53 protein-coding genes, 1 tRNA gene and 1 riboswitch (1 of these 55 only partly in view) are annotated in these 56,113 nt (G+C 65.7%); of the genes, 20 read left to right on the top strand and 34 right to left on the bottom strand.

Going from position 1 to position 56,113, the window contains the following annotated elements:
• Positions 1 to 94: 94 nt before the first annotated feature.
• On the top strand, positions 95 to 526 hold the full coding sequence (locus Q4610_RS16250) for an MAPEG family protein (RefSeq protein ID WP_304537017.1): 432 nt from the start codon (positions 95 to 97) through the stop codon (positions 524 to 526).
• On the opposite strand, the gene Q4610_RS16245 is transcribed toward Q4610_RS16250, so the two are convergent.
• The 5 genes from Q4610_RS16245 to Q4610_RS16225 all read right to left on the bottom strand — a co-directional run bounded on the left by Q4610_RS16245 (position 527) and on the right by Q4610_RS16225 (position 3,580).
• Positions 527 to 1,186 carry an MBL fold metallo-hydrolase gene (locus tag Q4610_RS16245; RefSeq protein ID WP_304537016.1) on the bottom strand — a complete coding sequence of 220 codons (660 nt, stop codon included), beginning with the start codon at positions 1,184 to 1,186 and terminating at the stop codon, positions 527 to 529.
• 38 nt (positions 1,187 to 1,224) lie between these two features.
• Complete coding sequence (locus Q4610_RS16240; RefSeq protein WP_304537015.1) at positions 1,225 to 1,650, bottom strand: RrF2 family transcriptional regulator; 426 nt, start codon at positions 1,648 to 1,650, stop codon at positions 1,225 to 1,227.
• A 125-nt stretch (positions 1,651 to 1,775) separates the two neighbouring features.
• Positions 1,776 to 2,831: a glycerophosphodiester phosphodiesterase gene (locus Q4610_RS16235; protein WP_304537014.1), complete on the bottom strand. Its 1,056-nt coding sequence runs from the start codon at positions 2,829 to 2,831 to the stop codon at positions 1,776 to 1,778.
• A complete protein-coding gene (locus Q4610_RS16230; protein WP_304537013.1) occupies positions 2,828 to 3,184 on the bottom strand; it encodes an ArsC family reductase in 357 nt (118 codons plus the stop codon). The genes Q4610_RS16235 and Q4610_RS16230 overlap by 4 nt, the downstream gene beginning before the upstream one ends.
• Positions 3,185 to 3,199: 15 nt before the next feature.
• Positions 3,200 to 3,580, bottom strand: a complete 381-nt coding sequence (locus Q4610_RS16225; RefSeq protein WP_304537012.1) for a RidA family protein — start codon at positions 3,578 to 3,580, stop codon at positions 3,200 to 3,202.
• Positions 3,581 to 3,728: 148 nt separating this feature from the next.
• Here Q4610_RS16225 and Q4610_RS16220 point away from each other — a divergent pair, with 148 nt between their 5' ends.
• On the top strand, positions 3,729 to 4,031 hold the full coding sequence (locus Q4610_RS16220; protein WP_304537011.1) for a hypothetical protein: 303 nt from the start codon (positions 3,729 to 3,731) through the stop codon (positions 4,029 to 4,031).
• Here Q4610_RS16220 and Q4610_RS16215 read toward each other — a convergent pair.
• On the bottom strand, positions 4,028 to 4,444 hold the full coding sequence (locus tag Q4610_RS16215; RefSeq protein WP_304537010.1) for a group II truncated hemoglobin: 417 nt from the start codon (positions 4,442 to 4,444) through the stop codon (positions 4,028 to 4,030). The two genes, Q4610_RS16220 and Q4610_RS16215, sit on opposite strands and share 4 nt — an antisense overlap.
• 151 nt (positions 4,445 to 4,595) lie before the next feature.
• Here Q4610_RS16215 and Q4610_RS16210 point away from each other — a divergent pair, with 151 nt between their 5' ends.
• Positions 4,596 to 5,225, top strand: a complete 630-nt coding sequence (locus Q4610_RS16210) for a thermonuclease family protein (RefSeq protein WP_304537009.1) — start codon at positions 4,596 to 4,598, stop codon at positions 5,223 to 5,225.
• Between the two features lie 3 nt (positions 5,226 to 5,228).
• On the opposite strand, the gene Q4610_RS16205 is transcribed toward Q4610_RS16210, so the two are convergent.
• The gene (locus Q4610_RS16205; protein WP_304537008.1) at positions 5,229 to 5,819 is read right to left on the bottom strand and encodes a glycine zipper 2TM domain-containing protein; all 591 of its coding nucleotides are present in this window, start codon (positions 5,817 to 5,819) and stop codon (positions 5,229 to 5,231) included.
• A 194-nt stretch (positions 5,820 to 6,013) separates the two neighbouring features.
• A riboswitch (TPP riboswitch) is annotated at positions 6,014 to 6,124 on the top strand.
• A 182-nt stretch (positions 6,125 to 6,306) separates the two neighbouring features.
• On the opposite strand from Q4610_RS16205, the gene thiC reads away from it, so the two are divergent.
• Positions 6,307 to 8,202 (top strand): phosphomethylpyrimidine synthase ThiC, encoded by a 1,896-nt coding sequence (gene thiC / locus Q4610_RS16200; protein ID WP_304537007.1) that lies wholly within the window; start codon positions 6,307 to 6,309, stop codon positions 8,200 to 8,202.
• 78 nt (positions 8,203 to 8,280) lie between these two features.
• On the top strand, positions 8,281 to 9,603 hold the full coding sequence (locus tag Q4610_RS16195; protein ID WP_304537006.1) for a hypothetical protein: 1,323 nt from the start codon (positions 8,281 to 8,283) through the stop codon (positions 9,601 to 9,603).
• Positions 9,604 to 10,158: 555 nt separating this feature from the next.
• Here the strand turns inward: Q4610_RS16195 and Q4610_RS16190 are convergent.
• Positions 10,159 to 10,764 (bottom strand): TetR/AcrR family transcriptional regulator, encoded by a 606-nt coding sequence (locus tag Q4610_RS16190; protein WP_304537005.1) that lies wholly within the window; start codon positions 10,762 to 10,764, stop codon positions 10,159 to 10,161.
• A 198-nt stretch (positions 10,765 to 10,962) separates the two neighbouring features.
• Here Q4610_RS16190 and Q4610_RS16185 point away from each other — a divergent pair, with 198 nt between their 5' ends.
• From Q4610_RS16185 to Q4610_RS16170, 4 genes are all read left to right on the top strand, one after another.
• Entirely contained in the window at positions 10,963 to 12,234 is a 1,272-nt protein-coding gene (locus Q4610_RS16185) for a cytochrome P450 (protein WP_304537004.1), read from the top strand.
• Positions 12,235 to 12,247: 13 nt separating this feature from the next.
• On the top strand, positions 12,248 to 12,568 hold the full coding sequence (locus tag Q4610_RS16180; RefSeq protein ID WP_304537003.1) for a 2Fe-2S iron-sulfur cluster-binding protein: 321 nt from the start codon (positions 12,248 to 12,250) through the stop codon (positions 12,566 to 12,568).
• 3 nt (positions 12,569 to 12,571) lie between these two features.
• Positions 12,572 to 13,930 (top strand): cytochrome P450, encoded by a 1,359-nt coding sequence (locus Q4610_RS16175; protein ID WP_304537002.1) that lies wholly within the window; start codon positions 12,572 to 12,574, stop codon positions 13,928 to 13,930.
• Positions 13,931 to 14,121: 191 nt separating this feature from the next.
• Positions 14,122 to 14,922 carry an SDR family NAD(P)-dependent oxidoreductase gene (locus Q4610_RS16170; protein WP_304537001.1) on the top strand — a complete coding sequence of 267 codons (801 nt, stop codon included), beginning with the start codon at positions 14,122 to 14,124 and terminating at the stop codon, positions 14,920 to 14,922.
• A gap of 281 nt (positions 14,923 to 15,203) precedes the next feature.
• Here the strand turns inward: Q4610_RS16170 and Q4610_RS16165 are convergent, their stop codons facing one another.
• Positions 15,204 to 16,133 (bottom strand): LysR family transcriptional regulator, encoded by a 930-nt coding sequence (locus Q4610_RS16165; RefSeq protein WP_304537000.1) that lies wholly within the window; start codon positions 16,131 to 16,133, stop codon positions 15,204 to 15,206.
• A gap of 111 nt (positions 16,134 to 16,244) precedes the next feature.
• Between Q4610_RS16165 and Q4610_RS16160 the strand changes: the two genes are divergently transcribed.
• Positions 16,245 to 16,943, top strand: a complete 699-nt coding sequence (locus tag Q4610_RS16160) for a pirin family protein (protein ID WP_304536999.1) — start codon at positions 16,245 to 16,247, stop codon at positions 16,941 to 16,943.
• A gap of 79 nt (positions 16,944 to 17,022) precedes the next feature.
• Here Q4610_RS16160 and Q4610_RS16155 read toward each other — a convergent pair whose 3' ends face one another.
• Positions 17,023 to 18,399, bottom strand: a complete 1,377-nt coding sequence (locus Q4610_RS16155; RefSeq protein ID WP_304536998.1) for a patatin-like phospholipase family protein — start codon at positions 18,397 to 18,399, stop codon at positions 17,023 to 17,025.
• Between the two features lie 134 nt (positions 18,400 to 18,533).
• Here Q4610_RS16155 and Q4610_RS16150 point away from each other — a divergent pair, with 134 nt between their 5' ends.
• On the top strand, positions 18,534 to 18,965 hold the full coding sequence (locus Q4610_RS16150; RefSeq protein ID WP_304536997.1) for a hypothetical protein: 432 nt from the start codon (positions 18,534 to 18,536) through the stop codon (positions 18,963 to 18,965).
• A gap of 161 nt (positions 18,966 to 19,126) precedes the next feature.
• Here the strand turns inward: Q4610_RS16150 and Q4610_RS16145 are convergent.
• The 16 genes from Q4610_RS16145 to Q4610_RS16070 all read right to left on the bottom strand — a co-directional run bounded on the left by Q4610_RS16145 (position 19,127) and on the right by Q4610_RS16070 (position 35,809).
• Positions 19,127 to 19,202 (bottom strand) — tRNA-Phe (locus Q4610_RS16145).
• Positions 19,203 to 19,251: 49 nt separating this feature from the next.
• A complete protein-coding gene (locus tag Q4610_RS16140) occupies positions 19,252 to 19,446 on the bottom strand; it encodes a DNA gyrase inhibitor YacG (RefSeq protein WP_304536996.1) in 195 nt (64 codons plus the stop codon).
• Positions 19,436 to 20,425 carry a ribonuclease gene (locus tag Q4610_RS16135; RefSeq protein ID WP_304536995.1) on the bottom strand — a complete coding sequence of 330 codons (990 nt, stop codon included), beginning with the start codon at positions 20,423 to 20,425 and terminating at the stop codon, positions 19,436 to 19,438. Before Q4610_RS16135 ends, Q4610_RS16140 begins: the two co-directional genes overlap by 11 nt.
• Before the next feature lie 8 nt (positions 20,426 to 20,433).
• Entirely contained in the window at positions 20,434 to 21,006 is a 573-nt protein-coding gene (locus Q4610_RS16130) for a Maf family protein (protein WP_304536994.1), read from the bottom strand.
• A 12-nt stretch (positions 21,007 to 21,018) separates the two neighbouring features.
• On the bottom strand, positions 21,019 to 21,237 hold the full coding sequence (infA, locus tag Q4610_RS16125) for a translation initiation factor IF-1 (protein WP_003049127.1): 219 nt from the start codon (positions 21,235 to 21,237) through the stop codon (positions 21,019 to 21,021).
• Between the two features lie 57 nt (positions 21,238 to 21,294).
• Positions 21,295 to 22,599: an adenosylmethionine--8-amino-7-oxononanoate transaminase gene (locus Q4610_RS16120; protein ID WP_304536993.1), complete on the bottom strand. Its 1,305-nt coding sequence runs from the start codon at positions 22,597 to 22,599 to the stop codon at positions 21,295 to 21,297.
• Between the two features lie 67 nt (positions 22,600 to 22,666).
• Entirely contained in the window at positions 22,667 to 23,122 is a 456-nt protein-coding gene (locus Q4610_RS16115; RefSeq protein ID WP_304536992.1) for a DUF4168 domain-containing protein, read from the bottom strand.
• A gap of 209 nt (positions 23,123 to 23,331) precedes the next feature.
• On the bottom strand, positions 23,332 to 25,386 hold the full coding sequence (locus Q4610_RS16110) for a M13 family metallopeptidase (protein ID WP_304536991.1): 2,055 nt from the start codon (positions 25,384 to 25,386) through the stop codon (positions 23,332 to 23,334).
• A gap of 106 nt (positions 25,387 to 25,492) precedes the next feature.
• Positions 25,493 to 26,125 (bottom strand): dethiobiotin synthase, encoded by a 633-nt coding sequence (gene bioD, locus Q4610_RS16105; RefSeq protein WP_304536990.1) that lies wholly within the window; start codon positions 26,123 to 26,125, stop codon positions 25,493 to 25,495.
• Entirely contained in the window at positions 26,122 to 27,246 is a 1,125-nt protein-coding gene (locus tag Q4610_RS16100; protein ID WP_304536989.1) for an 8-amino-7-oxononanoate synthase, read from the bottom strand. Before Q4610_RS16100 ends, bioD begins: the two co-directional genes overlap by 4 nt.
• 71 nt (positions 27,247 to 27,317) lie before the next feature.
• Positions 27,318 to 27,998 carry a DUF2490 domain-containing protein gene (locus tag Q4610_RS16095; RefSeq protein WP_304536988.1) on the bottom strand — a complete coding sequence of 227 codons (681 nt, stop codon included), beginning with the start codon at positions 27,996 to 27,998 and terminating at the stop codon, positions 27,318 to 27,320.
• A 118-nt stretch (positions 27,999 to 28,116) separates the two neighbouring features.
• Complete coding sequence (locus tag Q4610_RS16090) at positions 28,117 to 30,102, bottom strand: alpha/beta hydrolase family protein (RefSeq protein WP_304536987.1); 1,986 nt, start codon at positions 30,100 to 30,102, stop codon at positions 28,117 to 28,119.
• Between the two features lie 98 nt (positions 30,103 to 30,200).
• Complete coding sequence (locus Q4610_RS16085) at positions 30,201 to 31,199, bottom strand: GGDEF domain-containing protein (protein ID WP_304536986.1); 999 nt, start codon at positions 31,197 to 31,199, stop codon at positions 30,201 to 30,203.
• Between the two features lie 186 nt (positions 31,200 to 31,385).
• Positions 31,386 to 33,509: a sodium-translocating pyrophosphatase gene (locus tag Q4610_RS16080; RefSeq protein ID WP_304536985.1), complete on the bottom strand. Its 2,124-nt coding sequence runs from the start codon at positions 33,507 to 33,509 to the stop codon at positions 31,386 to 31,388.
• Between the two features lie 270 nt (positions 33,510 to 33,779).
• Positions 33,780 to 35,231: a helicase HerA domain-containing protein gene (locus Q4610_RS16075; RefSeq protein ID WP_304536984.1), complete on the bottom strand. Its 1,452-nt coding sequence runs from the start codon at positions 35,229 to 35,231 to the stop codon at positions 33,780 to 33,782.
• A gap of 266 nt (positions 35,232 to 35,497) precedes the next feature.
• On the bottom strand, positions 35,498 to 35,809 hold the full coding sequence (locus Q4610_RS16070) for a terminase small subunit (protein ID WP_304536983.1): 312 nt from the start codon (positions 35,807 to 35,809) through the stop codon (positions 35,498 to 35,500).
• A 158-nt stretch (positions 35,810 to 35,967) separates the two neighbouring features.
• On the opposite strand from Q4610_RS16070, the gene Q4610_RS16065 reads away from it, so the two are divergent.
• Positions 35,968 to 36,525 carry a GrpB family protein gene (locus tag Q4610_RS16065; protein ID WP_304536982.1) on the top strand — a complete coding sequence of 186 codons (558 nt, stop codon included), beginning with the start codon at positions 35,968 to 35,970 and terminating at the stop codon, positions 36,523 to 36,525.
• 387 nt (positions 36,526 to 36,912) lie between these two features.
• On the opposite strand, the gene Q4610_RS16060 is transcribed toward Q4610_RS16065, so the two are convergent.
• On the bottom strand, positions 36,913 to 37,194 hold the full coding sequence (locus Q4610_RS16060; protein ID WP_304536981.1) for a type II toxin-antitoxin system ParD family antitoxin: 282 nt from the start codon (positions 37,192 to 37,194) through the stop codon (positions 36,913 to 36,915).
• A gap of 150 nt (positions 37,195 to 37,344) precedes the next feature.
• Here Q4610_RS16060 and ppc point away from each other — a divergent pair, with 150 nt between their 5' ends.
• The gene (ppc, locus tag Q4610_RS16055) at positions 37,345 to 40,044 is read left to right on the top strand and encodes a phosphoenolpyruvate carboxylase (RefSeq protein WP_304536980.1); all 2,700 of its coding nucleotides are present in this window, start codon (positions 37,345 to 37,347) and stop codon (positions 40,042 to 40,044) included.
• A gap of 135 nt (positions 40,045 to 40,179) precedes the next feature.
• Here the strand turns inward: ppc and Q4610_RS16050 are convergent, their stop codons facing one another.
• Positions 40,180 to 40,734, bottom strand: coding sequence for an outer membrane protein (locus Q4610_RS16050; RefSeq protein ID WP_304536979.1), 555 nt, complete (start codon positions 40,732 to 40,734; stop codon positions 40,180 to 40,182).
• Positions 40,735 to 41,047: 313 nt separating this feature from the next.
• Between Q4610_RS16050 and Q4610_RS16045 the strand changes: the two genes are divergently transcribed.
• Together Q4610_RS16045 and Q4610_RS16040 are read left to right on the top strand one after the other, a co-directional pair.
• Positions 41,048 to 41,698 (top strand): peptidase, encoded by a 651-nt coding sequence (locus tag Q4610_RS16045; protein ID WP_304536978.1) that lies wholly within the window; start codon positions 41,048 to 41,050, stop codon positions 41,696 to 41,698.
• The gene (locus Q4610_RS16040) at positions 41,698 to 42,384 is read left to right on the top strand and encodes a hypothetical protein (protein WP_304536977.1); all 687 of its coding nucleotides are present in this window, start codon (positions 41,698 to 41,700) and stop codon (positions 42,382 to 42,384) included. Before Q4610_RS16045 ends, Q4610_RS16040 begins: the two co-directional genes overlap by 1 nt.
• A gap of 62 nt (positions 42,385 to 42,446) precedes the next feature.
• Here Q4610_RS16040 and Q4610_RS16035 read toward each other — a convergent pair whose 3' ends face one another.
• Positions 42,447 to 42,899: a peptidylprolyl isomerase gene (locus tag Q4610_RS16035; RefSeq protein ID WP_304536976.1), complete on the bottom strand. Its 453-nt coding sequence runs from the start codon at positions 42,897 to 42,899 to the stop codon at positions 42,447 to 42,449.
• A gap of 144 nt (positions 42,900 to 43,043) precedes the next feature.
• Here Q4610_RS16035 and mgtE point away from each other — a divergent pair, with 144 nt between their 5' ends.
• From mgtE to Q4610_RS16010, 5 genes are read left to right on the top strand one after another with little or no spacing between them, the layout of a single operon-like run.
• Complete coding sequence (gene mgtE / locus Q4610_RS16030; protein WP_304536975.1) at positions 43,044 to 44,477, top strand: magnesium transporter; 1,434 nt, start codon at positions 43,044 to 43,046, stop codon at positions 44,475 to 44,477.
• A 39-nt stretch (positions 44,478 to 44,516) separates the two neighbouring features.
• Positions 44,517 to 44,915 (top strand): DUF1489 family protein, encoded by a 399-nt coding sequence (locus Q4610_RS16025; RefSeq protein WP_304536974.1) that lies wholly within the window; start codon positions 44,517 to 44,519, stop codon positions 44,913 to 44,915.
• Positions 44,916 to 44,963: 48 nt separating this feature from the next.
• Positions 44,964 to 48,527, top strand: a complete 3,564-nt coding sequence (locus Q4610_RS16020) for a hydantoinase B/oxoprolinase family protein (protein ID WP_304536973.1) — start codon at positions 44,964 to 44,966, stop codon at positions 48,525 to 48,527.
• Positions 48,528 to 48,571: 44 nt separating this feature from the next.
• Entirely contained in the window at positions 48,572 to 49,552 is a 981-nt protein-coding gene (locus Q4610_RS16015; RefSeq protein WP_304536972.1) for an MlaD family protein, read from the top strand.
• Entirely contained in the window at positions 49,549 to 50,139 is a 591-nt protein-coding gene (locus Q4610_RS16010) for an ABC-type transport auxiliary lipoprotein family protein (RefSeq protein WP_304536971.1), read from the top strand. Before Q4610_RS16015 ends, Q4610_RS16010 begins: the two co-directional genes overlap by 4 nt.
• On the opposite strand, the gene Q4610_RS16005 is transcribed toward Q4610_RS16010, so the two are convergent.
• The 5 genes in view from Q4610_RS16005 to Q4610_RS15985 are tightly spaced (at most 27 nt apart) and all read right to left on the bottom strand, a layout consistent with a single transcriptional unit that may run on beyond the window.
• On the bottom strand, positions 50,097 to 50,783 hold the full coding sequence (locus tag Q4610_RS16005; protein WP_304536970.1) for an ATP-binding cassette domain-containing protein: 687 nt from the start codon (positions 50,781 to 50,783) through the stop codon (positions 50,097 to 50,099). The genes Q4610_RS16010 and Q4610_RS16005 overlap by 43 nt on opposite strands.
• Positions 50,780 to 51,547, bottom strand: coding sequence for an ABC transporter permease (locus Q4610_RS16000; RefSeq protein ID WP_304536969.1), 768 nt, complete (start codon positions 51,545 to 51,547; stop codon positions 50,780 to 50,782). The genes Q4610_RS16005 and Q4610_RS16000 overlap by 4 nt, the downstream gene beginning before the upstream one ends.
• The gene (locus Q4610_RS15995) at positions 51,535 to 53,667 is read right to left on the bottom strand and encodes a RyR domain-containing protein (RefSeq protein WP_304536968.1); all 2,133 of its coding nucleotides are present in this window, start codon (positions 53,665 to 53,667) and stop codon (positions 51,535 to 51,537) included. The genes Q4610_RS16000 and Q4610_RS15995 overlap by 13 nt, the downstream gene beginning before the upstream one ends.
• Positions 53,668 to 53,675: 8 nt before the next feature.
• Positions 53,676 to 55,217 carry a C1 family peptidase gene (locus tag Q4610_RS15990; RefSeq protein ID WP_304536967.1) on the bottom strand — a complete coding sequence of 514 codons (1,542 nt, stop codon included), beginning with the start codon at positions 55,215 to 55,217 and terminating at the stop codon, positions 53,676 to 53,678.
• 27 nt (positions 55,218 to 55,244) lie between these two features.
• Positions 55,245 to 56,113 carry the 3' portion of a hypothetical protein gene (locus tag Q4610_RS15985; protein ID WP_304536966.1) on the bottom strand. The gene runs 43 nt beyond the window's last position, so the window shows 869 of its 912 coding nt (coding positions 44–912); its start codon lies beyond the right edge, outside the window — the gene reads right to left on this strand; the stop codon is at positions 55,245 to 55,247.

The following is a 56,113-nucleotide window of genomic DNA, read 5'->3' as shown; positions in this document are numbered from 1 at the left end:
CGCCTATAGCGCTTTTTGTCGGAGGCGCAAGTGCTTCTTGCCCCTTTCGCCCGGTGCTTTAGGGTGGCAAGCGCCGGATAAGGGGGATTTGACCATGGTGCTGCCGATCACGCTGACATTCGCCGCTGCCTGCGCTTTGTTGAACTTGTGGCTGGCGATTCGCTGCGCGCGTTTCCGTATCAAGGACAAGATTCTGCACGGCGATGCCGGCCATGTGCTGCTGGCGCGGCGGATGCGGGCGCACGCCAATTATATCGAATATACGCCGATCGTCCTGATTCTCTTCGCGCTGGTCGAAATGGCGCTGGGCGCGTCGCTCTGGCTGTGGATCGGCGCGCTGGCCTATGTGCTGGCGCGGGTCGCCCATGGGTTCGGGATGGATGCGGACCAGCCGACCATATGGCGCGCGGGCGGCATGATGCTGACCTGGGGCGTGATGGTCGCGCTGGCCATCGCGGCGCTGATGGCGGCCTATGCCGGAACCCGCGCACTGCCCGCGCCGCCGGTGCTGGCGGCGCAGGTGTAACTACCCCGCCAGCACCGAATCGGCGACGAAGGGGTTGGTGCGGCGTTCATGGGCGAAATTGCTCATCTGGCCATGGCCGGGGACGAAGGCGGTGTCCCCGCCCAGCGGCCACAGCTTGCCGGTGATCGCGTCGACCAGATGCTGATGATTGCCCCGCGGGAAGTCGGTGCGGCCGATCGATCCCTGGAACAGCACGTCGCCCACGATGGCGAGCTTGCTGGGCGCGTGGTGAAAGACGACATGGCCGGGCGTGTGGCCGGGGCAGTGATAGACATCCAGGGTGAGCTGGCCGACCGTCACCCGGTCGCCATCGCCCAGCCAGCGGTCCGGCTCGAAACTCTCGCCCGGCAGGCCCCAGCGCTCGCCATCCTGCGACAGCCGATCGATCCAGAAGCGGTCATCCTCATGCGGTCCCTCGATGGGCACAGCGAGGTCGCGGGCCAGCACGCCCGCCTGCCCGCAATGGTCGATATGACCGTGGGTGACGAGAATCTTCTCGATCGTGACGCCCTGATCGGCCGCCGCCTTCCTGAGCACCGGAAGGTCGCCGCCCGGATCGACAAAAGCGCCGCGCATGGTTTGCGTGCACCAGAAGAGCGTGCAGTTCTGCTGCAACGGGGTGACGGGGATGAGGATGGCTTTGAGCGGCGGGGTTGTCATGATGCTGATGTGGCGAAGCCGCGCGCCCGGCGCAAGGCTCAGGCTTCGTCCATCGCGGCGAACGGTTCCGCCAGGCTGATGCTGTCCAGCACCTTGGCGGTTTCGTCGCGCACGCGCAGCATAACCCGATGCAGCCGGCATTCCGATTCGGGCAGGCAGTTGGTGCAGCTTTCATGGGCGAAGCGGCTGGCGCAGGGCGTGAGCGCGAGCGAACCGCGGGTCAGCCGGACGATGTCGCCATAGCTGATGTCCACCGGCGCAAGCGCCAGCCAATAGCCGCCGTCCCGGCCCCGCTGGGTCGCGACCAGCCCTTCGCGCGACAATTCGGACAGGATCACGGTCAGGAATTTGGCCGGAATATTCTGGCGCGTCGCGATCTCGTTCAGGGGGACCGGACCCTGGCGGTAGCGGTCGGCGAGATGCTGAAGCGCGCGGATGGCGTAACGGGTCTTTTGGGACAGCATGCAACCGTTATTCGCGCCCGCGCCGGCTTTGGCAAGTCAGGCCGGGCGGAAGAGAAAGAAGTTTTCGCGCGGGAGTCGATGGAGTGCAGATCACCATGTTCCCGCCTGGGACCATGGCTGGCTGATCAGCGGGCCGGCTCCAGAGCGGCCTTCGCCTGGCCCGGAAAATCGGTGAACAGGCCATCGACCCCGGCGGCGACGATCGCGCGGACCCATGCGGCAAAGTCGCCCCGGCCCTGCGGGTCGTCGGCGCGTTGATATTGGGGCGGCAGGAAGCTGTTTTCCATCCGCAGCGTCCAGACATGCACCTGCAACCCCGCATCATGGGCGCGGCCGACCAGCGCGGTCGGGCCTTCGGGCGCGATGATCTGCGCGGCGGACGGGCCGATGCCGTCGGCATAGGCGGCAATGTCGGACAGCCCCTGCACCGTCAGCATGTCGGCATAGGTCGTGCCGGGCAGGTCGGCGGGGCCGCCATCGGCATCGACGAGCTGGATCAGGCGCAGGCGGGTGGCGGCGCGCAGGGCCTTGAGATTGCCGACCTCGAACGACTGGATGAACACCGGGTCGGCCTCGCTCTGATAACCGTAGCGGCCGAGCAGGTCGAGCAGGGCCGCCTGATGCGGCAGGCCGATCTTCGCGAAATAGCCGGGATGCTTGGTTTCGGGATAGAGGCCGATGCGGCGTCCCGTTTCCGCTTCCTTGGCGCGGACCAGCTTCAAAATCTCTTCGAAGGTCGGAATCTGATAGAGGTCGTTGAAGCGCCGGTTGGCCGGGCGCAGGTCGGGCAGCCGCTCGCGGGCGTGGAGCGTGCGCAGTTCGGCGAGGGTGAAATCCTCGGTAAACCAACCCGCCATTTCGACGCCGTCGATCTTTTTCGTGGTCTTGCGGTCGGCGAATGCGGGATGATCGGCAACATCGGTCGTGCCGCTGATCTCATTTTCATGCCGGGCGACAAGGACGCCGTCCTTCGTCAGCACCAGGTCCGGCTCGACATAGTCGGCGCCCTGGTCGATCGCGCGTTCATAGCTGGCCAGCGTATGTTCGGGCCGTTCGCCGCTGGCGCCGCGATGGGCGATCAGGATCGGTTCGGACGCCATGGCCGCAGGGGCGGTGGAAAGGGGGATGAGGCCCATCAGCAGCAACAGCCGCCCGATGCGCTCCAGCCCCCGTCCGATCACGCCTTCACGCCTTGCAGCGCATTTTCATAGGTGGTCGCCTTGAAACCGACGATGGTTTCGCGGCCGGTGTCGAGGATCGGGCGCTTGATCATCGAGGGGTTGGTGATCATCAGGAGGATCGCCTTGTCCGCGTCGATATGCGCCTTGTCCCCGGCATCCAGCGCCTTGAAGGTGGTGCCGGAACGGTTGAGAATGGTTTCCCAGCCATGTTCCATCACCCATTCCTCCAGCTTGCCCTTGTCGACGCCGGCGACCTTGTAATCGTGGAAATTATAGCTGACCCGTTCATTGTCCAGCCAGTTGCGGGCCTTCTTGATCGTGTCGCAATTCTTGATGCCATACATGGTAATCATGATGCGGTGCTCCTGTTACCCTTTGAAGGCGGTGACTTCGATTTCGATCTTCATGTCCGGCTTGACGAGGCCCGCGACCACGCAACTGGCGGCCGGGCGGATATCGCCGAATGTCGGGCCTGCAATGTCGCCCATCACGTCCCAATAGGCCGCGTCGGTGATATAATAGGTCACGCGCACCACGTCGGCGAAGGAAAAGCCGGCTTCCTCCAGCGCCCTGCCGATCACCTTGAGCGCGTTGCGGCCCTGCTCCACCACGCTGTCGGGCATCGTCTTGGTTTCGGGATCGGTGCCGGTGGTGCCGGCGACGAAGCACCAGTCGCCCTGGACGACGGCGCGCGAATAGCCGACCTGCGCCTCGAAAGGCGAGCCGGAGGAAATGAGCTGGCGGGACATGAGGGGATTCCTGTTGCAGTGCGAAAGGATCATCCGCGCCTTTGCGCCCTGACGCACGGCCTGTCCAGCGCTTTTGCCCGAACAGCGCCCGGAACAGGCGCACGCGCGAGCCGTTGGAGGGGGATCAGCCCGTCATCGGAGAAAGACTATGGACCGCCCCGCACCCGACCATGAGATGGAAGAGAATAGCGAGCAGGCCGATGCCGGCACGCAGGCGCAGGATGTCGCGGACGATGCGCGGGCGCGGTCGACCGACCTGAGCGAGGACAGCGAACGGGGCGGGCGGTCCAATCCGGCGCAGATCATCCCCGATGATACCGAGGATCTGGTCGAGAAGATGGAGGCGATGAACCGATCCGGCCGGATCGACATGGATGCCTATGCCGGCGAGCCGTCGATGGATGACGAAGCCGACGCCTACGGCCAGTCCGACGATGAGGACGAGGATTAAGCGGCGGCGCTGTCGCCGGTCTGCAACCCGAAATTGATCATGCCGCGCGCCATATGGCCCAGCGCTTCGGCCATGGCGTCGCCGATCCGCGGGTCGAGCATGTCGTCCCCGGCAATGGCGCAGGCCATGGCGGTCGCCCATTGATCGGCCAGCGCGGGCGTGATCGGGAAGGCGCGGTGCAGCGACATGATGCAGGGGCCGCGTTCGAACCAGTCGCGCGGGCCGCCGAGCCAGCCGCTCAGGAAACGGGTGAGGCCATGGCGCACCGGGCCGAGATCGGCGGCGTGGATGGCGCGCAGGCCGGCATAGGACGGGTCCTGTTCGATCAGGTCATAGAAGCGGTTGGCGAGCGCGCGCACGACCGGCTCGCCGCCGATGCGGGCATAGGGGCTGGGCGGCGCGGCGGCGTTCATGGTTACAGGCTCCATTTCGGATGGTCCCGCCCAGCATGGCGGAACGCAAAAGCGCGGCATTGATATCGGTCAAAACGCGGATGCGCCGGATCGGGGATAAGCTGGTGCGGCTTTAACGCACTGTTTGCCGGTGCGCCGCTAGAGCGGCGGCATGGGCAGACATATGGGCAGACAGGGGCATGGCCGCGCGCACGGATCGCGCAGGGACAAGGTGGAGCATGCCTGGCGGGCGGAGGCGCGGCGGGCCGGCAATGTCGCGCGCTTTCAGCGGCCAAGGCGGCGGAACGGGATCAGCGGACCCGCGCTGGTCTATTGCCTGTGCCTGGGATTGCTGCTGGGCTGGTATGGGCCGGGCTGGATGGCGCGGATCGGGCTGCCACGGATCGACACGCCGATGCAGAGCGTGCCCGCCGATCATCGGCCTGTCGATCAACTGTCCGCCGATTTTGGCTATTGCCACGATGGCGGCGGTGCCAACTGCGTGGTGGATGGCGACACATTCCGGTTCCGGGGCGAGACATACCGGATCGCCGACATCGATACGCCCGAAACCCATGGCCCGCGCTGCGCGGCGGAAGGGGCATTGGGGGCGCAGGCGACGCAGCGCTTGCAGACGCTGATGAATGACGGCCCATTTTCGCTGGAGAGCGGCGATCGCGATACCGATCGCTATGGCCGCACCCTGCGCATCGTGACGCGCGAAGGCCAGTCGATCGGGGACCGACTGGTCGCCGAAGGACTGGCCCGGCACTGGGACGGCAGCCGCCATCCCTGGTGTTAGCGGTTAGCGGCAGCTTACCCCGCCACGATCGATTTCACGGCCCAGCAGCGCGCCCGCGCCACCACCGATCAGGATGCCCGCGACATTCGACTGGCCGCGATCGATCTGGCTGCCCAGCAGGCCGCCCAGCGCCGCGCCGACGATCAGGCCGGTGGTGCCGTCCGAACGGCGGCAATAATAGCGGTCGTCATAGCCGCGATAGATGCGGGTGCGGCGATCGACGCGGATCGGCGCATAGCCGGTGCGATAATAGCGGTTGGGCTGATAATAGCGGCCATAACGGGGGTCGGGCCGGTTATAGTCATAGGCATAGACGGTGCGCGGCGTCGGGCGGCGATAGTCGCGCCGGTCATCGCGCCAGTCCCGGCGCGCATCCTGGCGACGGTCCTGCCGGGCTTCGCGCACATCGCGCTGATATTCCTTGCGGGCTTCGCGCACTTCACGCTGATAGTCGCGGCGGGCTTCATGCACATCGCGGCGATATTCGCGATTGCCATGGCCAGGCTGCGCCAGTGCGGGCGTGGCGGCGATGCCGGTCAGGGCCATGGCCCCCAGGGACATGGCGGTCATCGCCTGTTTGAACATCATCTTCATGATCGGCTTCCTTCTTCTTGTTCTGACGTTCGGACTGTCATGACGCTATAACCCGCGGTGTCGGGGGATGTTGCATGAACGGAACAAAACCTGCCGTTCAGCCGGCCGACAGGCGCGCGCGGGATGGATGGATCGGCTGTCATCAGGCGGCGGTCGCAAGGGGCTTTCCCTCTTCCCCTGCTTGCGCTATCGCATCCCGATCCCCGGGGGACCGTCCACAGACGGTTGAGAGGCGGCTGATGTGGCCGCGACCCGCTGAACCTGATCCGGATAAGACCGGCGTAGGGAGGGAACGGCTGGCGCCTTGAAAGGCCATCCGCGCCCGCTCTCCGCCCTGACCAAGAGGCGAAAGGAGGACGGCAAGCCCCATGGACATGATGTTCCTTCCGACCCTGCGCCTCGTCCAGGCAACGGGCCTCTTCACCATCCCCCTGTTCTGCGCCGGCCTGACCGGCCGCGCCACCATTTCCGTCTGAAAGGTATAGTCATGGCCGATGTCCCCGCCCGCACCGAGATGCGCGTCACCACCGGACCCATTCGCGGGTCGAAGAAGATCCATGTCGGCCCCCTGAAAGTCGCGATGCGCGAAATTCATCTGGAACCCTCCAGCGGCGAGCCGCCGGTGCGCGTCTATGACACGTCCGGTCCCTATACCGATCCCGACGCCCGCATCGACATCATGGCCGGCCTTCCGGCGCTGCGCCGCGACTGGATCATGGCGCGCGGCGATGTCGAGGAATATGACGCGCGCGAAATCAAGCCGGAGGATAATGGCCTGAAAGGACCGGACCGCTCAGCCGGGGTCCAGCCCTTCCCGAACCTCGTCAAGCGCCCGCTGCGCGCCAGGGCCGGCGCCAATGTCAGCCAGATGCACTATGCCCGCCGCGGCATCATCACCCCGGAAATGGAATATGTCGCGGAACGCGAAAATCTCGGCCGCGCCCGGCTCGCTTCCTATGTCCGCGACGGCGAAAGTTTCGGCGCGTCCATCCCGGACTATGTGACCCCGGAGTTCGTCCGCGATGAAGTGGCACGCGGCCGCGCCATCATCCCGTCCAACATCAACCACCCCGAATCCGAACCGATGGCGATCGGTCGCAATTTCCTGGTCAAGATCAACGCCAATATCGGCAACAGCGCCGTCGCCAGCGATGTGGCGAGCGAAGTCGACAAGCTGGTCTGGTCGATCCGCTGGGGCGCGGACACGGTGATGGACCTCAGCACCGGCCGCAACATTCATGACACGCGCGAATGGATATTGCGCAATTCGCCGGTCCCGATCGGCACCGTGCCCATCTATCAGGCGCTGGAGAAGGTCGGCGGCATCGCCGAGGACCTGACCTGGGAGATTTTCCGCGACACGCTGATCGAGCAGGCGGAACAGGGCGTCGATTATTTCACCATCCATGCCGGCGTGCGCCTGGCCTATATCCCGATGGCGGCCAGGCGCGTCACCGGCATCGTGTCGCGCGGCGGGTCGATCATGGCGAAATGGTGCCTGGCCCATCACAGGGAATCCTTCCTCTACGACCATTTCGACGAGATCACGGAGATCATGAAGGCGTACGATATCGCCTACTCCCTGGGCGACGGCCTGCGCCCCGGATCGATCGCGGACGCCAATGACGAAGCGCAGTTCAGCGAACTCTACACGCTGGGCGAACTGACCCACCGCGCCTGGAAACAGGATGTGCAGGTGATGATCGAAGGGCCGGGCCATGTGCCCATGCACAAGATCAAGGAAAATATGGAAAAGCAGCTCCAGGTCTGCGGCGAAGCGCCCTTCTATACCTTGGGGCCGCTCACCACGGATATCGCGCCGGGTTACGACCATATCACGTCGGGCATCGGCGCGGCGCAGATCGGCTGGTATGGCACGGCGATGCTCTGCTACGTCACGCCCAAGGAGCATCTGGGCCTGCCCGACCGCGACGATGTGAAGGTCGGCGTCGTCACCTACAAGCTCGCCGCCCATGCCGCTGACCTCGCCAAGGGCCATCCCGCCGCGCAGGTCCGCGACGATGCGCTGAGCCGCGCCCGCTTCGAATTCCGCTGGCGCGACCAGTTCAACCTCAGCCTCGATCCCGAAACCGCGGAGCAATATCACGACCAGACGCTCCCGGCCGAGGGCGCCAAGAGCGCGCATTTCTGCTCCATGTGCGGTCCCAAATTCTGCTCGATGAAGATCACGCAGGAAGTGCGCGACTTCGCCGCGAAGAAGAACCAGCCGGCGGACGGTTTCGTGGAAGCGGGCCTGACCGGCGCGGAGACGGCGGCGGCCAGCAAGGCGGCCGCGCTCAAGGGCATGGAAGAGATGAGCCGCCTGTTCAAGGAAAAGGGCAGCGAACTCTATATGGGGGCTGGGGGACGCGACCACGACTGATCGTTTCGATCCCGGCTTGCCCTGCGCGTCTGGCCCATTATGCAGATGCACGGGGTTGGATTCGGGGGAGAGTTTTTCGTGCGTTGTCATTCCATTGCCGCCATTCTTCTGGCGGTCGCCTTGCCGTGTGAATCGCTCCTTGCTCAGGGAATGATGATGGTTCCGGTCGGCGGCGAGGCCGCGACGCCCGTGTCGCAGACCCCGCCGGCAGATCCCAAGGATAGCCCGGAGGAGATCGCGCGCGATTCTGCGCGCGACCTTAACGGCAGCCGCTTCTACAACAAGCCGGGCGCGACGCGGGCCGACTATGATGCGGCATGGCAGGATTGTCGTCTCATCGCACGCGGTTCGCGCACGCCATCCGGCACCGTGCCCTATTATTATAATCCGGCAGTCATCTCGCCCTTGGCGGCGGGGGTGGGTGCCGGTCTGGGCGGCCTGATTGCCGGCGCCATCATCGAAGGCGAACAGCGGCGCGCCAACCGGCGCAACTGCCTGCTGATCCGGGGCTGGCGTCAGGTGGAATTGCCGGCGCAGGAAGCCGCTCGTGTCGCCGCCCTCGGCGAAGCTGATCGCAACTCCTATTTCAATGGCATCGTCGGCGCGACCGAAGTGCAGGGCGAAGTCACGACGCGAACCAGCTTCACGCCACCCAACGATCCGTCTTTCGCGCTCGATGGGCCATTGGCTGGGCCATCTACGCTTTTCCTCGGCAAGAAGGTCGATCCGACCGTGCCATTCGTCTTGGCGCCGGGGGAGGGCGCGGTCGTCATTGCCTATCGCCGCAGCATCAAACCGTTTAGCGGACATGCCTTTGTGCAATTTGCGCGCTATGATCCCGCTGGTCGCGATCTCGTCTACCAGCCCAAGGACTGGAAGAAAAAGGGCGACAAGACCACCTATCTAACAGTGGCGGACAGTTCGAAGGGCAAAGCGCCCTATGAAGTGCAGGTTGTCAGGTTGACCGCTGGCGATTACGTCATTTCCGACACGGGATTGATGCTCCCGATGGGAGGCTCCAATTGTTTTGGCGCACCGACATTCCATGTCGCTGAAGGTGATGTGGCCTATATCGGCGATTTCATTCCGGTCGCTGGAGCCAGAACTGCCGACGGAACGAAATTTTCCGGGACCGCCTATGCGTTCCATCCAGAGGATGCGCGACAGGCACTGGCCGGGCAGCAGGCCGATCTTGCCAAGGCGCTGAAGCCTGCCAAGATCCTCAATGCGGCAACCTATGCCTGCTCCGGCACCGTGATGACTCGTTGGGACATGCCCGGTGCGGATGTTGTAACGCAGATTGCCGCGCCGCCGGCTGTTCCAATGCCGGATGTTCCGATGCCGGCCGCTCCAATGCCGGCCGCTCCAATGCCGGATGGTCCGGTCGCTCCAGCATCCTGAGCGCTGGCGCGCCTTCCGCCGCGACAGGGGGCTGATCCGTCCCACAAAGGCCGACGCTGTCCGTCGCGACGCTCTCCCCCCGATCGCAGTGCCGGACGCCCGCCGAACATATCGAGCGCCCTCACGGGTGGGACGGCCCGGCGCATCCCGTTCGCCCAGATGAAAACAGGTCAGAGCGGGATGACGCCAGATTGCTCCACTCCGTCCTTGCGAGCGACGGGGATAGGCAGTCCCATGCAACGCAGCGCAGATACGCGGTCACAGCGGCGGTGGCGCGGATCTATGCCGGGGTCGGATTGGGCAAATGCAGATCCGGGCGTCGAGAATGCATGGGGCTTGCTATCCGTTTGCTGGCCGGATCATTCTGATCCCAGCCATTTGCAGCGTGGCATTGCGTGTCCGGGGAAGGGCAGGCCGAATAGTGCCGCTCATCCCTGGCTGACGGTATACACGCTGGCCGCTCATGCGCATGCGACAGGCGAAAGCGGCGAAGTCCGGTGATCTGAATATGATATAGTCTAGCGGCAGGAGCGCCCGTCCCGCGTGGCCTGAAAATCAGCGCTCCTGCTGATCGGGCAGGCAATGCTGTGCCTCACATGAGGAAAGGTAGGAAGCCAGTACGCGCGGAATGTGATTGATTAAAATATCGGGCGAAAGCGTGGGTTGTTTCTGGAGATATTGCAAGGTTCCCGTCGAAACAGCGACGAGCATTTTTGCCACTTCTTCTGCCTTCCTGGCGTCCATGCGATGCTTCAGTACGGTTGCGACGACCTCCTTGAAGGCGGGAAAGCTAAGGTCTCTGGTCGCGACCAGGATGATCGCATCGGGATGTCGCGCAAAATAGGCCAATGCCTGACCGAACAGGCCGTCTATCAGTTGATCAACCGACATGGCGCGCCAAGGCTCTGGTGCATCAAGCGAATGGGGCGGTAGAAACGCCTTCATCCTCTCAAGATGGCGCTCGAAAAGAGCGTCGAGCAACTGGCCGCGATTGCGGAAAAAATGATACATTGATCCGGTGGACGCGCCTGCGCTTGCGGCGACCGCGTGCATGGATACGCCCTGCTCTCCAAGCTCGATCAGAATACGGCCAGCCGCATCCAGAATGTCGTTCCGACGTTCATGCCCGCGATCTTGCTTCGGCAATTTCGACATGATCATACACACTCCCGGTACGCGCAACTCCCGACACGCGCAAACTGACCCGCTCATGGGGTGACTTGGGCTTGCTCGTCAATTCTCCGACGCGCGCTCTGGTTCGAACGCTATTGCATTCTAGAGAAATATGTCTAGTTTTTCTTCGGTCATCGCATTCTGATTCGTGGTCGGCGCTGGCCTCCCGCGGGCTTTCGAATGTGTGTGATTCAAGAATGGAGCGCTGCAAAACTGCGTTCTTCCGAGGAGGGAAATGTGGAAATCCAAGTCGTTTCGAAGAACAATGTCCCTGAGCATGTCCCGGATGACCTTGTTCGTGATTTCAATCATTTCACCTTCTCACCCGAAGATGAAGATGCCCACCTGAACTGGGCACGAGTCGTCAATAACGACATTCCGCTGTTTTTTACGCCTCATTTCGGTGGATATTGGGTCATCAATGATGCCCGCTTGCTGGAGGATGCGTTCCCGGACTGGGAACTGTTCAGCTCCGCGCACAAGATCGGCGTGCCTCCGACCCCGGACGATGTTCCGCACTTGCTGCCGATCGAGGCGGACGACCCCTATCACAAGCAGCTTCGACGCCCCCTCAATCTGGCGCTTTCTCCAAAGGGTGTCATCGCGCTGGCAGCCAGCGCCAAGGAGCTTGTGGCACAGCTTGTCGACGAGATTGTCGTGCAAGGGCATTGCGAGTTCGTCCATGACTTTTCGCTCAAGATGCCGATGGATCTCTTTCTGCGGATGGTGAACCTTCCGGCAGAGGACCGCGAGACTCTGATCGCCTTGGCCAATACCGGACTGAAGGCGCATGACGAGGCGGCCCGGCTTGATGCCATGCGGTCGATGAACGCCTATTTGCACCAGAAGGTCGTGGAGCGGCTCGAAAGCCCAGGCGATGACCTGATGAGCGCCATCATCACCATGGATATCGACGGGCGAAAGCTCACCATCGGGGAGCAGGTCGGCTATATGACGACCGCCCTGTTCGGAGGGCTCGATACGGTCGGCGGCATGATGGCCATGACGGCGCGGCATCTTGCCCGGAACCCGGACCATCGGAAATTGCTTGTCGCCCACCCGGAGAAGATCCCCGACATGATCGAGGAAGTCCTGCGTCGTTACGCGATCTCGACCGTTTCGCGCTTCGTCACGCGCGACGTCGAGTTTGGCGGCGTCCAGTTGAAGCAGGGCGATCGCATCATGCTGCCGACGCCGATCCATGGGATCGATGAATCGCGCTGGGACAATGCTCTGGAGGTACAGCTCGACCGCAAGCCGACCGATCACATGGCGTTCGGCAAAGGCACGCATCGCTGCCCAGGCGCCATTCTGGCCCGCGCCGAACTGCGTATCTTTGTCGAGGAGTGGCTCAAGCGCATCCCTGACTTTGCCATCGATGAAAGCCGCGGCGGCGAGAAGTGGGAAACGGGTACTGTGCTTGGGCTGAAGTCGCTGCCGCTCCATTGGCAGGCGTGAGAAGGACTGAATAATGGTGAGAATGGTTTTTGTCAGCCACGACAATAATGAATATCCGGTCGAGGTGGCGGAAGGGACAACGTTGCTGAGGGCCGCGCTCGACAATGGCGTGCCTGGGATGACGGGCGAATGTGGCGGCGAACTGGCCTGTGCGACATGCCATTGTTATCTGGACGAAGGCGTGCGCGCCAAGATCGACGAGCCTGGCGATGATGAAGCCGAAATGCTCGAAGGGGCGATTGATGTGACAGCCGACAGCAGGCTGGGCTGCCAGCTAAGGGCGACAGCCAGTTTTGATGGTGTCCGCATACGGTTGCCCGCCTCGCAAACATAAAAATTGTGCCCGATTGCGATCCTTATCGGCGAAGACGTTGGTGTACAAAATAACGCGAAGAATGTGGAGCAGGACATGAATAGCACCAAGATTGATCACCTGGATCAGATGGTCGCCGACTATGAAATGGTCACCAGGAGCAACACCGGGACATCGCCTGTCGATATTCACCCGATGCTCGCTGAAATGCGCGGCAAATGTCCGGTCATGCACGGGGACTTGCAACAGCAGTATAAGACAGTCAGCCAGGCCGACTATACGATGTGCGGGCGGCCTGTCGTCACGCTCTTTCGCTACAATGACGTTCACGCTGTCCTGAAAAACCCGAAGGACTGGGAAAACCATCTGTTCGGTGACGGTTTCGGCGATGCGGTGGACAATCTGCTGATCGTGGCAATGGACGGGGAGGAGCACACCAAGCTCCGCAGCACGCTCTTGAAGCCATTCACGCGGAGCGAAATCCGCAAGCAGATGGACACGATGATCCGTCCTGTGGTGATGGATGATTTCATGGCCAAGCTGCGCCCGAACGGCAAGGCGGATCTGGTGCGCGAATTCGCCCTGCCTTTCCCCATTCGCTCGGCATACGCCTATTTCGGTTTTCCGCACGACGACGATATGCTGTCCAATCTGGCGAGCTGGGCGATCCAGGTCGTCGGGGCACCGCAAGTCGATCCAGAAGTTGCGGCGATTACCGTGCCGCGATCGATGGTAGCTGGTCAGTCCATGTACGACGCGATTCTTCCGGTCGTGCAAGACTATCGTGCGCGTGGTGAGATACGCGAAGATATCATCGGTCACCTTATGCAGGTGGAACATGACGGTAGCCGCTTCACCGATGAACAGATCGCCAACATCGTCCGCATGCTGTTGTTGGCAGCCGGGGAGACGACCACGCGCAGCTTCGCCAACATGATGGTGCAACTGCTTGAGTATCCCGATGTGCTCGACGAAGTGCGCCAGGACCGCTCGCTGATTCCCAAGGCCGTCATGGAAACCTTGCGGCGTGACCCATCGACCGCCTCGATCGCCCGGATCGCCGCGCGTGACCTGGAGATTGGCGGCGTTTCCATTCCGAAGGGAACAGGCATCCTATGTTCAGTCGCGTCGGCCAATCGCGACCCGGACGTCTATGAGGATCCTGACCGTCTTTGGCTGAAGCGGCCAATGCGGCCGTTGCTGACGTTCGGCTTTGGGCCGCACATGTGCCTTGGCATGAATCTGGCCCTCGCCGAATTGGAAGTGGCGCTTGATGCCATGCTCGATTTGCCCAATCTGAGGTTTGATCCTGCCTATCCCCGTCCGATCGTCCGCGGCATGAATTTGCGGGGGCCGGACGCACTCCATGTGCTCTGGGACTGACGGGTTCATCGGGGGGCTGCATGCAAGGATCGCTCCCCCCGGACAGGACGCCGCGCATTCAAACGCGATAGCTCGTCGTTTCCCACATCATGGCCGTGGTGCGGCCATGTGTCGATTTCACGTATAGAATGCCGGAGTGGCACAAAAGGAGATAGCGTATGAGCGCCCAGGGTGGAGAACTGAACGGCAAGGTGGCGATCGTGACCGGGGCGGCCAACCCCGGCAACATCGGTTCGGAAACGGCCGAGATTATGGCGCGGGAAGGGGCGAGCGTGGTGCTGGCCGACGTTGCGGAGGACGAGCTTGTCGCAACAACGCGCGCCCTTGCTGACAAGGGCTATAACGTCGCCTCCTGTGTCACCGATGTTTCGAGCGAAGACGCTGTCAAGGCGTTGATTGCCTTCACCGTCGAGAAGTTCGGCCGGCTTGATGTGATCGACAACAATGCCGCCCGGACAGCCGTGGGCGCCGATCTTCTGGTCGCCGACATGGATATCGATTTATGGGACAAGACTTTCGCCATCAACGCCCGTGGCATCATGCTGATGTGCAAGCATGGCATACCGGAAATGATCAAGGTCGGTGGCGGTTCAATCATCAACATCAGTTCCGGTACGGCCACCGGCGGCAATTTCTTCACCACGGCCTATGCAAGTTCAAAGGGTGCGATAGAAGTGCTGACACGCTATATTGCGACTCAATATGGCCCCTATAAAATTCGCTGTAATGCGGTTGCGCCCGGCCCCATCATGACCTCATCGCTCAAGCGCGGCCTGTCCCCGGAGTTGCGGGACATCTTCCGCAGGCACACCGTGCTGGGCGAGTTCGGAAAACCGTCGGAAATCGGCGAAGTGGTCGCGTTCCTCGCCTCCGACCGCGCAAGTTTCGTGACCGGACAGATCATTCAGGTTGACGGCGGCAGTTCCGTTCACCTGTCCACGTCCGTCGAGCTTGCCGAAATGATGGCCAGCGGGAATATGCCGACAGCCTGATGCCATGTTTCCATGCGTGAAACATGTCCGGAAAGCAGAATGTCGGGCCGGATGCGATCCTGGGCATGCTGGTCGCGTTCGGACTGGCCGGTCCCCTGGGTTTTCCCGACGCCTGCCGCTTTCAGAAACGCCTGGCGCGGGCACCCGGCGGGAGACAGCATGCCGTTCCTGCTGCGCCGGGTTGTAGAGTATCGAACCCATTCTGCCGGGCTTTTACGCCATCGGTGAAAGGTCTCCGGCCGGCCTGAACGCATGCCGCGCTTCGGTCGGCCTCCGGCTGGTCAGACATCGCCCATGCCCTCCAGTTCCTTGTCATCTGCGCCCAGCGCGACAAACTGGTCAAGCAACCAGGATGCGGCAGGCCCCGGTGGCGTGTCCCGGCGCCACACCCCCGCAAAGCGATATGTTCCGCCGACATGATCCGGCATGACGAGGCGCACCAATGTGCCATCGACAAGGTCGGGTTCGATCATCGGCAGCGGCATGTTGCCCCACCCGATCCCTTCACGCAGCAGCGCGTGCTTCGCGCCCAGATCAGCCAGGCGCCAGGTCTTGGGACTCATCACCGAATAATCCTGCCCCTCGGTGAAGCGGGAACGGTCCGTCAGCACCAACTGGATATGTTCGCGGCCTGCGCCGGGAGGGATGCGCGCCATGCGGCCCAGCGGATGATCGGGCGCCGCGACCGGCACCATCGGAACGGAACCCGCAGCGATGCACTCAATGCCCTCGACACCAGCGGCCAACGGCCCGGATATGCCGATCGCCGCACCGCGATCCAGCACCATGGCGGTGATCGCGCCCAGTGCTTCGACATGCAGGCGAAGCTGGACCGTGGGGAACGCGGTCGCGAAATCGCGAAGCACCTTGCCCAGGCGCTCGGCCGGCAGCATCACGTCGACCGCCAGGTCAACCTCCGCCTCCAGGCCGTCGAGCAGCCCTTTGACCTTGGCCCGCAGCCCGTCGAAACCATGCGATATGCTGCGCGCCTCGGCAAGCAGGGCGCGTCCTGCCACGGTCAGTTGCGGCTTGCGCGTACCTTCGCGATCAAACAGTGTCAGGCCAAGCTGCGCTTCCAGATTGGCGATGCCATAGCTGATCACCGAAACCGCGCGATTGAGCTTTCGCGCGGCGGCCGCGAAGCTGCCCATGTCGACAATGGTGAGAAAGATGCGGAGCTGGTCGAATGTCGGGGTGCCGGGCGAATTCATTGTTCCACTTTCTCGAATGAATGCGCCAGCTTTATCTCTCTGGGTCGAACTTATCGCAAGGCGTAAAGCCGCTCCAACGACAGCCTGATGCTGTTTCAAAGGAGACATGACATGATCGAAGTTCGGCCCTTCTCCCAGCTTGGCGGCGCCAACCATGGCTGGCTCGACGCCCGGCATCACTTTTCGTTCGCCGGCTATCATGATCCGGCGCGCATGAACTGGGGCAACCTGCGCGTCTGGAACGACGACACGATCGCGCCGCATACCGGCTTTCCGCCCCATCCGCATCGCGATATGGAAATCATCACCTATGTGCGCGAAGGGGCCATTACCCATGAGGACAGCCTGGGTAACAAGGGCCGGACCGAAGCGGGTGATGTCCAGGTCATGAGCGCGGGGTCGGGTGTGCGTCACTCCGAATATAATCTGGAGGATGTCACCACGAAAATCTTCCAGATCTGGATCGTGCCTACGCGCAGCGGCGGCGCACCGGGCTGGGGCGCCCGGCCGTTCCCGAAAGGCGATCGCGCCGGTCATTTCGTCACGCTGGCGTCCGGTTACGAAAATGACAATGACGCCCTGCCGATCCGCACCGACGCCCGCATCGTGGCCGCTACGCTCAAGGCTGGCGAAAGTGCCGAATATCCCATCGGCAAGGATCGCAAGGCCTATCTCGTTCCCGCGACCGGGGTGATCAGGATCGACGATGTACAGGTCAACGCGCGCGACGGCGCCGCGATCAAGGATGTGGATGTCATTCGTGTCATCGCGGTGGAGGATAGCGAGATCGTCATGGTCGACGCTGCCTGAGGATATTTCGGGAGGGCTGGCTGCCCTCCCGATTATCATCCCAAAAGGGCGAGCCGGCCGCTTTCAATGCGGCAGGGGGTCAGTCATGGCGTGCCCAATCTTCGGTGGCCGCCCGCTTGGCGCCATAGCTGATGAGGCAACGCATATAGCGCGGGTGAAATTCGAGCGGCCTGCTCTTTTCAACGTCGCGCCTGCGCCAGAGTTCGCAGGTCAATTCCTCCCCGCCGGGCACATCCATGTCGAGCCGCGCCGGATGCCGGCCCGCGTCATCTTCGATGCGGGCGAACAACGGGTGGAAACCCAGGTCCTGCGACCTGGTCGTCGCCCAGAATACCGAACTTCGGTAGGACTGGTTGATCAGGATCGACATCGCCCGCAGCCCCACCTTGTCGATCGACCAGGCGCCATGCTGGCCGGCCATCGGAGAATCAGGGGGCGGAAGCGGGTGCTTTGCGCAATCCCGCAGGTGACAGGTGTGGCCGGCCTCCAGCGTCCCGTTGACCAGCATGTACAGATACATCGGTTCCGCCGGCAGCGGGTCGGGCAAGATGATCCCCTTGGCGCGGGCCTCGGCGCGGCGTTCTGCCTGCCGCTGCTGCGCGACCCGCTGGTACAGATAGGCGCTGAAGTCGGAAATCACGCCGAAACGCGCGCCGCCATCGATGTACATCTTTCCGTCGATGAACACTGGCAGCGCCGCCATCGGCACCGATGCGGACGCCATCAGCGCCTCGATATAACAGGCGCGCATCCACGTCTGCCCTTCCTTGTACAGTCGCGCGGCCTTCGTCAGATCGAAAACAAAGGCATCGCCTGTATCCATCTCTACCGCGCCGACCAGCAGCATCCGGCGGGGATGATCGGGATCTGGCCCGGCTTCGTCGGCCACGCGCAGCAGGACCGCATCGGAAATCAACGCCTCGGCTTCCTTGCCCTTCGTACCCGCCAGCTTCTCGCGCAGGGGCTGCAGGTCGGACAGGGCCCCGCGCCGGGCCAGGCTCAGTGCCCCGCGCAGCCGCCCCACGGGCGATTCGCTGCGCAGCCCGCCACCGGGCGTGAATATGTCGAGCAGGTCCGCTTCGCTGGCGATCGTATAATTCTGTTCGATCAGGGCGGCTTCGTTGAGGAAGGCGAAGGTCGATTGCAGCGCGCCGGTGCTGATCCCCGTGACCAGGCGAAAGCGTGGCAGGCCCTGCTTGCCACGCCGTTCGCGCAGCCTGCTCCATTCGGCGAGGAAGCCGGCACCGAAGGCGCCGTTCTGACTGCCGCCGGACAGGAGCAGCATCGCATCGCTGATCGGCTCACCGTCGCCGGGCGCCAGTGACCGCATCTGTTGACGGGCGCCGGCAGCAAACATCCGGTCGACCGTTTCGAGAAAGTCCGTGGTCTCTTTGGACCGGCTTCCGTCCTGCGCAAGCGACAGCGGCGCGCCGTCAGGGCCGGGAGGATCGATCATCACCCGCTTTTTGATGGACGCGCAACTGCGGGCGGGATCGGCTGACCCGGCATTTTGAACTGGAGCAATGTTGCATGAAATCAATGACAAGGAAGCGGCAATGGTCAGAATAAACTTAGAATATAAGCTAATCATTGCCGCCCCCTGATCAATTGATGATAAGTCAATCATTGTTCTTATTGAAATGCAAGGGCGGTCATATGGGGCAGGACACCACAGTATTTGCGGCATATCGCTGGAACGACACGGAAATCGATGTTGTAAAGGGACAGGCCATAAGCATTGCGGCGCAGGGGCGGTGGGTCGATTCCTCGATTTCCGCCACGCCTGATGGATTTGAGCGCCCGTGGCTTGATCCGGTGCAATGGCTGCGCCGCCTCCCGTCAGCGCCATGGTTCTGCCTTTGCGCCACGGTCGGCCAGATGAAGCGGCCGATCCATCGCATCGGCAGCGCGGGAGCGTTCATTGCCGACCGCGACGGGCGGCTGTACCTGTTCGCCAACGACGCATGGCTGTTCTATTTTAACAACAAGGGCAGCATCCGCGCGTCGATTGAGGTTGCGTGACAGGATGACCCGGCAGGAGATGCCGACGCGATGCGCTTTCAGCCTTTCTCAACGGCCAATGGTCGTTTCGTGCCCGGCGCGAAGGCGCAGGTCGACGCCATGCTGGCTACGGTCTCTTGTCTATCGCAGACCGGGGTACAGATATGGTGAAAGGCATTTTGTGGTGCCCGGGGACGGAGTCGAACCGCCGACACTGCGATTTTCAATCGCATGCTCTACCAACTGAGCTACCCGGGCACGGGGCATCGGCGGAGGCGTCCGCCGGATGGAGGCGTGCCTATAAGCGTCAATCCGGTTCGCTGTCCAGCCCATAATTGCCATTTTTTTGCGCATCTTCCTCGGCCGGCGGACCGGGCACGCGATAGCCTTCGCCCAGCCATTGCAGCAGGTCGCGGTCGCGGCAGGCGGGGCTGCAAAAGGGGCGGCTGGCCGCTTGTGCCGGTTGGCGGCAGACCGGGCAGGCGGCAGATTTAGGCGACATGGCCGGCCGACAGGGAAAGCGTTGCATCGGCCTGCAGGGTGACGGGGCCGCCGCGTCGCTTGGCCAGCATTTCGATCCAGTCCTGCCGCTTGTGCAGCCGGTCGATCACGGCGGGCGCAGCGGTCAGCGTCGCCGCGCCGCCCTGACCATGCCGTTCGGCCCGGCGCAGCAGCGCCAGCGCGGCGGTCAGCACCGTATCTTCGCGCAGCACCTCCATCAGGTTGGCGCGCTCGCGACGGCGGATGATCTGGAGAAAGCCGAAGCCGTTCACTGCCGTCCGCTCGAAGGGCAGCGGCAGATATTTGTCGACCTGGGCGGCGGCGATCATCCGCTCATCCTTGTTGTTCATCGTCGGCAGGTCGATGCCGATCGAACCGGACAGGCCCATGCGGCGCACCGTCTGGGCGGCGAGCTTCGCGCCCTTCGGCCCCAGTTGCGCCGGCGGCAGCGACCCGTCAACATCGATCAGCAGCATGGCGGGGGTGAGGTAGAGGCGCAGGGCGGCGGCTTCGGTGCCGACCTCGCCGCTCATCGCCTCTTCCATCAACTCGCTCCAGCCATGCGCCTCCAGCCGGTCCTCTTCATGCGCGGGGCAGGGGAGGACGGGCACGCCGGTCGCGCGTATGCGCTGGAGCAGGCTGGGACCGGGATGGGGCTTGATGCCGGGGCCGGGCACGCGGCCCTTGGCGCGCTTGGGGCGGCCTTCCTCGGCAATCGCCTCGCGGATGATTTCCACCAGCACATTGCCGCCTTCGGCCAGGCGGGGCGGGATCGGCTCCAGCAGCACTTCCTCGCCGGAGATCAGGCGCACGATGCCGCGCTTCCTGGGAATGACGGTCGCGATCAGGCGGCCCTGCGCCACCGCGCCGGCGCGCACGGCGTCGCCCTCGCGCTCGACCAGCGCCTCGACCAGCTTGCCATGCTCGATCAGCGCGGCGCGGGCCTCGCCAATGCCTTCTTCATAAAGCCATTCGGCCATGTGCGTTCCTAGTCGGACAGATAGCCCGCTGCCTTGAGCAGCGTGCGGGTTTCGTAAAGCGGCAGGCCCATGATCGCGCTGTGGCTGCCCTGAATCGTGCGGATCAGGCCGGCGGCGCGCCCCTGTATGGCATAGCCGCCCGCCTTGCCGCGCCATTCGTCGCTGGCGATATAGGCGTCGATCTCCGCCTGATCCAGCCGCTTGAAGATGACGACATTGTCGGACAGGCGATGCCGCGCCCGCCCGTCGCCATCGATCAGCGTGATGGCGCTGAGCACCCGATGCCGCCGGCCGGACAGGAGCGTGAGGCAGGCGCGCGCTTCCTGTGCGCTTTCGGTCTTGGGCAGGATGCGCCGCCCCACGGCGACCACCGTGTCACCGGACAGGATCAGCGCGCCGGGATGCCGGGCGGCGACGAGGTTGCCCTTGGCCGCCGCCACGCGCGCGGCATAGGCGGCGGGCCGTTCGGCCTTCCGGGGCGTTTCGTCGATATCGGCAGGATCGACCGCGTCGGGGACAACGCCGATCTGGCCCAGAAGGTCGCGCCGTCTGGGGGAAGCCGAAGCAAGAATGAGCCGCATCGATATTGCGGCTTATTTGAAGCGGTAGGTGATCCGACCCTTGGTCAGGTCGTAGGGGGTGAGTTCGACCAATACTTCGTCGCCCACCAGCACGCGAATGCGGTTCTTGCGCATCTTGCCGGCCGTATGGCCGAGAATTTCGTGGTCATTTTCCAGCCGCACGCGGAACATGGCGTTGGGGAGAAGCTCCACAACCTGTCCGCGCATTTCAAGCAGTTCTTCTTTAGCCATAATATCCCGAATTCGAAAAATCGCGCCGCCATAGCGCCAAACGGAGCAAAATGAAAGTCAGGGATGCGCGCCGAACATATCACCGGCCGCATGGAGCGCCGCGAAGATGGCATCGAGCTGCCGCGCATCGACGCAATAGGGCGGCATCAGGTAGATGGTGTTGCCCAAAGGCCTTAGCAAGAGGCCATGTTCCAGGAAGAAGGCGCGCAGGCGCGGGGCCAGGTCGGACAGATAGCCCGCATCGGCAGCTACCAGCTCGATCGCCGCCACCGCGCCCAACTGGCGCGGATTGGCGAAGGCGGGATGCGTCGCCAGCTGTTCGAGTCGCTGTGCCATGCCCTGGCTGACGGTCGCGATCCGCCCCGGCACATCTTCTTCGCGCCAGATGGCCAGATTCGCGGCGGCAGCGGCGCAGGCGATCGCGTTCGCCGTATAGCTGGACGAATGGTAGAACAGCCGCGCCCGGTCGGTCGAGCGATGCGCTTCGAAAATCGGCGCGGTGGCCAATGTCGCGGCCAGCGGGATCGCGCCGCCGGTGATCCCCTTGGCCACCGCCATGATATCCGGCACGATAGCGGCTTGCTCGCAAGCGAACAGCGTGCCGGTGCGGCCCCAGCCGGTCATGACTTCATCGGCGATGAACAGCACGCCATGCCTGCGGCAGATTGCCGCCATTTCGCGCAGCACCCACGCCGGATAGAGCAGCATCCCGCCGGCTCCTAGCAGCAGCGGTTCGACGATGAAGGCGGCCGGATGCTGCGCGCAGGCGGTGTCCAGCGCGTCGAGGCAGGCCTGCTCGCGGCCGGGCGCGGGGAAGGGCACGGTGCCGACATCGAACAGCAGTGGCGTCCAGGCGGCGTTATAAACCCCACGCTCCCCGATCGACATCGCGCCGATCGTGTCGCCATGATAGCCATGTTCCAGCACCAGGATGCGGTTGCGCGCTTTCGCCACGCCGTCGAGCGCCAGATTGTGCCAATAGCCCAGGGCCATTTTCAGCGCGACCTCAACCGCGGTCGATCCACTGTCGGAATAAAAGACGTGGGCGAGTTCGGGCTGGCCCGGCGCGTGCGGGGCCATGGCGATCAGCCCGTGCGCCACTTCCTCCGCAGGGCCATGGGTGTAGGCGGCGAAGATGAGCTGATCGAGTGTGCTGGCCTGTCGCGCGATGGCGGCGGCGATGCGGGGTTCGCAATGGCCATGGGTCGTCACCCACCAGCTTGAAATGCCGTCGATCAGGGTGCGGCCGTCGGCCAGATGCAGCAACGCCCCCTCGGCGCGGACGACATGGGGGATCGGCTCGTTCAAGCCATGCTGGGTAAAGGGGTGCCAGACGGGGGAGGGTGGGATCGCGGAAGGCATGGACGGATGCTTATCGTGCAAACCGTCCTGGGCCAAGCGCCTCCCCCGCAGGATCAGTCCATCGCTATCATTGCGGCGGCTGGCTGGGCTGTGCCGGCGCGGCCGGGGTCGCCGGGCTTGCCGGTGCTGGCGGAGCCGCCGCCTGAATGCGCTGCTGGAGCGCAGGATCGGCGGCCGCGGCCTGCCCGATCTGGTTGAATTTTTCCGGCGGAATGCCCGACGCCTGGAGCGCGGCAACCATCTTGGGCTGCTTGTCCGCATCCGAAATCGATGTATCCTGCTGGATCTTGGTCACTTCCACGGCGGCGGCGGCGAATTGCCTGATATCGGCGTCGCTGAAGCTGCTGGCACCCGCTGCGGGGGTGGCGGGTGCGGGGGCTGCCGGGGTGGGGGTTGCCGGGGTGGCCTGGGCCGCTGGCGCGGACGCTGCCGGGGCGGTTTGGGCGAGCGCGGGATAGGCGGCGAACAGGGCAACAGAAGCGATGCCCGCCTTCAGAAATTTGCTGTTTGTCAGACCCGTCAACTTTCTTCTCCTCTTGACCATTATGCAGAACAGACGGTCAAGCTGTTGAAATCGTTCCAGCCCGGAAAGGGCCTAACGGCGAGTCGTGAGATTCCGAAGGCGGCTTGCACGGACAAAACGCTTCACCGCGCGATGCTTTCGGGTCGTCGGGCGGCGAATCCTGTGTCGCAACCAAGCGGCCGGACCGGATTCGGTCCGGCCTTCTGTCCTTACCAGATTTTCACCCGGTCCTTTGGCGACAGCATGATCTTGCCGCCGGGCGTGGGCTTGAATGCGTCATACCAGGCGTCGAAATTGCGCACGATGTCGGTGCGATATTGCGACGGGGCGTGCGGGTCGGTGACGAGCCGCTGGCGCAGATTGGCCTCGCGATAATTGCGGCGCCACACCTGCGCCCAGCCCAGGAAGAAGCGCTGGTCGCCGGTCGTGCCGTCGATCACCGGCGCGGGCTTGCCGCCCAGCGAGGCGTGATAGGCGTCGAGCGCGACGGCCAGGCCGCCCAGGTCGCCGATATTCTCGCCCAGGGTGAAGGCGCCCTTCACATGCGCGCCGGGGAAGGGTTCGTAGGCGTCATATTGCTTGACCAGCCTGTCGGTCAGGCCCTTGAAGTTGGCGACATCCTGATCGGTCCACCACTGGTTGAGCTTGCCAGTCTCGTCATATTTCGCGCCCTGATCGTCGAAATGATGGCTGAGTTCATGGCCGATCACCGCGCCGATGCCGCCATAATTGACCGCCGGGTCGGCATGGGGATCGAAGAAGGGCGGTTGCAGGATCGCGGCGGGAAAGACGATCTCGACCATGCCGAAATTGGCATAGGCGTTGATCTCCATCGGCGTCATGCCCCATTCCCAGCGATAGATGGGCTTGCCCAGCTTGCCGATATTATAGTCGAATTCGAAGGCGTTGGAGCGCATCGCATTGCCCAGCAGGTCGTCACGCCGGATTTCCAGCCCGGCATAGTCGCGCCACTTGTCAGGATAGCCGATCTTGGGCGTGAAGGCGGCCAGTTTCTTGTGCGCGCGCGCCTTGGCCGTGTCGCTCATCCACGGCAGGCCGTCGATGCGGCGGCCCATGGCGGCCAGGACATTCTTGACCAGCCCATCCATCGCCGCCTTGGTTTCGGGCGGGAAATATTTGGCGACATAGACCTTGCCGACTTCTTCGCCGAGCGATTCCTTGAGGAAGGTCGCGCCGCGCTTCCACCGTTCCTCGCGTTCGGGCGTGCCCGACAGGGTGGTGCCGTAAAAGGCGAAGTCGGCATTGGCGATGCTGTCGGGCAGATAGTCGGCATAGGCATGCAGGCTGGACAGCAGCAGCGCGTCCTTCAGCACGGCAACCGGGGTCCTGGCGATCAGCGCGGCCTCGCCGGTCACGGCGCTGGGCTGGGCGACCAGCAGGCTGGCGGGCGTCAGGCCATTGGCGGCGTAGAAGGCGGCGAAGTCGAATCCGGGCGCGGCCTTCTGCAACTCGGCAAGCGTCATCCTGTTATAGGTCTTGTCGGCGTCGCGGCTGTCGATCTGGGTCCAGTGGACCTTGGCGATCTCCGTTTCGAACGCCATCAGGGCGGCGGCGCGCGCCCTGGCGTCGCTTTCGCCCGCCAGGGTCAGCATCTTTTCCAGATGCGCGACATAGGCGGTGCGGATCGCCGCCATTTTCTCGCCCTGGTCCAGATAATAGTCGCGGTCGGGCAGGCCGAGGCCGCCCTGCATCATGGATAGGATGTAGGTTTCGGGTTCCTTGTCGTCCTGCCCCACATAGAAGCGGAACGGGCCGCGCACGCCCGCGCGTGCGGCCTTGGCCGCCACCCTGGTATAGCCTGGCAGGTCGGTCACGCCCTTGACCTCGGCCAGCCAGGGCAGGATCGGGGTCAGGCCCTTCGCCTCGACCGTGGCGGCATCCATGTAGCTGGCATAGGCATTGCCGATCTTGCTGTTCGGGTCGGACTGCGCGGCTTCCAATATGCCCCTGGTGCGCGCGCGCGACAGGTCATCCAGCGCGTTGAACGCGCCATAATTGGACTTGTCGGCCGGAATCGGCGTGTTCTTCGCCCAGGTGCCATTGGCATGATCGTAGAAATCGTCACCCGGCTTGACCGACTTGTCCATGCCCTTGGTGTCGAAGCCGAAGCTGCCATAGGTCGGCTTTGGGGTGGCGGTGGTGGCCGGAGGTGAGGCTGGCGGGGTCCGGGCCTGATCGGCATGGGCGACGGTAGCGGCCAGGGCAAGCGCGCTGACCGCACCGCCAAGGAGAAATTTGTTCATCAAAGCATCCCTTGCTTGCAACGGATCGGGCAACGCGCTGGCGTACCCGGCATCAGTCGAACTTGAACGCCCGTCCAACAGTCATGTCCATGTCGTTGGTCGAAAATTATCGACCGTTGAAATATTCGGGAAGTGTGATGTGGGCCGCGAAGGCGGTGGCCAGCGTCGCGGGATCGAGCGGGTCGAGGCGCGGCAGCCGGCCCAGGGACGGCACACCGGCGATTTGCGGGATGATCCGCTCATTCTCTTCATGGGGATCGCCGATGAAGGCGATGCCGGCGACCGGCACCCCGCGCGCCTTGAGCGCTTCGATGCTGAGCAGGCTGTGGTTGATCGTGCCCAGCGTCGTGCGGGCGCACAGGATCGCCGGCCGGCCCCAATGCGCGAACAGGTCCGCCATCAGCAGCGTTTCGGTGATCGGCACCAGCACGCCGCCCGCACCCTCGACCACCAGCGGCCCGTCGACCTGCGGCAGGGTCAGGCGATCGAGGGCGATCTCCACCCCGTCGATCCGGGCGGCCAGATGGGGCGAGGCGGGGGTTGCCAGCCGATAGGCTTCGGGCAGGATATGGTCGGGCGACAGGCCGGACAGGGCGGCGACCGTTTCCTTGTCACCTTCGGGATCGACGCCCGCCTGGATCGGTTTCCAGTAATGCGCGCCAAGCGCACCGGCCAGGCCGGCGGCAAACACGGTCTTGCCGATGCCGGTATCGGTTCCGGTGACGACCAATATGCTCATGCCATCACCCGTTGCAGTTCGCGTCCCAATGCTGCGACATCGGCGCGACTGACATTCAGGCTCAGCGAGACGCGCAGCCGGCTGGTGCCCGGTGGCACCGTGGGCGGGCGGATGCCGCGCACGTCGAACCCGGCCTCCTGCAAGGCGGCGGCCGCAGCCATGGCGCGGCTGTCCTCGCCCAATATGACGGGCACTATCTGGCTGCGCGGGGATGGCAGGCCCAGCGGCGCGCAGATCGCCTCCGCCGCGTCCTGTCGCAGCGTTTTCAGCCGGTCGCGCAGGTCGCTGGCATCCTCGATCCGGTCGATCGCGGCGGAAACGGCGACCGCCATCAGCGGCGAGGGCGCGGTCGAGAAGATGAAGGCGCGGGCGCGGTTGATCAGATAGTCGATCATGACGCGCGGCCCGCAGATCAGCGCGCCTTCCGCCCCCATCGCCTTGCCGCAGGTATGGAGCGTGATGACATTGTGCAGTCCGTCCAGACCGGCGGAAAGGCCGCGCCCGCCGGGGCCGAACACGCCGGTCCCATGCGCTTCGTCCAGCAGCAGCATCGCGTCATGGGTCGCCGCCAGCTTCGCCAGATCGGCCAGCGGGGCCATGTCGCCATCCATCGAATAGAGCGTCTCGACCGCGATCCAGATCCGGCCCTTGCCGCCTTCGGCGCGGAAGGCGGCGATCAGGTCGGCAAAGCTCTGCACGTCATTATGCTTGGCGAACATGGCAGGCGCCTTGCTCATGCGGATGCCGTCATGCGCGCTGGCATGGATCAGTTCGTCCGCGACGATCAGGTCGCCGCGTTGCGGCAGGGTCGAAAACAGCGCGAGATTGCCGACAAAGCCATTGGCGATGAACAGCGCCGCCTGGGTACGGAAAAAATCGGCGGCCTTGGCCTCCAGCCCTTCATGTTCGGGCGCATTGCCGCGCAGCAGGCGTGATCCCCCCGACCCCAGCGGCACGCCGCGCGCAACCGCGTCGACCACCGCCTGGGCGATCATCGGATCACCGGCCAGGCCCAGATAGTCGTTGGAGGCGAAATCGCGTCCGGCACGGGGGGACAGGTGACGCAGCCGCCCGCGCTGCGCCAGCGCGGCAAGCTGGGAACGATATGGTTCGGCAGTCATGGCCGCGCTATAGGCCCGGCCGGCAGGAGCGGCAAGCCGCCCCTTGCCTGTCGCGGATCAGAGGTCGCGGATCAGAAATTGAAGCCGAGCGAAAGCGACGCGACATTGTCGTTGCTGTCGTCCGCGGCGGGGCGGAAGCCATGCTGGTGCAGATAGCCGATCTCTACAGTCACATTCTTGGCGACGGGGGTGGTGATGGCGATCAGGTTGCGCATCCGCTCTTCGCCCTGGACCCGCTGGAAATTGGTCTTGTTCAGGTCGAAGAAGCTTTCATGGCTCAGGATCAGCGCGGTCTTGCTGCCTTCCTGGAACGGCATGGTCAGCTTCACATAGGGGCGCAGCCGCCATGCGGTGCCGTCGACGCCCTCGCGCCACCGTTCTTCCATCCGCATCCGCGCGCTGACCGACACCGGGCCGATCTTGGCGATGTTGTCGAACGTCACCTGCTGGCGGCCGCGATGCTCCATCACGGTGAAATTGCCTGCACTATATTGCGGATCATGGGTGTAGCCGGCCCAGACCGTCACTTTTTTGGAGAGTTTATACCCCAGCAGCGTGTTGGATTCGACCTCGTACAGGCCGTTGCGGTCGTCACTGAAGCGGGCGACGACCTCCTGCGACAGCCGCCAGTGGTCGCCCAGTTTCACGGTCGCGCTGGCGGTGGTCCATATTTGCTCATCCTCGCTCGCCTGGGCGGCGGTGGGCAGCGCGACGGCGACGAGCAGGGACAAGAGGGCAAGGGTCGAACGCATGGCAGAACATCTCCACCGCCGGGCCTGGCGGCGATGGCGCCTCTATGACCATATCGTGACTCTTGCGTGACTATTGTGTTTCTATTTTATGACGATAATTTCCATATCATGCCCCCGATCAGGCCGGATTATGCGCCTTCAGGAAATCATCGAGCCGCTGGAGGAAATCCAGCCGGTCGGCCTCGCGTGAGAAGTGATGATCGCCCAGCGGCTGTTCGACATAGATATAGTCGCGCCCGTCGACCTTCCCGGCGGCCTTCAGCTTCTCCGCCATTTCGCGCGACTGGCCGACCTGGACACGCCGGTCCTTCTTTCCGTGCATCAACAGGATCGGGGACGAAAATTGGGCCGCGAAGTTGATCGGCGAGACGGCTGCGAAATCGGGGGCCTGCTCTTTGAGCCAGTCCTTGCGCGTGCCGTGATTGAGGAAGCGGCTGTCGTAGCGCATCATGGCCGCCAGGTCCGACACGCCGGCATAGGAAACGGCGCAGCGATATTTCGCGCCGTCGCGCTGGGCCGCGCGCATCGCTGCATAGCCGCCATAGGATGCGCCGACCATGCACACCCGTTTGGCGTCGGCGATGCCCTGCTTCACTGCCCAGTCGACGGCATCGTTCAGGTCGTCCTGCATCGCCAGGCCCCATTGGCCTTCCCCCTTTTCGGCGAAGGCCGTGCCATAGCCTGATGATCCGCGATAATTGGGCTGGAGCACGGCATAACCGCGCCAGGCCAGGAACTGCACCCACCAGTCCCATGCCTCCGAATCGCGGGCGAACGGGCCGCCATGGGGCAGAAGGATCAGCGGCAGGTTCTTGGCGTCGCGATTCTTGGGCAGGGTCAGGACCGCCGCGATCTCCAGCCCGTCGCGGGCCTTGTACCGGATGGTTTTGACCGGGGCGAGACGCACCGTGCCGGGAAATCGCTCGCTGACGCGCGACAGCGGGCTCATCGTCCCGTTGGCGGTGTCGTAATAATAATAGACGCCGGGCTGGTCGGCCGTGCCGACATGGACGATCAACCGCTGGCCGTCGCGGCTGGTGGACATGATGCGCGCGTGCCGGTCGCCCACCGCCTTGTCGAGGTCGGCCTGGATATTGGCCAAATTGGTGTCGAACCAATGGACCATCGGTGCGTCGGCCGTGTAATGGACCCCGCCCAGCGCCGTCCCGCTGGCATCCTTTTCAACCCAGCCAATGTCAAATCCCGGTGCCTCGAACAGCTTCTTGCCCAGTTCCAGCGTGCCGAGGTTGAGTTCATACAGCGCGTCCGTGCCGGCATGGTTGTCGCTGGCAATGGCCTTGGTGGGGTCGGGGGTGAACAGCAACGGTGTTACCAGCGATTCGTCGCGCCGCCGGTCGGCGCGGTCGATGACCCGAAAGCTGGTTCTGGCGTCGGGGCGATAGAGCAATTTGGCAGTGCGCGTGGAATCATTATAGCCCACGCCCATGCGAACGGTGCCGGCCGCATCGGCATACCAACTGCGCACATGATCCCTGGAGTCGACGACATTGCGCATCCGTCCGGTGCTGATGTCGACCTCATCCACCTTGGGCCAGAAACCGGGCTCATTGACGTAGATGGAGCTTTGGTAGGACAGGAGGATGCGGGGCGTGCCGTCCCGCGCGATCCAGATCACATCGTCGGCATGCTGGGCGGCGACCTGCTTGGCCAGCAAGTTGAGCTTGCTGCCGTCACGCTTCAGGCTGACGACCCGGCTGAGATACCAGGGCGCGCCCTGCACATTGGTTTCCGCGCCGATGCCGGCGAGCAACCAGTCGTCATTGACCCATTGCCACCAGTTGAGATCATTGTCGCCCAGCGCGATCTGGCGCACGCGGTTCGGCCCTTCCGCTATGTCGGCGATCACCAGTCGCTGCTCGCCTTTCACCGCGACCCGCGCGGCGATATGCAATCCGTCAGGCGACAAGGCGGGGGATGCCATCAGCGGCAGGGCGGCAAAATCCTGCACCGTCCATTGCGGTGCAACGGTTGAAGGTGCTGCGGGGGCCGCTACAGGGGCCGATGCCGATGGAGGCGTCTGGGCACCGGCCGCGCCGCCTGCCAAGATTAACACGCCTGCGAACAGTCCGGCAACCTGCTTCATCTTTCCCCCAATATCCTGATCGTCCCCGATCAAGGCATAAATAGGCGGACTGTCGCTGTCATCTGAAATTGGCTGTTAATCAACCCTTTGCGAACCGATCAGGCGGCGCGCAGCGTCCGCCGGGGGGCCAGCATCACCCGGTTGCGGCCGCCGCGCTTGGCCTCGTAAAGCGCGGCGTCGGCGTCGGCGAGCCAGGTCTGGCTGCTCATGCGGCCGGGGTCGATCGCGGCGACGCCGAAACTGGCGGTGACGCGCAACGGCGGATCGTGCGGGATGTCGAGCGCGGCGACGGCATCGCAGAAGCGGCGCGCGGCGGCCAGTGCGTCGGCTTCGCTGGTTTCGGGCAGCAGCAGCCCGAACTCCTCGCCGCCCAGCCGGCCAATCGAATCGCTGGGGCGCGACAGGGCGCGGCACAAGGCCGCCACCGCCTCGATCACCCGGTCGCCGGCAGGATGGCCGTAACCGTCATTGACCCGCTTGAAATGATCGATGTCGAGCAGCACCAGCGCGGCGGGGCGCTGATGCCGGGCGAACAGCGCGATCTGCTTGTCGATCGCCGCGACGAAGGCCCGCCGGGTCAGCGCGCCGCTCAGGCCGTCGCGCTCGGCCAGCAGGCGCAATTCCATCTGTTCGACCACGATCGGGGCCAGGCCCTGAAGGATCGCTATCTGTTCGGGCGAAAAATCGCGGGCATGGGTGTCGATCGCGCAGAGCGACCCGACATTATAGCCGTCGGGCGTGCGCAGCGGCACGCCGGCATAGCTGCGGATGCCCGGATCGCCCGTCACCAGCGGATTGTCGCGAAAACGGGCATCGGCCTGCGCGTCGGGAATGACCAGCGGGCTGTCCTGCCGGATCGCATGATCGCAAAAGGCGATGCTGCGCGGCGTTTCGGTCGTATCCAGGCCCGCCAGCGACTTGAACCATTGGCGCTCGCCGTCGATCAGCGACACGGCGGAAATCGGCACGCCCATCAGCGTGCGGACCAGATCGGTGATCTTGTCGAACGCCCCTTCGGCCGGGGTGTCGAGAATGTCGTAGCGACGCAGGGCGGCGATGCGGCCCGCCTCGTCGGTGGCTCTGTCGTGCGGCGTCATGGTTCCACCTGCTGCTTGCCCGTTCCCTGCCCCGCAACGCCGCCGGCCCGCACCAGGACGGTCAGCGCCAGCAAGGCTGCGCCCCGCATCTTTACAAAAGGTTAAGAGGTGCGGCGCGCCGCGCGTGCAATCCGACAGGGGGAAGCGCGGGGGCCGGCGCGCGCGGCGCAGCCCCCGCGCCCTGGTTCATGCCCCGTGCGCCAGCGCGGCGAGCAGCAGCAGCGCGACGATGTTGGTGATCTTGATCATCGGGTTGACCGCCGGGCCGGCGGTGTCCTTGTAGGGATCACCCACCGTGTCGCCGGTGACGGCGGCCTTGTGGGCTTCGCTGCCCTTGCCGCCATGATGGCCATCCTCGATATATTTCTTCGCATTGTCCCATGCGCCGCCGCCGCTGGTCATCGACAGCGCGACGAACAGGCCGGAGACGATGACGCCCAGCAGCAAGGCACCCAGCGCGGCAAAGCCGTTGCTGACCCCGGCCACCGCCGCGATGATGAAATAGACCGCGATCGGCGCCAGCACCGGCAACAGCGACGGCACGATCATTTCCTTGATCGCCGCCTTCGTCACCAGGTCGACGGTGCGGGCATAGTTGGGGCGCGATGTCCCGTCCATGATGCCCTTGTCCTTGGCGAACTGGTCGCGCACATCCTTGACCACGTCACCGGCCGCGCGGCCCACGGCGGTCATCCCCATCGCGCCGAACAGATAGGGCAGCAATGCGCCCAGCAGCAGGCCGACGATGACATAGGGGTTGGACAGGCTGAAATCGACCGGGGCGGTGAGGCCCAGCGCCGCATTGTAGAATTTCAGATCCTCCGTATAGGCGCCGAACAGGACGAGGGCGGCCAGGCCCGCCGATCCGATGGCATAGCCCTTCGTCACCGCCTTGGTCGTGTTGCCGACCGCGTCCAGGGCATCGGTCTTGACGCGGACGCTGTCGTCCAGATGCGCCATTTCCGCGATGCCGCCGGCATTGTCGGTGACGGGCCCATAGGCATCGAGCGCCACGACCATGCCCGCCAGCGCCAGCATGGCGGTGGCGGCGAAGGCGATGCCAATGAGGCCCGCAAGCTGGTGCGCGACGATGATGCCGATGACGATCACGATCGTGGGCAGCGCGGTCGATTCCAGGCTGATCGCCAGCCCCTGGATGACGTTGGTGCCATGGCCGGTTTCCGATGCTTTCGCGATGCTGCGGACCGGGCGATAATTGGTGCCGGTATAATATTCGGTGATGACCACCAGCAGGCCGGTGACGCCCAGCCCCACCATCATCGACCAGAACAGCGCCATGCCGGTATAACCGCCCACGCCGTCCAGGTCCGCGCCGAACACCGCGTTCATGTCGCCCAGCACCCGCCAGGTCACATAATAGATGGCTGGGATCGACAGCAGCGCCGTGGTCCAGAACCCCTTGTAGAGCGCGCCCATGATCGACTGGCTGGCGCCGAGGCGGACCATGTAGGTGCCGATGATCGACGTGATGATGCACACGCCACCGACGATCAGCGGCAGGGCCATCAACTGCATCTTGAACAGATTGTCCACGCCGGTGACGAGCAGCGCGGTCAGCACCATGGTCGCGCCGACGGTGACGACATAGGTTTCGAACAGGTCGGCGGCCATGCCGGCGCAGTCGCCGACATTGTCGCCCACATTGTCCGCGATCACCGCCGGGTTGCGTGGGTCATCCTCCGGGATGCCGGCCTCGACCTTCCCCACCAGGTCCGCGCCGACATCGGCCGCCTTGGTGAAGATGCCGCCGCCCAGCCGCGCGAAGATGGAGATGAGCGACGCGCCGAAGGCCAGCGCGACGAGGCTGTCGATCACCAGCCGGTCGTCGGGCGCATGGCCGGCGGGGCCGGTCAGATACCAGAAAAAGACGCTGATCGCGAGCAGGGCGAGGCCCGCCACCAGCATCCCGGTGATCGCGCCCGCCCGGAACGCGACGGTCAGGCCGCTCTGCAACGTACCGCGACAGGCTTCGGCGGTGCGGACATTGGCGCGCACGGAAATGTTCATGCCGATGAACCCCGCCGCCCCCGACAGGATCGCCCCGATCAGGAAGCCGACCGCGGAGGTGATGCCCAGGAAGAACAGGACAAGCGCGGCGACGACGGCGCCGACGATCGCGATGGTGGTATATTGCCGGCCCAGATAGGCTTTCGCCCCTTCCTGAATCGCGCCGGCGATCGCCTGCATGGTGTCATTGCCCGGTGATGTGGCCAGAACCTGACGACTGGTGAACAGGCCGTAGAGCACGGCCAGCAGGCCGCACCCTATGGCGATATAGACAATCTGCATGTGTGTTCCTCTCCCCCGATTATGACTGTCATCGGCCGCTCCGCAGGGAATGACGGGCGAACGAAGGGCGCAGGGGCGGGCGGCCGGACGGGCGGGGTCCGGCATCTGGCACCGCGTCAATCAGCATCAGGGCAGCGCACATGGGCGGTCCAACCGGGCTGAGAATAGGGTGAAAGGAAGCTACAGCGCTTACCGCCCGCGTCAAGTCGCGAGAGGGAGGATAGGGCCGGATGTGACCCTAGCCACCGACGAACGGCCGCTACCCCCGGCTCACCCGTCCGCCGCCGCCGTAGACAGGCCCAGCCCCGGCAGGCCGATCGAGCGCTTGCCCGAAAAATCGGTGCGCGCGACGATGACGCCCAATTTTTCCATATAGTCGATCAGCCGCCGCACCCGGCCCGGCGAACTGGTGCCATAGGCACGGGCGAGCGCGGCATCGTCCGGGCAGGGCTGGCCGTCCAGCGCCGCGCGGGCGATCAGCAGGAAGGGGGCGAGCATATCCTCCGGCAGCGGCTCCGCCGCGCGGATCGCGCCCTGCCAGCGCGGATCGTCGGCATTGGCCATCCCCGCCTGCGCCATGGCGAAGCGCTTGCGGAAGGCGGGCAGGTCGAGCGGCGCGCGCTTCAGCCCCTTCATCCGGCAGCGCACGCCGAAATCCTGGTAGAGCGCCGCCACGCCGGGCGCGGCATCGCCCAGGTCCGCGACGATATCCTCCAGCACGGCGATGACCACCGGCTCATTTTCGCCGAAATCCAGTTCGGGCGCGGCGGGCCTGGCCGTTGGCGCGTCGGCGAGCTGGCGCATGATGTCCTCGGCGGCGCGGGGCGGGGGATCGGCGCGGGGCGGGGGCGGCGGCAGCGCGTCGTCCGCCGCCTTGGCGAACAGCAGCTCCTGGAAATCCCCCCCGGTCGTCACCGGCGGCGGCATCAGCTTGTGCGTGCCGCCGCGCGTCCCGGTCCTGACCACGCCGATCTTCACATTGACCGGCCGCCGCGCGATGGCGGGGCCAAGGCCCAGGAAGCGGCCCCGTTCCAGATCGCGAATCTGTTCCGCCTGCCGCCGCTCCATGCCCAGCAGGTCGGCGGCGCGCGCCATGTCGATGTCGAGGAAGGTGCGGCCCATCAGGAAGTTGGACGCTTCGGCCGCGACATTCTTGGCCAGCTTCGCCAGCCGCTGGGTCGCGATCACACCGGCAAGCCCGCGCTTGCGGCCCCGGCACATCAGGTTGGTCATGGCGGCCAGGCTGAGCCGCCGCGCCTCGTCCGACACGTCGCCCGCCGAAACGGGCGCGAACATCTGGGCCTCGTCCACCACCACCAGAGCGGGATACCAATGGTCGCGCGGCGCATCGAACAGGGTCGACAGGAAGGTCGCGGCGCATTTCATCTGCGCTTCGAGTTCGAGCGCATCCAGGCTGAGCACCACCGAGGCGCGATGTTCGCGGATGCGCGCCGCCATCCGCACGATATCGCGCTCATTATAGTCGCCCGCGTCGATCACGACATGGCCAAATTCGTCGGCCAGCGTGACGAAGTCGCCTTCGGGATCGATCACCACCTGCTGCACCATGGCGGCGCTTTCCTCCAGCAGGCGGCGCAGCAGATGCGATTTGCCCGACCCCGAATTGCCCTGAACGAGCAGGCGGGTGGCGAGCAATTCCTCGACATCGACCAGCACGTCCTTGCCGTGGCTGTCGGTTCCTATGCTGATGCTGGCGGTCACGGATGCGTCTTTGGCGCAGGGGGTAGGGGAGCGCAAGGGGGGGTGGGGCGGTGGCGGACGGAAGGGTCGTTTGCCGAAGTTCACACCGTCGTCGGGTGAATCGGGCCAATAGTCCAGGTGAAGCCCCGGCAGGGACGTTGTCAGGCCCGGTCCAGGTCAGTGTCGGGTCACGACCGGGTCATGCCGACGCGCCTCCAGAGTCACGGCCGGGCCATCGCGACGCTGCGGGTGCGACAGCATAGGGTCAGGGGTATGTCCCCGGCGGGTCACTGGCCCGCCTGTGGGGCAGGCGATGGCGCAGGAGGCGGGCGGTCGGGCGCGAAGGGATCGGCCATGCGTTCGGCATGTTGGGTCAATGCCCAAGTCCAGCTTCGGTCGAACATCGTGCCGGCCAGGCGACGGCGCAGGCGATGCGCGCTGGTGGGCGACATGCCGACGCTGCGCGCGGCAACCGCGACGGTCCCGGTTTCGAGCAGAGCGATCAGGAAGCGGCGCTGCTTGGCGGGTGTCCAGTGGGCGCGGTTTGCGGGCGCTGGTGATGACGGCGCGGCGGTTTGCGGGGCGGGGTGCTGGTCCATCGGAGAGGATAGATCAGAGGATGTTCGAGTAGGAAAGGGGTTTTGGGGGAGGGAAGCTTTGGGCTGGCTTGGATGGTCAGGGAAAGCGAGAAGCCTTCGGATCAGGAGCTTCACTGCTTGATTGCGTATCGACGGCAAGGCGTCATATTCGCCCAGATATGCAGATCGTCATCATACCTCATCAAGACAGTTGGGCGGCTGACTTTGCAGTGCTGAAAGACGCCCTGCTTCAAGCCGCTCCATCTGGTTCATACATACACCATATCGGATCGACGGCGATAGCCGGCCTGCCAGCGAAAGACGTCATCGACGTTCAAGTGACCGTAGATGACCTCATGCATGTTGATGAGGCGAGGTTCGAGCAAGCAGGCTTCCGAAGTACGGACATTTGCAACGATCATTGTCCCCCAGGATTACACCTGGCACCGTCGCAATTAGGCAAGCGCTTCTTCAAAGGTTACCAGCGAGCGGCGAACATTCATGTTCGACAGAAAGGCTTTTTCAATCAACGTTTCGCATTGCTATGTCGTGATTTTCTCCGCGCCCGCCCGGTAGCTGCCGCCGCATACGGGCTTATCAAGCAGCGGCTGTCTGACCGCTTTCCAACGGATGTTGATTTCTATTACGACATCAAGGACCCGGTCTTTGACATCATCGTGGAAGGTGCCAATGTCTGGGCGGAAGCCACTGACTGGGTTGAGCCTCCAGCGGATTGATCATTGGCTCTGTCGCAGTCAACAAGACTTCCGTATCACCATCGTTTTCGGGAAAGCGACGGACGTTAGGACAAACAGGTGTTTTCCGGCCTGTGTCTGACTCTTCTCGATGCTCGCCAATCTCGCCGACGCGCCCGCCCAGCGGTCCGTGCTCGCTCAATTCAGGTGCAAGGCAGCGTCATGCTTCTGTCCCGGTCCAATGATCCGGTGGAGGAAGAGGCGATCCGGTTCGACGGAATAGAGTATCCCATAACCTTTCTACGACCGGCGCCGGATTCCATGCTGTTCGTAGCGCGGGACCAGCGGGCAGGCGCGCGGGATTGTCCTTTTGGATATAGTTTCTGATACCTTCGAGGTCGCGCCTTGCCCATGAGGACAATATGGCCCTCATCGCGGCGCTGCACCACGCGCGCTTTGCTGAATGTCGGCAATCACCGCATCGCACACTTCGTCGAGATCATGACCACCGCCGGACGCCATTTCCCACAGGCTTTCGTCAATCGACGCATCGAGTTCCCTCAGCCAGCGTTCTTCGTCCATGATTGCATTCTGATCGCGACGGATCAGATCGCGCACATAGTCGCTGGCGCTGGCATAGTGGCCGCTGTCGATACGGTTCTGCACATAATCCCGCATGCGATCTGGCAGGGAGACGTTCATGGCAGCCATTGAAAGATAGCTTCGATCTTTGTCCTATGGCAAAAATTGCCATAATCCTTAATGGCTCCGGCGCGAAATCTCCACCGTTGCGTGTTGCCCGACCCCCGCACCCCCATCCGCCCCTTGACCCCTCTCCTGTTGCAATGCAGCATTGCTGCCATGGCGACTCTTGCATCCCCGTCCCCGTCTGCGATCACGCAGAATCCCGATATCCGCTATCTGGGGCGGCTGCTGGGCGACGTTATTCGCGCTTATGGGGGGGAAAAGCTCTACAAGCAGACCGAATATATCCGCTCCGCCTCGGTCGACCGGGCGCGCGGGTTGCAGGGGGCGGACCTGACCGACACCGGGCTGGATGCGCTCAGCCTGGACGATACGCTGGCCTTCACGCGCGGCTTCATGCTGTTTTCGATGCTCGCCAACCTGGCCGAGGACCGGCAGGGTGTCACGGCCGAGCCGGGGGCGGATGTCGCCTCCGCCGTGGCGCGGCTCGAATCGCACGGCATCGGTCGCGATGCCGTGCTCGATCTGCTGTCCCACGCGCTGATCGTTCCGGTGCTGACCGCCCACCCGACCGAGGTGCGGCGCAAGAGCATGATCGACCACAAGAACCGCATCGCCGACCTGATGCTGCTCAAGGATGCCGGGCGCACCGAAACCGACGATGGCGAGCAACTGGACGAGGCGATTTTCCGCCAGATCGCCCTGCTGTGGCAGACCCGCCCGCTGCGCCGCGAGAAATTGTTCGTCGCCGACGAGATCGAGAATGTCCTCGCCTATTTCCGCGACACCTTCCTGCCGGTGCTGCCTGCGCTCTATGCGCGGTGGGAGCGGGTGCTGGGGGCGCGGCCGCACAGCTTCCTGCGGGTGGGATCGTGGATCGGCGGCGACCGCGACGGCAATCCCTTCGTCCAGGCACCGCAACTGGAATTCGCGCTGAAACGCGGCTGCCAGGCGGCGATCGCTTATTATCTCGACGCGCTGCATGCGCTGGGCGCGGAACTCTCGCTCTCGACCGAACTCGCCCATGTGCCGCAGGCGGTGCTGGACCTGGCCGAAGCGAGCGGCGACACATCGCCCAGCCGCAGGGACGAGCCCTATCGCCGCGCCCTTTCGGGCATCTACGCCCGGCTCGCCGCCACCTGTGTCGCGCTGACCGGGACGGCGCCGGCGCGCCCGGCGACGCTCAAGGGCGAAGCCTATCCGACGCCGCAGGCCCTTCGCCGCGATCTCGTCATCGTGGCGCAGGGGCTGGCGAGCGAGGGCAATGGCGCGCTCGCCACCGGCGGGGCGCTGGGCCGGCTGATCCGCGCGGTGGAGACGTTCGGTTTCCACCTCGCCACGCTCGACATGCGCCAGAACAGCGCCGTGCATGAGCGGGTCGTGGCCGAACTGCTCAAGCAGGCCGGGGTCGAGCCGGACTATCTGGCGCTGGACGAATATGCCCGCATCGCGCTGCTGCGCCGGGAGCTGGCGAGCAACCGGCCGCTGGGGTCGCGCTTTTCCGCATACTCGGAGGAAACCGCGTCGGAACTGGCGATCGTCCACGCCGCTGCTGCCGCGCATCGCGCCTATGGCCCGCCCTGCATCACCCATTATATCATTTCCAAGGCCGAAAGCGTGTCGGACCTGCTGGAAGTGAATATCCTGCTGAAAGAGGCCGGGCTGTGGCAGGCGGGTGTGGATGGCGCGCCGCCCCAGGCCGCGATCATGGCGATCCCGCTGTTCGAAACCATCGCCGACCTGGAGGCCGCGCCCGCGATCATGACCGCCTATTTCGGCCTGCCCGAAATCGCCGGGGTGGTGCAGGCGCGCGGCCATCAGGAAGTGATGATCGGCTATTCCGACAGCAACAAGGATGGCGGCTACATCACGTCGACCTGGAGCCTGTACAAGGCGAGCCAGGCGCTGGAGCCGGTATTCGCCGATGCGGGCGCGGCGATGCAGCTTTTCCATGGTCGCGGCGGCGCGGTTGGGCGGGGCGGCGGATCGGCCTTCGCCGCGATCCAGGCGCAACCCAGAGGCAGCGTGCAGGGCCGCATCCGCATCACCGAACAGGGCGAGGTGATCGCGGCGAAATTCGGCACGCGCGACGTGGCCATGACCAATCTGGAATCGATGACCAGCGCGACCCTGCTCGCCAGTCTGGAGCCGGAGGGGATTTCGCCCCGCGATGCGGCGCGCTTTGCGGGCGCGATGGATGAATTGTCGAAAAACGCCTTCGCCGCCTATCGCGACCTTGTTTACGGGACGGAGGGTTTCAAGGAATTCTTCCGCCAACTGACCCCGATTCAGGAAATTTCCGGCCTCAAGATCGGATCGCGCCCGGCCAGCCGGACCAGGAGCAATGCGATCGAGGATCTGCGCGCCATCCCCTGGGTATTCAGTTGGGCGCAGGCGCGCGTCATGCTGCCGGGCTGGTATGGCGTGGGCCATGCGCTGACCCAGTTCGAGGACAAGGCGCTGCTGGCCGACATGGCGCAGCATTGGGCTTTCCTCAAATCCGCGCTCGCCAATCTGGAGATGGTGCTGGCCAAATCCGACCTGGGCATCGCCGCCCGCTACCTGCCGCTGGTCGAGGACCAGGCCGGCGCAGAGGCGATTTTCGGCCGTATCAAGGATGGCTGGGGGCAGGCGCATGACGGCCTGCTCGCGGCGACCGGCCAGTCGCGGCTGCTGGAAAAAAGCCCCGCGCTCGAAACCTCGATCCGGCTGCGCCTGCCCTATATCGAGCCGCTCAACCTGCTCCAGGTCGAACTGTTGAAGCGCCACCGCGCCGGCGAGGATGATGCGCGGATCAAGGAAGGGATCGAACTGTCGATCAACGCGATCGCCACGGCGCTGCGCAACAGCGGCTAGCTGCGCCGCTTCGTGCATGTCATGGGAATGCGGAACGGCAGTTTGCAGTCCTTCGCCGTTCCGCACCCCAACTCCCTTGAGCGGGAGATGACTTCAGGACGGAGCGGATCTGGATGATCCGCCCCTTCCGTTGGTTCAGAATTTCGCGACGACACCCGCCATCGGGCGGATGGAGTGGAAATTGCCGGTCGTGTCCGCCTGCACGCGCAGGCGCACATTGCTGCTCTGGGCCGAACCGCCCATGTCGGCGGGCGACAGTTCGACGCCCGCGCCATAGGTCATGCCGTGATAGTCGCGGCTATCCTTGCCCAGTGCGTCGAAATTGGTCCACTGATAGCCGACCTTGGTGAAGATCAGGCTGTCCTTGCCCGCCTTCACGCCGACGCGGCCCGCCGCGCCATATTCCCAGTCGATGTCGCCCGAAACGCCCTTGGACGCGGTGCCCTCGACGCCGACGACCAGCGGGCCGGCGACATTATAGTTCACGCCCGCGACGCCTTCGACCATCCGGCCCTTGTAGCCGACCGGGGGGATGCCTTCCTTGCTGGATTCGCTGTCGTAATTATGGATGCCACCCATCACGCCGACATAGGGCTCAAGGCGCTTGGTGGAACCGCTATCGTCCTGCGCCATGGCGGCAGCGGGAATCAGCGACGCGGCGGCGACTGCCGTGAAAAGCAAAGTCTTCATGGGTATGACCCTTTTATCTGTTGGAAAACAAGCGGCGGTGTGGACCCGCCGGGTCGACCGGAGCGCTTGAAGCGGCATGGTGTCGACGGGGAAGAAATGACCGGCCCTGCCCGAAGGTTTCCTGAACAGATCATAAAAGTCCCGGAAAAGGCGATTATGTGACGGAAAGAACACGCTTTCTGTCACCCCGATGAACGAAATGCCGCTTATCTGAACCTGCGATAAACGCTGGCGCAATGCTGCTGATCCATTCACAACCAATTCAAGCGGGCCGCGTTACCCCTGTCACCAGATGGAGAAGAGGAGAAAGACGATGACGGGCATCCGACATCGGATTCTGATGGCGATGGGCCTTGCTGGCGCGCTGGCGCTGGGCGGCTGTTATAATGACGGCTATGGCTATGGCGGGGTCAGCGTGGGCACCGGCTATTATGGCGGCGGCGGCTACGACCCCTATTATGGACCGGCCTATTATCCCGGCGGCTATGGCTGGTATGATAATTTCTATTATCCGGGCAGCGGCTATTATGTCTATGACCGGGGCGGCCGGCGCCATCGCTGGAATGATGGCCAGCGCCGTTATTGGGAAGGGCGCCGATGGGAAGGGCACCGATGGGAAGGGCATAGGGGCGATGCCCGTCCGGGCGATGGCCATTGGCGCGACCGGGATCGCAACCGTCCGCCGGGCAACGGCCATTGGGGCCAGCGCCCGCCGCGCGACGGCGACGGCAACTGGACGCGCCCGCGCCCGCCGCAGGGTCAGGATCGCGGCCCCGGCCGCTGGCGCAACAGGGACGATGCGCGCCCGATGCCGCAGCCGGGCCTGCGCCCGCCGCAACAGGGCGGGCAGCCGCAGGTCAATCCGCCGCGCCCGCCGCGCAACTGGGACGCGCGCCCGCCACGGGCCGATCGCCCCATGCGCGGCCCCGTCCGTGGCTCTGCTCCCCGGATGAACGAACGCTGATGCGGGGAGCGATCAGGGCGACGCTGCTGCTGCCCCTCCTGCTCGTCGCCGCGTGCGACGGGCGGGAGGAGAGCGCGATCGACAATCTGGCCAATGGCGCCAACGCCGCGCAGGTCGAAAATAATGTCCGCGCCGAAGCGATGGCGCTGATGGAGCCGCTCGACCCGCCCAAGCCCGGCACGCCCGGCGGCCTGCCCGCCGATCCCGCGCCGATCGCGGAAGGCGCGATCGATCCCGACAGCGGGCAGGGCGCGGCGCAGGTGGTGCAGGGCTATTATGGCCTGCTGGAGGAAAAACGGTTCGAGGATGCGCAGGATCTGTGGGACCAGCAAGGCGCGATCGGGGCGCAGGACGACGCGCATTTCGAGGCGCGCTTCCGCGGCTTTGGCGAAATCCACGCCCATGTCGGCGCGCCGTCGGAGCCGGAAGGGGCGGCCGGTTCCCTCTATGTCACCGTGCCGGTGCAGGTCTATGGTCGCATCGCCGCGACCAGCAAGCCCTTCTACACATTGCGCCAGGTAACGCTCCGCCGCGTCAACGACGTGCCCGGATCGACCGGGGAGCAGCGCCGATGGCATATCGTGTCGATCGCTGCCTATGTCCCGCCGGCGGTGCCGGCGGCGGACGATGCGACGGAGGCGGGCAATGCCATTTCGATGACCGACGGGATGGTGCGCAAGCCCTGAACGCAGGAAAGCCCGACCTTTTCACAAAGGCCGGGCTTTCCTGTTCGCGCGCGCGGTGGTTGTTACGCCACCGTCGCCGTGACGATCTTGCCCGGCGTGCGCGGCGGCTCGCCCTTGGGCAGGGCGTCGACATGTTCCATGCCCGACGTCACTTCGCCCCAGACGGTATATTGGCCATCCAGGAAGGTGGCGTCGTCGAAGCAGATGAAGAACTGGCTGTTGGCGCTGTTCGGGTTCGACGCGCGCGCCATCGAGCAGACGCCGCGCACATGGGGCTGGCGGCTGAATTCGGCCTTGATGTCGGGCAGCTTCGATCCGCCCATGCCGGTGCCGGTCGGGTCGCCGCCCTGCGCCATGAAGCCGGGGATGACGCGGTGGAACACCACGCCGTCATAAAAGCCGTCCTTGGCCAGCGTGGTGATGCGTTCGACATGGCCGGGGGCCAGGTCGGGGCGCAGCTTGATCACGACGTCGCCGCCGCTGTCGAGGGTGAGGGTGAGCGTTTCGTCGGCCATGGGAATCCTCTCTTGCCGGGGGAAGGGTATGGCAGCCCATATAAAGGCTAATGCCGCCGATGGAAGCGCTCTCTCCCATTGCAATTCTGCTGTGCATCGGCGAAAGCGACAGCATGTTACAGGAACCGGACAGTAGGGGGCGCCATGAGCGAGCGCGGCGATTCAGCCGAACCCCTTATCCATGGGGAAGAATTTGACACCAGCCCGACCGGGCAGGCCGAAACCGGCCTGGACGAGGATGACCGGCTGAAACCTGCCTTCCTGAATGCCGTGCTCGACGCGGTCGAGGATGGCGACAGCGAACGTGCGCGCGATCTCGTTTCGCCGCTCCACCCGGCCGACATCGCCGACCTGCTCGAACTTGCGCCGGCCGAACGGCGCGGCGCAGTGGCGGCCGCGCTGGGCGACCTGGTCGGCGCGGAAGTTTTGTCGGAACTCAATGATTATGTCCGCGAGGACCTGATCGGCGATCTCGCGCCCGAACAGGTGGCGGAATTCGCGGCCGAACTCGACACCGACGACGCGGTCGCGATGATCGAGGACATGGAGGAGGCCGACCAGCAGGCCGTCCTCGACGCGCTCGACCCGGAAGATCGCGCCGCGATCCAGAGCGCGCTGTCCTACCCCGAAGAATCCGCCGGCCGCCTGATGCAGCGCGATCTGGTCGCCGTGCCCGAACATATGACGGTCGGGCAGGTGATCGACTATCTGCGCGACAATGATGACCTGACCCGCGACTTCTGGGAAATCTTCGTCGTGGATGCCGCGCACAAGCCGATCGGCACCTGCCAGCTTAGCTGGGTGCTCACCTGCCCGCGCGGCATCGCCATGGCCGACCTGATGCGGCGCGAACAGACGCTGATCCCGGTCGACATGGACCAGGAAGAAGTGGCGCTGCGCTTCCAGAAATATGCGCTCATCTCCGCCGCCGTGGTCGATGCCGGCGGCCGGCTGGTCGGCATGATCACGGTGGACGACGTGGTCCACATCATCGCCGAAGAAGCGGGCGAGGATATTCTCCGCCTGTCGGGCGCGGGCGAAGGCGACATCAACCAGCCGATCCTGATGACCGTGCGCACCCGCCTCGTCTGGCTGGTGGTCAATCTGGGCACGGCGATGATCGCCGCGTCGGTGGTCGGCCTGTTCGAAAAGACGATCGAGCATCTGGCGCTGCTCGCCGCGCTGATGGGCATCGTGTCGGGCATGGGCGGCAATGCGGGGACGCAGACGCTGGCGGTCATGGTGCGCGCCATCGCCACCAATCAGGTGACGAGTTCCAACACCTGGCGCATGATCGTGCGCGAATTCCGCATCGCCGTCACCAACGGGTCGGTGCTAGGGGTGCTGATCGGCATCGGTTCCTATCTGATCTACGGCCAGCCTGGCCTGTCGCTGGTGTTCGCCACCGCGATCCTGCTCAACAACATGGTTGCGGGCCTGGCGGGCGTGCTGATCCCGGTGACGCTCGACCGCTCCAATATCGACCCCGCCGTGTCGTCGGCGGTGTTCGTGACGATGATGACCGATTCGCTGGGTTTCCTCACCTTCCTCGGCCTCGCGACGATCTTCCTGACATGATGTTGATCGCGTGCCTGCCGCTGCCCATCTAGGCCGCCTATGCCGCTGCACATCACCAAGATCGCCTTTCGAAGCGAAAGCCCCGCCACCTTGCGCGCCTGGCTGGAAAGCCATGCGGGCGAGGCGCGGATCACCACCCGTTACCTGCCCAAGCGGGTGGCGGAGATGGCGGGCGGGTCGCTCTACTGGATTCATGGCCATATGCTGGTGGGGCGCAGCCCGATCCTGGGGTTCGAGGAAACCGGGCAGGGCCGTTACTGGGTGCGGCTGGAACCGCGCCTGATCCCCGTGCGCAGCCAGCCAAAGCGCGCGCATCAGGGCTGGCGCTACCTGGAGGGCGAGGATGCCCCGCCCGACCTGGGGCATGGCGAAGCGGATGACCGCGATGCCATGCCCCCTGCGCTGCTGGGCGAACTCAGCCGCCTGGGGCTGGTGTAACGCCTCTGCGCGCTTGCCATCGCACGCGCGGCCCGCCATCACCGGGTCATGGCATGGCAATTCTGGATCGACCGCGGCGGCACCTTCACGGATGTGGTGGCGCGTGACCCGCAAGGGGGGCTGCACACCGCCAAATTGCTGTCGAGCGACCCGGAACGCTATGCCGATGCGGCGGTGGAGGCGGTGCGGCGGCTGACGGGGGCGGGCGAGGGCGCGATCCCACCGTGCAGCTTGCGCATCGGCACCACCATCGCCACCAATGCGCTGCTGGAGCGCAAGGGCGAGCCGGTGTTGCTGGCGATCACGCGCGGCTTTGGCGACGCGATCCGCATCGGCACGCAGGAACGGCCGGAGCTGTTCGCGCGCGCCATCCGCCTGCCCGATCCGCTCCACGCCGATGTGGTCGAGATTGACGAGCGGGTGATGGCCGATGGCACGGTGCGCGTCGCCCTGAACGAAGCCGCCGCCCGCGCCGCGTTACAGGCGGCCTATGACAGGGGACTGCGCGCCGTCGCGATCGTGCTGATGCATGGCTATCGCTACCCGGCGCATGAACAGGCGCTGGGCCGGATCGCGGCGGACATCGGCTTTACCCAGATCAGCGCCAGCCATGATGTCGCGCCGCTGATCAAGCTGGTCGGGCGCGGCGACACGACGCTGGCGGACGCCTATCTCTCCCCGGTGCTGCGCGCCTATGTCGACGGATTGCGCGACGCGCTGGGGGCGGAGGCCGACATGCTGTTCATGCAGTCGAGCGGCGGCCTGACGCGCGGCGACCTGTTCCGGGGCAAGGATGCGGTGCTGTCCGGCCCGGCCGGCGGCATCGTCGGCCTCGCCCGCACGGCGGAGCAGGCGGGCTTCAGGGAAGTCATCGGTTTCGACATGGGCGGCACATCGACCGATGTGTCGCATTATGCCGGCGCCTATGAGCGCGACAATGAGGCGAAGGTGGCGGGCGTGCGCCTGCGCGCGCCGATGATGCGCATCCACACCATCGCGGCGGGCGGCGGCTCCATCTGCTCGTTCGTCGACGGGCGTTTCCGCGTCGGCCCGGAAAGCGCGGGCGCGGTGCCCGGCCCCGCCTGCTACCGGCGCGGCGGGCCGCTCACCATCACCGACTGCAATGTCATGCTGGGCAAGATCCAGCCGGACCATTTCCCCAGCCTGTTCGGCCCCAATGGCGACCAGCCGCTGGACGTGCAGGCGGTCGAAGCGCGCTTTGCTACGCTGTGCGCGCAGGTGGAGGCGCAGACCGGCCGCGCCATGACCCCGCGCGACGCCGCGCAGGGCTTCATCGCCGTCGCCGTCGCCAGCATGGCCAATGCGATCAAGCGCATATCGGTTGCGCGCGGCCATGACGTGGCGCGCTATACACTGGCCAGTTTCGGCGGGGCGGGCGGGCAACATGCCTGCCTGGTCGCCGACGCGCTGGGCATGGACCGGGTGATGATCCATCCGCTGGGCGGCGTGCTGTCGGCCTATGGCATGGGCCTGGCGGACCGGCGCGCGGTGCGGGAAAGGACGATCGCGCTGCCGCTGGGGGACGATGGGCTTGACGCGGCACTGGCCGCGCTGAGCGCCGAGGCGCGCGCCGACCTGCCCCAGGCCGACCGGATCGAAACGCTGCTGCGGCTGCGCTATGACGGCACCGACAGCCTGTTCGACGTGCCGCTGGCGGACGCCGACACCATGCGCGCCGATTTCCTGACCCAGCATCAGGCCCGCTTCGGCTTTGCGGGGCAGGGCCGCATCCTGATCGACATGGCGCGGGTGGAGGCGATTGCCGCCACCGCCGAGGATATGGGCGGCATCGTCGCCATCGCCGGGCAGGCCGCGCCACCCATTGCGCATGTCGACTATGCGGGCGAAACCGCGCCCGTGCACGACCGCGCCGGCCTGTCCGCGCACAGCATCATCGACGGTCCCGCGCTCATCATCGACCCCGTCTCCACCACGGCGGTCGAGCCGGGCTGGCGCGCGCGGCTCGACCGCCATGGCAACCTGATCCTGACCCGCCATGTGCCCCGGCCCCGGCCCGAAAGCCGCGACGCCAGCGCCGTCGATCCGGTGCGGCTGGAGGTGATGGGCGGGCTGTTCATGGCGATAGCGGAGGAAATGGGCGCGGCGCTCCAGCATAGCGCCTCATCCGTCAACATCCGCGAGCGACTCGATTTTTCCTGCGCGCTGTTCGATGCGGCGGGCAATCTGGTCGCCAACGCGCCGCATATGCCGGTACATCTGGGCAGTATGGGGGACAGCATCCGCGCGATCCTGCGCCGGCGCGGGGCGGGCGCGGATGGCGTCCCGATCGACGGGCGCGGGATGCTGCCGGGCGATGTCTATGCGCTCAACGCCCCCTATGATGGCGGCACCCACCTGCCCGATGTCACCGTGGTCATGCCGGTGTTCGTGGAGGACGACAGGCCCAGCTTCTATGTCGCCGCGCGCGGCCATCATGCCGATATCGGCGGCATCACTCCCGGCTCCATGCCGCCCGGCAGCCGGTCGGTGGTGGAAGAGGGGATATTGATCGACAATCTGCTGCTGGTCGATCAGGGCAATTTTCGCGAAGCGGCGATCCGCGCGCTGCTGGCGTCCGGCCCGCACCCCGCGCGCAACATCGACCAGAATATCGCTGACCTGTCCGCCCAGATCGCCGCCTGCGCCAAGGGCGCGAGCGAACTGCGCCGCATCTGCAAAAGTTACGGAACCGAAACGGTGTCCGCCTATATGGACCATGTTCAGGATCAGGCCGAAGCCGCCGTCCGCCGCCTGATCGGCAAGCTGGCCGATGGCCGTTTCACCTATGAGATGGATAATGGCGCATCTGTTCACGTCGCTGTTTCCATCGACCGCCAGGCCCATGCCGCCACCGTGGATTTTGCCGGTACGTCCGCCCAGTTGCCGGGGAATTTCAATGCTCCCGCTGCGATCGTTCGCGCCGCCGTCCTCTATGTCGTGCGCGCGCTGATCGACGAAGCGGTGCCGATGAATGACGGGTGCCTCAAACCCGTCACCATGCGCGTGCCCGAAGGGTCGATGTTGCGTCCCCGCCATCCCGCCGCCGTGGTCGCGGGCAATGTCGAAACCAGCCAGGTCGTGACTGACGCCCTGTTCGGCGCGCTGGGCGTCATGGCCGGAGCGCAGGGGACGATGAACAATTTTACCTTCGGCAACGCCGCCCATCAATATTATGAAACGATCGCGGGCGGGGCCGGGGCCGGGCCGGATTTCGACGGCGCGGACGTGGTCCAGACCCATATGACCAACAGCCGCCTGACCGATCCAGAAATCCTGGAAACCCGGTTTCCGGTGCTGCTGGAAGCCTTTTCCGTCCGCGCCGGATCGGGCGGGGCGGGACGGCATCATGGCGGCGATGGCGCGTTGCGCCGCATACGCTTTCTGGAGGATATGACCGCCGGCATCCTGTCCAACCGCCGCATCGTCCCGCCCTTCGGCCTGGCTGGCGGCCAGCCCGGCGATGTGGGCCGCAACCGGGTGGAGCGCGCCGACGGCCGCGTCGAGCTGCTTGGTGCCACCGCCACGGCGCAGTTGCGGGCGGGCGACGCCTTCGTCATCGAAACGCCGGGCGGCGGCGGCTTCGGCGCTTGACAAGCGCCCCGCGCGGGTCTGTTCTGGGCGCGGGGAGAGTGGCCATGGCGCCGGACTCGGCAACGCAGATCCGATGGGGAACAGGGGCCGCGCTGATCGCGGTCGCGCTGGTCGCGATCGTGGCGCTGGTGCCCGATCCCTTCTTCCGCCAGCGCGTCGTCGCCACCATGCTGGACGATGTGGAGGGGGTGTCGCCCGGCGTGCAGGTCTATTTTCGCGGCGCGCCGATCGGTTCGGTCCGGGCGATCGCCCTTGACGGGCCAAGCCGCACCTTTGCCGTGACGATGGGCGTGGACAGGGCGTGGCGGCCATCGCCCTGTTCCTTCGCCACCGTCGCCTCCGCCAATCCGCTTACCGCCCCGCGCATCGAACTGGTGGCGCTCGAAACCGCGGGCGCCCAATGCGCCGCCGCCCGCCGCGCCTATGGCTGCGATCCGGTGCCGGGCGCAGCGGACCTGACCGGCTGCCGCCGCCCGGCCGACCTGTTCGAAACGGCAGCGCTGGCCATCGGGGAAGCCGCTGCGGTCGCCCGCACCGCCAATGCCATGGCGCAACGGCTCGCCGCCATGCTCCAGGGCGACGGATCGGCGGTCGACATGGCGCAGGTCGCGCGCAACGCCACCCAGACGCTCGCGGCGCTCAACAGCCTCAGCACCCAGCTCGACCGCAGCTTCACGCCGGGCAAGGGCGATATCGCGCTCACCCTGTCGCATGTCCGCCAGGCGACCGGCCGCGCGTCGGAGATCGACGTTGCCGCCTTGAACGGCATCCTGCGCGAAACCCAGGCGCTGGTGGCGCAAAATCAGGCGAACATCGCCGGGCTGTTGACCGAAAGCCGCAGCAGCGCGGGCGAAGTGCGCGGCATATTGGAGGGTGCGTCGGCCTCGCTGATCGCGACCAGCGCCAATCTGGAGCGGACCAGCGCCAGCCTGGGCACCTTGTCGGACCGGCTGGCGGGCGACCCGACCTATGCGATTCGCGGCCAGCGCTACGCCGATCCGCCCCCGCCCGGAGGACAGAAGTGACGCGCCTTGCCCCGTTCCTGCTGCTGGCGCTCGCCGGCTGTGCCGCGCTCAAGGGCGGCGATGCGTCCGTCACGATGCGGCTGTCGCCCCGTTTTACGGCTGCTGCGCCCGCTGCCACGCCCAGCTTCGCGGTCGCGCCGGTGCAGGCCCATGGCCTGATCGCAGGCCAGCGCTACGCCTATGTCGATGCCGCCGCACCCGGCGAAATTCGCCAGGCCGCCACCTATTTCTGGGAGGACGCGCCAGCCGACAGCCTGACCCGCGCCCTGGTCGCCGGGCTGCGCAGCCGCTTTGCCAGCGTCACCGGCCCCGGCCTGCCGCTCGCCGCCGACCGGCGCGTGGTGGCGGCGCTCGATCGGTTCGAGGAGGTGAGCGATGCCGGGGCCGCGCGCGCGGTCGTCGCCTTCGACGTGACGCAGGTGACACAGGGCAGTGCCATAGGCGCGGGCCGCTATTGCGCCAGCGCGCCGATCGCCGCCGCCGCCGGCACCGTTCGCGCCGCCGCCTTCCAGCAGGCGATCGAGCAGGCGGTCGCCGCCTTCGTTCAGGATGTTGCGGCGGGTACGGTGTCGGCGGCGGCCTGCTGAAGCAGCCGTCCGCGCTCCAGCCGATACAGCCGCTCGCACAGCCGCCCGGCCAGCACCATGTCCTGTGTCAGCAGCAGCAGCGCGCGGCCCTGCGGCACGATCCGCCGCCGCACCTGCGCCTCCAGCCCCTCGCCACGCGCGAAGGCGCCCTCGAACGGCTCGTCCAGGATCAGCAATTCAGGATCGCGCATGAAGGCGCGGGCCAGTTCGGCGCGGCGTTGCTCGCCGATCGAGAGCCTGTCGGCGCGGGTTGCGGCCGCCTGCTCCAGCCCGAATTCCAGCAACAGCCGGTCGATCCGCCGCGCCACCCGCCCGCCGCCAGTGCCGATCGCCAGCCGCATATTCTCCTCTATGCTCAGCTCCCCCAGCAACGACCCGCCCTGCATCGCCACGCCGCAGCGGGCGCGCAACAGGCGGCGCGCATCGGCGTCGGTCGTCGCCAGATCCTGCCCCATCAGCCGCACCGATCCGCTGCCCGGATGCGCCAGCCCGATCGCGAGTTTCAGCAACCAGCCCTTGCCCGCGCCGCTGTCGCCCACGATGCCGACCCGCTCGCCCGGCCCGACCGTCAGGTCGATCCGGTCCAGCAGGCGCGCCCCGCCCAGCACCAGGCTGACCGCGTCGAAGGCCAGCAGCGCGCTCATGCCAGCCCCGTCCACAAGGCCGCCGCCGCGAAGATGCCGAGCAGCCCGGCGGTGAAGGCGGTGATCGCGCGGCGGCCGATATCGGCGGGCGACCGCACCGGCCGCGCGCCCACCGCGCTGCCCACGGCAAAGGCAATGAGGGCATAGAGCAACACCTTGGCCATGCCGGTCAGCATCGCCTGCGCGGCATCGTGCGAGAAGGCGAATCCGGCCCAGAGCGGCCAGCCGACATTGGCGATCAGCGCCAGCGGCAGCGCGCAGCCCAGGATCGCCGCCACCCCCGCCAGCGCCATATGGATCGGCGTCGACAGCAGCACCGCCACCAGCGCCGGTCCCAGCGCATGGGCGACCGGATCGCGCCCCAGCGCCTCCAGCGCGTCGATCTCCCGGTTGAGCGCCATCGCCCCCAGCCGCGCCGCGATCGCCACCGACACGCTGCCCGATGCGAACAGCCCGACCAGCAGTGGCACGATGTCGCGTGGCAAAATCTGCGCCAGCGCGCCCAGCACCGGAATCTGCGCGTTATAGATGGTCAGCAGCCGGGCCGCGCCGATCCCGGCGATCATCCCCGCCAGCGCGGCGAGCGGCAGCAGCGTGCGCAGCGGCCGCCAGATATGGAGCGGCAACCCGTCGGCCAGTTGCCGTTGCGCCAGCGCATCGCCCGCGATCAGGCGCTGTCCCATCCCCCGCGCCGCGCGCAGGGTCAGCCATATTCCCGCGCCGATCGCGGCGATCGGCTTGCGCGGTCCGGTCAGCCTATCCATGGCGCGCGCAGGATCGCGCCGTCCGGTGCCAGGACGATGGCGCGGGCATCGTCGCCGGGCGTCGCCGCCAGCCGCAACTCGCCCTGCGCCGCCAGCCAGTCGTCGCCCGGCGGCACGGCATGGATGCGGTCGGCCGCCGCGATCAGCTCCGCCGCCACCCGCGCCGCGCCGCCCGGCAGGCCGTCCAGGATCGCCTGCGCATGGTCGCGCAGCGTCAGTTGCACCAATGCCCCGCGCGCCTGCACCGCCGCCAGCATCGCCCGCGACCAGGGATCGGCCAGATCGCCCAGGAAGATCGGCGCGCGGTCGGGATAGCGGGTGGCGAGCGCGTCCAGCACCGCCGCCGGATCGGCCGCGACCGCGTCGCCGCCCGGCGTCAAGGCGATGGTCAGCCCCCGCAGCGCGCGCCTGCCCGACGCGCTCAGCAACCGCGCCATGATCCGCACCTGTTCCCGGTCCAGATCCTTGATCGCTTCGCTGAGGTCATCATAGGGCACGATGTCGGGGTGCAGCCGGCGGGCGTCGTCCCGCACCGGGCCATGGGTCCAGCCCTGCACCAGCTTGGCCGCCATCCAGCGATCATGTTCGGCGCGCGACAATTGCTCCAGCTCGTCGGCATCGAGCAGCAGGCCCGGCCCGTCGCCATCCACCAGCCGCGCGCCGATATCGCGCAGTTTCAGGCTGTAGCAATCAGCGACCAGCCGGTTATCGTCGCGGAAACTTTCGGGCAGATCCTCCCATTCCTGCATCGACGCGCGCGCGCCGATCCGCTCGCCCTCGGTAAAGCGGCCCTCCAGATAGAAATCATGGATCGACCGGGCGAGCGCGTCATGCCGGTCCTGTAACAGGGCGTCGGGATCGGCCAGGTCGGCCATCGCGCCGAAGGGCAACAGGCCCGCGCCGATGCGATGGTCGTGCGCGCCGGCCATCCGCACATGGATCGGCGGGGCGGGCAGGGCGGCGGCGCGATAGCGGGCATCGACCGCCAGCGCCACCGCCAGCGCGCGGTCGTCATCGGCCAGGTCGATCAGGATCGCGACCGGCTCGCCCTGCGCCGCGACATGGGCGTCGATCAGCACGGCGACCCGCGCCGGATCGGTCCGCGCTTCCACGAACCGCACCGGCGCCAGCGCGTCTGCGCCCGGATGGCGGGCGCGAAACGCGCCTTCCGCCTCGGCTGCGCCGGACAGGTGGATCGCAAAGGCCGGCTTCCCGCCATCGCGATAATGGCCGCCGGCCAGCGTGCGCAGCACGAAACGCTCGATCAGGGGCGAAAAGCCGATTACCAGCACGCCGCGCCCGCTTTGTCCCACGCGGACGAAACCGTCGATCGGCCGCGCCAGCGCCAGTTGCCGCGCGGCAATGTCGGGCAGCGCCGCCAGCCGCACCCGCGCGGTGCGGCGGTCGCCCTGCGCGAACCGTTGTTCGATGCTGCGCCGCAGGTCGGGATCATCAACGCGCAGGATCACGTCCAGCGGATCGCCCGCCGGCCGGACCGCGCCCGCCTGCGCCAGCACCGCCGATGCGAGCGCGATATTGGCGCGCGCCTCGCTGGCCAGCAGCAGCACCGCGCGCGCCTTGTCCAGCGCCAGGCTGGCGGCGCTGTCCTCCGGCGCATCCTGCTGCACTTCGGCCGCGCCCGCTTCCAGCGCGTCGCCGATCCAGGTCGCGCGCCGGTCCTGCGCCCAGATCAGCACTCGCCGCCCGTCCGCCAGAGCGCCCGTCGCCGCCTGCGCCGCAACGCCGCCGTCCGCGTCGCCGGCAATCACCAGATGCCCGCCGCGCGCGCGGATCAGCGCCAGCCGCAGCGGATTGCGCACCTGTTCCCACGCCAGCGCCGCCGTGGACCAGAAGGTCAGCAGCGGCAGCGCCCAGCGCGCGATATTGAGCGCCAGCGGCAGGTCGCGCCCCTCCAGCACCAGCGGGAAGCTGCCGACGATCAGCCGCAGCGCGCGCAAGCCGTCCTGCATCAGCGTCGATGCGATCCCGGCCTGGGCATAGGCCTGGGCAAAGCCCCATGTGCCCAGCAGGAAGGCGACCCCCATCGCGCCGAAGCGGACGACCGGGGCCACCGGCGGCAGGTGCAGCCCGCTCAGACGTGTCTGCGGCTTGCCCCCCATCGCCGGGGTCAGTTGCTGGTCTGGAGCCGGACGAAGGCCGCCGCCACGCCATCGCCGCGCTGCGCCGCCAGCCGCGCCCGCAGCCGGGTCAGGAATTGCCGTTCGGTCCCGTTCACCACCTCATCATCGCCGAACAGCGGCTTTTCCGATGCCAGCGCGACGATCAGTTCCGGGCCGAAGGGTGGCGCGACCTGATAGCGCTGCGCGGTCTGCGACAGGCCGATGGTCACGCGGCGCACGCCCTTGCGGTCGGGTTCGGGATGGCCGCGATGCAGTTCCACCGCGCTGCCGTCGGCCTGAAGATAGATGATGCTGAGATAGGGGCGGGCGGCGCTGGTGGTGGCGCTGACGCCGAAAATCTCATTCTCGCGCATCGTAACCGGATCGCCGCTGCGGGGCGCGCCGCTTTCGGTCAGGACGGCGATGCCGGTCCCCTCGCGCGCCAGCGGCGCGGCCAGCGTCAGTGCCGCCTCGCATTGCGGCCAGGGCAAATGACGGACGGCGAAATCCAGCCTGGGGTCGGCCTTGGCCGCCGCCGCGCGCAGCGCCGCGATGGCGTTCAGGTCGCCGGAAAATCCGGTCACGCTCCGGCCCTGCACCGCCACCGTGCCGCAGGGGATGGCGGCCTGCGCATCGGCAAAAATCTGGGCGGCCGTGCGCGGCGGGGGCGGCGCGCCCGGCGTGGCCGGGGCGATCGGCGCTTCGAGCGAATAGGCTTCGCCGGTCAGCAGCTTGAAGGTCGCATAGTCGATCCAGGCATAGCCCTTGTCGCCCCACTCCGGCCCCCAACTGTTCATGATGCGCAGCGCCTGCCTGTCCTCGTCATAGCCCACGATCGCCATGGCGTGATAATTGGCCTTGTCCGGCTTGTCGGCGCGGGCATAGACGCCATCGCCGCGAAACGCCTTGAAATCGGCGGGTGCGGGCATGGCGAAGATCACCGGCGCGCCGCGCGCCAGCGCGCCCTTCACATCGTCCAGGATGATGGGCGTGCGCCAGTCGTCCTTCACTTCCCGGTCGATCGCGCGCCAGTCGAGCAGGCGGAAATCGCCGGCCTTCGCCTTCAGCGCATCGGGCGCGGGGATCGCGCAGCGGGTCATGTCGTCGGGAAATTCGGCCAGGCTGACCGTCCCCTCATTCTTCAGCAGGGTCAGCGCCTGGACGATGCTGATCGTGCCGGTGCAGGGCGACCCCGCCGGGCGCAGCCGGTTATAGACATAGGCCGGGCTCATCTGGTCGGCGGGCTGGGCCGGCTGCACATCCTTGTCGCGGAAGTTGAGGAAGGTGCGCGCGGCATAGGTGGTCGCCCAGGCGACGCAATTGGGCTGCGGCCCCTGCGATCCGGGCGGGGGATAGGCGTTGGACAGGTCCACCCGCTTGGGCAGATAGGCGCGGAACCGCCCCTGTTTGGGCAGTTTCGCATAATCTTCGGGAGAAACAGGCTCCGCGCCGGTCATGAATTGCGCATCGTCCGCCTGCTGCGCGACCAGCGCGCCGCCCGACAGCGCCAGCAGCACGGGGATGCCCCATGTGACGAGACGATGTGCCATCACCCGTTCCTCCCGAAAGCCGTTGTTCTAGAAGCGGTATCCGACCGTCAGCGTCACCGCGTCGAAATCGAAATCATGCGAAAAGCTGCTGGTGCCATGGGTGTAGATGAGGCCGATGCGCAACTGTTCGGTCCGGCTCTTCTGCTCCGCCTCGCGGGTGCGCACGCCCATGCTCAGCGCGGCTTCATGCACGTCTTCATAGGATTGCGGGTCGCCGGTCAGCTTGGTCCAGGTGTAGCTGGCGCGGATCGATCCCTGCCGCCCGCCGAACATCCGCCCCTTGAACGGCAATTGATAGGCCAGCCCGTTGCGGAACGCCCAGACATCTTCCTTGAAATAGAAGCCCGGTTTCTTGCCGATGCCGATATCGGTGGTGGTGGACCATCCGACCATGTTGCCAATGGTCAGGTCGCCGCGCCCCAGTTGCGCGATCTTGTAGCGGCTGGTGGCCGACATGGTCAGCACTTCGCTGCTTGCGCCGAAATAGCCGTCATTGTTGCTGGCGCCAAAAGCGACGCGCGGGGTGATCAGCCAGTTGGGCTGGACCGGCAATTCGACGCCCGCCGACAATGTGCCCAGGATCGCGGTGTCGCCCTTGTTGACGTGCAGGACATTGAGGATCGGGTCGATCAGGATGCGCGCCCGGCTACCCTCCGACGGGCGGAACGCCTTTTGATAGCGCAGTTCGTAGCGCTGCCCCGCGTCGCCCGCGGAATCCCAATAGGTGAAAGCGCCGCCGATTGTGTCTGCATCGCCCTCCACATCGAATCCGGGCGTGTCGAGGTCGGCATCATAGTCCAGGTCGTTCAGGTTGAGCGCCGTGGTGACGGCGGTGTGCTGCAAGCTGTTCGGGCTGCCGATCGACGCATAATAAGGCGATGCCTGCGCCACGCCGG

The sequence above is a fragment of the Sphingobium cyanobacteriorum genome (assembly GCF_030580935.1).
Lineage (GTDB): Bacteria > Pseudomonadota > Alphaproteobacteria > Sphingomonadales > Sphingomonadaceae > Sphingobium > Sphingobium cyanobacteriorum.
This window is presented reverse-complemented; position numbering and strand designations above follow the sequence as displayed.

Bases quoted from the DNA above. Each gene is read 5' to 3' on its own strand.
- Q4610_RS16135 (WP_304536995.1), bottom strand. From the start codon at position 20,425: ATGGCCGAATGGCTTTATGAAGAAGGCATTGGCGAGGCCCGCGCCGCG.
- Q4610_RS16140 (WP_304536996.1), bottom strand. From the start codon at position 19,446: ATGTCGCCTAAATCTGCCGCCTGCCCGGTCTGCCGCCAACCGGCACAA.
- Q4610_RS16080 (WP_304536985.1), bottom strand. From the start codon at position 33,509: ATGCAGATTGTCTATATCGCCATAGGGTGCGGCCTGCTGGCCGTGCTC.
- Q4610_RS16160 (WP_304536999.1), top strand. From the start codon at position 16,245: ATGATCGAAGTTCGGCCCTTCTCCCAGCTTGGCGGCGCCAACCATGGC.
- Q4610_RS16085 (WP_304536986.1), bottom strand. From the start codon at position 31,199: ATGACGCCGCACGACAGAGCCACCGACGAGGCGGGCCGCATCGCCGCC.
- infA (WP_003049127.1), bottom strand. From the start codon at position 21,237: ATGGCTAAAGAAGAACTGCTTGAAATGCGCGGACAGGTTGTGGAGCTT.
- Q4610_RS16045 (WP_304536978.1), top strand. From the start codon at position 41,048: ATGACGGGCATCCGACATCGGATTCTGATGGCGATGGGCCTTGCTGGC.
- Q4610_RS16065 (WP_304536982.1), top strand. From the start codon at position 35,968: ATGCAGATCGTCATCATACCTCATCAAGACAGTTGGGCGGCTGACTTT.
- Q4610_RS16215 (WP_304537010.1), bottom strand. From the start codon at position 4,444: ATGAACGCCGCCGCGCCGCCCAGCCCCTATGCCCGCATCGGCGGCGAG.
- Q4610_RS16090 (WP_304536987.1), bottom strand. From the start codon at position 30,102: ATGAAGCAGGTTGCCGGACTGTTCGCAGGCGTGTTAATCTTGGCAGGC.
- Q4610_RS16230 (WP_304537013.1), bottom strand. From the start codon at position 3,184: ATGATTACCATGTATGGCATCAAGAATTGCGACACGATCAAGAAGGCC.
- Q4610_RS16165 (WP_304537000.1), bottom strand. From the start codon at position 16,133: ATGAATTCGCCCGGCACCCCGACATTCGACCAGCTCCGCATCTTTCTC.
- Q4610_RS16180 (WP_304537003.1), top strand. From the start codon at position 12,248: ATGGTGAGAATGGTTTTTGTCAGCCACGACAATAATGAATATCCGGTC.
- Q4610_RS15995 (WP_304536968.1), bottom strand. From the start codon at position 53,667: ATGGGGGGCAAGCCGCAGACACGTCTGAGCGGGCTGCACCTGCCGCCG.
- Q4610_RS16070 (WP_304536983.1), bottom strand. From the start codon at position 35,809: ATGGACCAGCACCCCGCCCCGCAAACCGCCGCGCCGTCATCACCAGCG.
- Q4610_RS16015 (WP_304536972.1), top strand. From the start codon at position 48,572: ATGGCGCCGGACTCGGCAACGCAGATCCGATGGGGAACAGGGGCCGCG.
- Q4610_RS15990 (WP_304536967.1), bottom strand. From the start codon at position 55,217: ATGGCACATCGTCTCGTCACATGGGGCATCCCCGTGCTGCTGGCGCTG.
- Q4610_RS16250 (WP_304537017.1), top strand. From the start codon at position 95: ATGGTGCTGCCGATCACGCTGACATTCGCCGCTGCCTGCGCTTTGTTG.
- Q4610_RS16100 (WP_304536989.1), bottom strand. From the start codon at position 27,246: ATGACTGCCGAACCATATCGTTCCCAGCTTGCCGCGCTGGCGCAGCGC.
- Q4610_RS16120 (WP_304536993.1), bottom strand. From the start codon at position 22,599: ATGCCTTCCGCGATCCCACCCTCCCCCGTCTGGCACCCCTTTACCCAG.
- ppc (WP_304536980.1), top strand. From the start codon at position 37,345: ATGGCGACTCTTGCATCCCCGTCCCCGTCTGCGATCACGCAGAATCCC.
- Q4610_RS16225 (WP_304537012.1), bottom strand. From the start codon at position 3,580: ATGTCCCGCCAGCTCATTTCCTCCGGCTCGCCTTTCGAGGCGCAGGTC.
- Q4610_RS16110 (WP_304536991.1), bottom strand. From the start codon at position 25,386: ATGAACAAATTTCTCCTTGGCGGTGCGGTCAGCGCGCTTGCCCTGGCC.
- Q4610_RS16050 (WP_304536979.1), bottom strand. From the start codon at position 40,734: ATGAAGACTTTGCTTTTCACGGCAGTCGCCGCCGCGTCGCTGATTCCC.
- Q4610_RS16210 (WP_304537009.1), top strand. From the start codon at position 4,596: ATGGGCAGACATATGGGCAGACAGGGGCATGGCCGCGCGCACGGATCG.
- Q4610_RS16205 (WP_304537008.1), bottom strand. From the start codon at position 5,819: ATGAAGATGATGTTCAAACAGGCGATGACCGCCATGTCCCTGGGGGCC.
- Q4610_RS16245 (WP_304537016.1), bottom strand. From the start codon at position 1,186: ATGACAACCCCGCCGCTCAAAGCCATCCTCATCCCCGTCACCCCGTTG.
- Q4610_RS16025 (WP_304536974.1), top strand. From the start codon at position 44,517: ATGCCGCTGCACATCACCAAGATCGCCTTTCGAAGCGAAAGCCCCGCC.
- Q4610_RS16155 (WP_304536998.1), bottom strand. From the start codon at position 18,399: ATGATCGATCCTCCCGGCCCTGACGGCGCGCCGCTGTCGCTTGCGCAG.
- Q4610_RS16190 (WP_304537005.1), bottom strand. From the start codon at position 10,764: ATGATCATGTCGAAATTGCCGAAGCAAGATCGCGGGCATGAACGTCGG.
- Q4610_RS16130 (WP_304536994.1), bottom strand. From the start codon at position 21,006: ATGCGGCTCATTCTTGCTTCGGCTTCCCCCAGACGGCGCGACCTTCTG.
- Q4610_RS16220 (WP_304537011.1), top strand. From the start codon at position 3,729: ATGGACCGCCCCGCACCCGACCATGAGATGGAAGAGAATAGCGAGCAG.
- Q4610_RS16005 (WP_304536970.1), bottom strand. From the start codon at position 50,783: ATGAGCGCGCTGCTGGCCTTCGACGCGGTCAGCCTGGTGCTGGGCGGG.
- mgtE (WP_304536975.1), top strand. From the start codon at position 43,044: ATGAGCGAGCGCGGCGATTCAGCCGAACCCCTTATCCATGGGGAAGAA.
- Q4610_RS16095 (WP_304536988.1), bottom strand. From the start codon at position 27,998: ATGCGTTCGACCCTTGCCCTCTTGTCCCTGCTCGTCGCCGTCGCGCTG.
- Q4610_RS16035 (WP_304536976.1), bottom strand. From the start codon at position 42,899: ATGGCCGACGAAACGCTCACCCTCACCCTCGACAGCGGCGGCGACGTC.
- Q4610_RS16240 (WP_304537015.1), bottom strand. From the start codon at position 1,650: ATGCTGTCCCAAAAGACCCGTTACGCCATCCGCGCGCTTCAGCATCTC.
- Q4610_RS16000 (WP_304536969.1), bottom strand. From the start codon at position 51,547: ATGGATAGGCTGACCGGACCGCGCAAGCCGATCGCCGCGATCGGCGCG.
- Q4610_RS16020 (WP_304536973.1), top strand. From the start codon at position 44,964: ATGGCATGGCAATTCTGGATCGACCGCGGCGGCACCTTCACGGATGTG.
- Q4610_RS16040 (WP_304536977.1), top strand. From the start codon at position 41,698: ATGCGGGGAGCGATCAGGGCGACGCTGCTGCTGCCCCTCCTGCTCGTC.
- bioD (WP_304536990.1), bottom strand. From the start codon at position 26,125: ATGAGCATATTGGTCGTCACCGGAACCGATACCGGCATCGGCAAGACC.
- Q4610_RS16060 (WP_304536981.1), bottom strand. From the start codon at position 37,194: ATGGCTGCCATGAACGTCTCCCTGCCAGATCGCATGCGGGATTATGTG.
- thiC (WP_304537007.1), top strand. From the start codon at position 6,307: ATGGCCGATGTCCCCGCCCGCACCGAGATGCGCGTCACCACCGGACCC.